The sequence below is a fragment of the Providencia sp. PROV150 genome, assembly GCF_028481025.1.
Lineage (GTDB): Bacteria > Pseudomonadota > Gammaproteobacteria > Enterobacterales > Enterobacteriaceae > Providencia > Providencia hangzhouensis.
In genome coordinates this window covers 57,672-115,342 of record NZ_JAMPPJ010000001.1, presented here as the reverse complement: position 1 = coordinate 115,342, position 57,671 = coordinate 57,672, and the positions used below count along the sequence as shown (strand labels likewise).

54 protein-coding genes and 4 tRNA genes (2 of these 58 cut by a window edge) are annotated in these 57,671 nt (G+C 40.2%); 20 read left to right on the top strand and 38 right to left on the bottom strand.

All coding sequences use genetic code 11. The features are described from left to right. The 11 genes from flgL to flgB form a co-directional block, all read right to left on the bottom strand. A protein-coding gene (flgL, locus tag PSE83_RS00560; RefSeq protein WP_164565361.1) for a flagellar hook-associated protein FlgL crosses the window boundary here: on the bottom strand, positions 1-96 show its 5' portion. It extends 840 nt beyond the left edge of the window; the window shows 96 of its 936 coding nt (coding positions 1-96); it begins with the start codon at positions 94-96; its stop codon lies beyond the left edge, outside the window. A gap of 28 nt (positions 97-124) precedes the next feature. Beyond that, complete coding sequence (flgK, locus tag PSE83_RS00555; protein ID WP_036957852.1) at positions 125-1,768, bottom strand: flagellar hook-associated protein FlgK; 1,644 nt, start codon at positions 1,766-1,768, stop codon at positions 125-127. A gap of 141 nt (positions 1,769-1,909) precedes the next feature. After that, on the bottom strand, positions 1,910-2,890 hold the full coding sequence (gene flgJ, locus PSE83_RS00550) for a flagellar assembly peptidoglycan hydrolase FlgJ (RefSeq protein ID WP_110591521.1): 981 nt from the start codon (positions 2,888-2,890) through the stop codon (positions 1,910-1,912). Continuing rightward, entirely contained in the window at positions 2,890-3,993 is a 1,104-nt protein-coding gene (locus PSE83_RS00545) for a flagellar basal body P-ring protein FlgI (protein WP_004255651.1), read from the bottom strand. Before PSE83_RS00545 ends, flgJ begins: the two co-directional genes overlap by 1 nt. A gap of 35 nt (positions 3,994-4,028) precedes the next feature. Continuing rightward, entirely contained in the window at positions 4,029-4,811 is a 783-nt protein-coding gene (locus PSE83_RS00540) for a flagellar basal body L-ring protein FlgH (protein ID WP_004255652.1), read from the bottom strand. Between the two features lie 70 nt (positions 4,812-4,881). Next, the gene (flgG, locus tag PSE83_RS00535) at positions 4,882-5,664 is read right to left on the bottom strand and encodes a flagellar basal-body rod protein FlgG (protein WP_004255657.1); all 783 of its coding nucleotides are present in this window, start codon (positions 5,662-5,664) and stop codon (positions 4,882-4,884) included. Between the two features lie 18 nt (positions 5,665-5,682). After that, complete coding sequence (locus PSE83_RS00530; RefSeq protein ID WP_272660584.1) at positions 5,683-6,438, bottom strand: flagellar basal body rod protein FlgF; 756 nt, start codon at positions 6,436-6,438, stop codon at positions 5,683-5,685. Positions 6,439-6,453: 15 nt separating this feature from the next. Next, positions 6,454-7,713, bottom strand: a complete 1,260-nt coding sequence (flgE, locus tag PSE83_RS00525) for a flagellar hook protein FlgE (protein WP_164565363.1) — start codon at positions 7,711-7,713, stop codon at positions 6,454-6,456. A 27-nt stretch (positions 7,714-7,740) separates the two neighbouring features. After that, positions 7,741-8,598 (bottom strand): flagellar hook assembly protein FlgD, encoded by an 858-nt coding sequence (locus PSE83_RS00520; protein ID WP_094961172.1) that lies wholly within the window; start codon positions 8,596-8,598, stop codon positions 7,741-7,743. 12 nt (positions 8,599-8,610) lie between these two features. Further along, positions 8,611-9,015 carry a flagellar basal body rod protein FlgC gene (gene flgC / locus PSE83_RS00515; RefSeq protein WP_004255666.1) on the bottom strand — a complete coding sequence of 135 codons (405 nt, stop codon included), beginning with the start codon at positions 9,013-9,015 and terminating at the stop codon, positions 8,611-8,613. Positions 9,016-9,020: 5 nt separating this feature from the next. Then, complete coding sequence (gene flgB / locus PSE83_RS00510; protein ID WP_004255669.1) at positions 9,021-9,434, bottom strand: flagellar basal body rod protein FlgB; 414 nt, start codon at positions 9,432-9,434, stop codon at positions 9,021-9,023. A 237-nt stretch (positions 9,435-9,671) separates the two neighbouring features. Between flgB and flgA the strand changes: the two genes are divergently transcribed. From flgA to PSE83_RS00495, 3 genes are all read left to right on the top strand, one after another. Beyond that, positions 9,672-10,310 carry a flagellar basal body P-ring formation chaperone FlgA gene (gene flgA, locus PSE83_RS00505; RefSeq protein WP_004255676.1) on the top strand — a complete coding sequence of 213 codons (639 nt, stop codon included), beginning with the start codon at positions 9,672-9,674 and terminating at the stop codon, positions 10,308-10,310. Between the two features lie 313 nt (positions 10,311-10,623). Beyond that, entirely contained in the window at positions 10,624-10,926 is a 303-nt protein-coding gene (gene flgM, locus PSE83_RS00500) for a flagellar biosynthesis anti-sigma factor FlgM (RefSeq protein ID WP_004255680.1), read from the top strand. Between the two features lie 9 nt (positions 10,927-10,935). Next, positions 10,936-11,376 (top strand): flagella synthesis protein FlgN, encoded by a 441-nt coding sequence (locus PSE83_RS00495; RefSeq protein WP_004255682.1) that lies wholly within the window; start codon positions 10,936-10,938, stop codon positions 11,374-11,376. Between the two features lie 46 nt (positions 11,377-11,422). Here PSE83_RS00495 and PSE83_RS00490 read toward each other — a convergent pair whose 3' ends face one another. The 3 genes from PSE83_RS00490 to flhB all read right to left on the bottom strand — a co-directional run bounded on the left by PSE83_RS00490 (position 11,423) and on the right by flhB (position 15,177). Then, the gene (locus tag PSE83_RS00490) at positions 11,423-11,701 is read right to left on the bottom strand and encodes a helix-turn-helix domain-containing protein (RefSeq protein ID WP_004255684.1); all 279 of its coding nucleotides are present in this window, start codon (positions 11,699-11,701) and stop codon (positions 11,423-11,425) included. Positions 11,702-11,933: 232 nt separating this feature from the next. Beyond that, positions 11,934-14,033, bottom strand: a complete 2,100-nt coding sequence (gene flhA, locus PSE83_RS00485; protein ID WP_004255687.1) for a flagellar biosynthesis protein FlhA — start codon at positions 14,031-14,033, stop codon at positions 11,934-11,936. Further along, positions 14,026-15,177: a flagellar biosynthesis protein FlhB gene (gene flhB / locus PSE83_RS00480; protein ID WP_004255688.1), complete on the bottom strand. Its 1,152-nt coding sequence runs from the start codon at positions 15,175-15,177 to the stop codon at positions 14,026-14,028. The genes flhA and flhB overlap by 8 nt, the downstream gene beginning before the upstream one ends. Before the next feature lie 263 nt (positions 15,178-15,440). Here flhB and PSE83_RS00475 point away from each other — a divergent pair, with 263 nt between their 5' ends. The 3 genes from PSE83_RS00475 to PSE83_RS00465 are packed head-to-tail and all read left to right on the top strand — an operon-like array spanning position 15,441 to position 16,549. Further along, positions 15,441-15,668, top strand: coding sequence for a type II toxin-antitoxin system CcdA family antitoxin (locus PSE83_RS00475; protein ID WP_004255691.1), 228 nt, complete (start codon positions 15,441-15,443; stop codon positions 15,666-15,668). Next, on the top strand, positions 15,668-15,976 hold the full coding sequence (locus PSE83_RS00470; protein WP_004255694.1) for a CcdB family protein: 309 nt from the start codon (positions 15,668-15,670) through the stop codon (positions 15,974-15,976). Before PSE83_RS00475 ends, PSE83_RS00470 begins: the two co-directional genes overlap by 1 nt. A 15-nt stretch (positions 15,977-15,991) precedes the next feature. Beyond that, a complete protein-coding gene (locus PSE83_RS00465) occupies positions 15,992-16,549 on the top strand; it encodes a hypothetical protein (protein WP_272660583.1) in 558 nt (185 codons plus the stop codon). Between the two features lie 42 nt (positions 16,550-16,591). On the opposite strand, the gene PSE83_RS00460 is transcribed toward PSE83_RS00465, so the two are convergent. The 13 genes from PSE83_RS00460 to flhD all read right to left on the bottom strand — a co-directional run bounded on the left by PSE83_RS00460 (position 16,592) and on the right by flhD (position 29,127). After that, positions 16,592-16,909: a helix-turn-helix transcriptional regulator gene (locus tag PSE83_RS00460; RefSeq protein ID WP_004255698.1), complete on the bottom strand. Its 318-nt coding sequence runs from the start codon at positions 16,907-16,909 to the stop codon at positions 16,592-16,594. 86 nt (positions 16,910-16,995) lie between these two features. Further along, positions 16,996-17,634: a protein phosphatase CheZ gene (locus PSE83_RS00455; protein WP_004255702.1), complete on the bottom strand. Its 639-nt coding sequence runs from the start codon at positions 17,632-17,634 to the stop codon at positions 16,996-16,998. A 24-nt stretch (positions 17,635-17,658) separates the two neighbouring features. Beyond that, positions 17,659-18,051 (bottom strand): chemotaxis response regulator CheY, encoded by a 393-nt coding sequence (gene cheY, locus PSE83_RS00450; protein WP_004255705.1) that lies wholly within the window; start codon positions 18,049-18,051, stop codon positions 17,659-17,661. Positions 18,052-18,092: 41 nt separating this feature from the next. Next, a complete protein-coding gene (locus PSE83_RS00445; RefSeq protein WP_094961164.1) occupies positions 18,093-19,160 on the bottom strand; it encodes a protein-glutamate methylesterase/protein-glutamine glutaminase in 1,068 nt (355 codons plus the stop codon). Next, a complete protein-coding gene (locus PSE83_RS00440) occupies positions 19,160-19,996 on the bottom strand; it encodes a chemotaxis protein-glutamate O-methyltransferase (protein WP_004255713.1) in 837 nt (278 codons plus the stop codon). Before PSE83_RS00440 ends, PSE83_RS00445 begins: the two co-directional genes overlap by 1 nt. Positions 19,997-20,129: 133 nt before the next feature. Beyond that, entirely contained in the window at positions 20,130-21,698 is a 1,569-nt protein-coding gene (locus tag PSE83_RS00435; protein WP_004255718.1) for a methyl-accepting chemotaxis protein, read from the bottom strand. Positions 21,699-21,814: 116 nt separating this feature from the next. Then, a complete protein-coding gene (locus PSE83_RS00430; protein WP_004255721.1) occupies positions 21,815-23,500 on the bottom strand; it encodes a methyl-accepting chemotaxis protein in 1,686 nt (561 codons plus the stop codon). 104 nt (positions 23,501-23,604) lie between these two features. Next, entirely contained in the window at positions 23,605-24,102 is a 498-nt protein-coding gene (gene cheW, locus PSE83_RS00425; RefSeq protein ID WP_004909833.1) for a chemotaxis protein CheW, read from the bottom strand. Positions 24,103-24,118: 16 nt separating this feature from the next. Then, positions 24,119-26,176, bottom strand: coding sequence for a chemotaxis protein CheA (gene cheA, locus PSE83_RS00420; RefSeq protein ID WP_036957856.1), 2,058 nt, complete (start codon positions 26,174-26,176; stop codon positions 24,119-24,121). Between the two features lie 103 nt (positions 26,177-26,279). After that, on the bottom strand, positions 26,280-27,197 hold the full coding sequence (motB, locus tag PSE83_RS00415) for a flagellar motor protein MotB (RefSeq protein WP_004255726.1): 918 nt from the start codon (positions 27,195-27,197) through the stop codon (positions 26,280-26,282). 7 nt (positions 27,198-27,204) lie between these two features. Continuing rightward, positions 27,205-28,092 (bottom strand): flagellar motor stator protein MotA, encoded by an 888-nt coding sequence (motA, locus tag PSE83_RS00410; RefSeq protein WP_036957858.1) that lies wholly within the window; start codon positions 28,090-28,092, stop codon positions 27,205-27,207. A 97-nt stretch (positions 28,093-28,189) separates the two neighbouring features. Next, positions 28,190-28,780, bottom strand: coding sequence for a flagellar transcriptional regulator FlhC (gene flhC, locus PSE83_RS00405; RefSeq protein WP_004255732.1), 591 nt, complete (start codon positions 28,778-28,780; stop codon positions 28,190-28,192). Then, on the bottom strand, positions 28,777-29,127 hold the full coding sequence (flhD, locus tag PSE83_RS00400; protein WP_036957860.1) for a flagellar transcriptional regulator FlhD: 351 nt from the start codon (positions 29,125-29,127) through the stop codon (positions 28,777-28,779). Before flhD ends, flhC begins: the two co-directional genes overlap by 4 nt. A gap of 1,647 nt (positions 29,128-30,774) precedes the next feature. On the opposite strand from flhD, the gene PSE83_RS00395 reads away from it, so the two are divergent. Next, on the top strand, positions 30,775-31,212 hold the full coding sequence (locus PSE83_RS00395; RefSeq protein WP_004255743.1) for an antitoxin HicB: 438 nt from the start codon (positions 30,775-30,777) through the stop codon (positions 31,210-31,212). 557 nt (positions 31,213-31,769) lie between these two features. After that, complete coding sequence (locus tag PSE83_RS00390; protein ID WP_272660582.1) at positions 31,770-32,768, top strand: acetyltransferase; 999 nt, start codon at positions 31,770-31,772, stop codon at positions 32,766-32,768. Positions 32,769-32,966: 198 nt separating this feature from the next. On the opposite strand, the gene PSE83_RS00385 is transcribed toward PSE83_RS00390, so the two are convergent. Further along, a tRNA-Lys gene (locus PSE83_RS00385) sits at positions 32,967-33,042 on the bottom strand. Positions 33,043-33,297: 255 nt separating this feature from the next. Between PSE83_RS00385 and cycA the strand changes: the two genes are divergently transcribed. Then, positions 33,298-34,698 (top strand): D-serine/D-alanine/glycine transporter, encoded by a 1,401-nt coding sequence (cycA, locus tag PSE83_RS00380; RefSeq protein WP_096864671.1) that lies wholly within the window; start codon positions 33,298-33,300, stop codon positions 34,696-34,698. A 75-nt stretch (positions 34,699-34,773) separates the two neighbouring features. Here cycA and putP read toward each other — a convergent pair whose 3' ends face one another. Beyond that, complete coding sequence (gene putP, locus PSE83_RS00375) at positions 34,774-36,258, bottom strand: sodium/proline symporter PutP (protein WP_004255751.1); 1,485 nt, start codon at positions 36,256-36,258, stop codon at positions 34,774-34,776. Between the two features lie 499 nt (positions 36,259-36,757). Here putP and putA point away from each other — a divergent pair, with 499 nt between their 5' ends. Then, complete coding sequence (putA, locus tag PSE83_RS00370; protein WP_272660581.1) at positions 36,758-40,741, top strand: trifunctional transcriptional regulator/proline dehydrogenase/L-glutamate gamma-semialdehyde dehydrogenase; 3,984 nt, start codon at positions 36,758-36,760, stop codon at positions 40,739-40,741. Between the two features lie 220 nt (positions 40,742-40,961). On the opposite strand, the gene fliZ is transcribed toward putA, so the two are convergent. Next, positions 40,962-41,480, bottom strand: a complete 519-nt coding sequence (gene fliZ, locus PSE83_RS00365) for a flagella biosynthesis regulatory protein FliZ (protein WP_004255757.1) — start codon at positions 41,478-41,480, stop codon at positions 40,962-40,964. Between the two features lie 1,047 nt (positions 41,481-42,527). On the opposite strand from fliZ, the gene PSE83_RS00360 reads away from it, so the two are divergent. Further along, positions 42,528-42,839, top strand: a complete 312-nt coding sequence (locus PSE83_RS00360; protein ID WP_004255760.1) for a DUF5339 domain-containing protein — start codon at positions 42,528-42,530, stop codon at positions 42,837-42,839. 159 nt (positions 42,840-42,998) lie between these two features. Here the strand turns inward: PSE83_RS00360 and mgtA are convergent, their stop codons facing one another. The 4 genes from mgtA to cspE all read right to left on the bottom strand — a co-directional run bounded on the left by mgtA (position 42,999) and on the right by cspE (position 47,449). Further along, complete coding sequence (mgtA, locus tag PSE83_RS00355) at positions 42,999-45,701, bottom strand: magnesium-translocating P-type ATPase (protein ID WP_110591504.1); 2,703 nt, start codon at positions 45,699-45,701, stop codon at positions 42,999-43,001. Positions 45,702-45,850: 149 nt separating this feature from the next. Further along, entirely contained in the window at positions 45,851-46,549 is a 699-nt protein-coding gene (locus PSE83_RS00350; protein WP_004255789.1) for an MgtC family protein, read from the bottom strand. 393 nt (positions 46,550-46,942) lie between these two features. Continuing rightward, positions 46,943-47,134, bottom strand: a complete 192-nt coding sequence (gene dsrB / locus PSE83_RS00345; protein WP_004255792.1) for a protein DsrB — start codon at positions 47,132-47,134, stop codon at positions 46,943-46,945. A gap of 102 nt (positions 47,135-47,236) precedes the next feature. Then, entirely contained in the window at positions 47,237-47,449 is a 213-nt protein-coding gene (gene cspE / locus PSE83_RS00340) for a transcription antiterminator/RNA stability regulator CspE (protein WP_004909801.1), read from the bottom strand. Between the two features lie 479 nt (positions 47,450-47,928). Between cspE and PSE83_RS00335 the strand changes: the two genes are divergently transcribed. The 3 genes from PSE83_RS00335 (at position 47,929) to PSE83_RS00325 (ending at position 48,974) form a co-directional block, all read left to right on the top strand. After that, positions 47,929-48,432, top strand: a complete 504-nt coding sequence (locus tag PSE83_RS00335) for a YlaC family protein (RefSeq protein WP_004265669.1) — start codon at positions 47,929-47,931, stop codon at positions 48,430-48,432. A 135-nt stretch (positions 48,433-48,567) separates the two neighbouring features. Beyond that, a tRNA-Asn gene (locus tag PSE83_RS00330) sits at positions 48,568-48,643 on the top strand. Between the two features lie 255 nt (positions 48,644-48,898). Continuing rightward, a tRNA-Asn gene (locus PSE83_RS00325) sits at positions 48,899-48,974 on the top strand. 111 nt (positions 48,975-49,085) lie between these two features. Here PSE83_RS00325 and PSE83_RS00320 read toward each other — a convergent pair. Beyond that, positions 49,086-49,571 carry a LysR substrate-binding domain-containing protein gene (locus tag PSE83_RS00320; protein ID WP_226617105.1) on the bottom strand — a complete coding sequence of 162 codons (486 nt, stop codon included), beginning with the start codon at positions 49,569-49,571 and terminating at the stop codon, positions 49,086-49,088. A 294-nt stretch (positions 49,572-49,865) separates the two neighbouring features. Here PSE83_RS00320 and PSE83_RS00315 point away from each other — a divergent pair. The 4 genes from PSE83_RS00315 to PSE83_RS00300 all read left to right on the top strand — a co-directional run bounded on the left by PSE83_RS00315 (position 49,866) and on the right by PSE83_RS00300 (position 52,481). After that, positions 49,866-49,941 (top strand) — tRNA-Asn (locus PSE83_RS00315). 212 nt (positions 49,942-50,153) lie between these two features. Beyond that, positions 50,154-51,203 (top strand): dihydroorotase, encoded by a 1,050-nt coding sequence (gene pyrC / locus PSE83_RS00310; RefSeq protein ID WP_272660580.1) that lies wholly within the window; start codon positions 50,154-50,156, stop codon positions 51,201-51,203. Positions 51,204-51,423: 220 nt separating this feature from the next. Further along, a complete protein-coding gene (bssS, locus tag PSE83_RS00305; protein WP_004255804.1) occupies positions 51,424-51,678 on the top strand; it encodes a biofilm formation regulator BssS in 255 nt (84 codons plus the stop codon). Positions 51,679-51,887: 209 nt separating this feature from the next. Further along, the gene (locus PSE83_RS00300) at positions 51,888-52,481 is read left to right on the top strand and encodes a LuxR C-terminal-related transcriptional regulator (protein ID WP_153673605.1); all 594 of its coding nucleotides are present in this window, start codon (positions 51,888-51,890) and stop codon (positions 52,479-52,481) included. Positions 52,482-52,628: 147 nt separating this feature from the next. On the opposite strand, the gene PSE83_RS00295 is transcribed toward PSE83_RS00300, so the two are convergent. Continuing rightward, positions 52,629-53,087 carry an Hsp20 family protein gene (locus PSE83_RS00295; RefSeq protein WP_036957864.1) on the bottom strand — a complete coding sequence of 153 codons (459 nt, stop codon included), beginning with the start codon at positions 53,085-53,087 and terminating at the stop codon, positions 52,629-52,631. A 328-nt stretch (positions 53,088-53,415) separates the two neighbouring features. Beyond that, positions 53,416-54,462 carry an oxygen-dependent tRNA uridine(34) hydroxylase TrhO gene (gene trhO, locus PSE83_RS00290; protein WP_272660579.1) on the bottom strand — a complete coding sequence of 349 codons (1,047 nt, stop codon included), beginning with the start codon at positions 54,460-54,462 and terminating at the stop codon, positions 53,416-53,418. A gap of 253 nt (positions 54,463-54,715) precedes the next feature. Between trhO and PSE83_RS00285 the strand changes: the two genes are divergently transcribed. Both PSE83_RS00285 and PSE83_RS00280 read left to right on the top strand, forming a co-directional pair. Next, complete coding sequence (locus PSE83_RS00285) at positions 54,716-55,351, top strand: DUF1007 family protein (protein ID WP_004255842.1); 636 nt, start codon at positions 54,716-54,718, stop codon at positions 55,349-55,351. Next, on the top strand, positions 55,342-56,349 hold the full coding sequence (locus PSE83_RS00280) for a nickel/cobalt transporter (RefSeq protein WP_036957865.1): 1,008 nt from the start codon (positions 55,342-55,344) through the stop codon (positions 56,347-56,349). The genes PSE83_RS00285 and PSE83_RS00280 overlap by 10 nt, the downstream gene beginning before the upstream one ends. A 168-nt stretch (positions 56,350-56,517) precedes the next feature. Here PSE83_RS00280 and ttrA read toward each other — a convergent pair whose 3' ends face one another. After that, a protein-coding gene (ttrA, locus tag PSE83_RS00275; RefSeq protein WP_172767305.1) for a tetrathionate reductase subunit TtrA crosses the window boundary here: on the bottom strand, positions 56,518-57,671 show its end. The gene runs 1,921 nt beyond the window's last position; 1,154 of the gene's 3,075 nt are visible here — the last part of the coding sequence; the start codon falls outside the window, past its right edge — the gene reads right to left on this strand; it ends in the stop codon at positions 56,518-56,520.

Below are 57,671 nucleotides of genomic sequence, written 5' to 3'. Positions count from 1 at the left end.
AGAAGCTAATTGACTTCCTGCATCCATCCAACGCGCTTGAGCACTGTTCATGTCTTGTAAGCGTTGGTGATAAATCATGTTGGTACTTAAACGCATCGCTAAATCCTTATCCTATCGCTAATATTTAGAATGCACGCATTAATGCGTTAAATAAATCATCCACCGTTTTTAATACTTGCGCATTGGCATTGAAAAACTGTTGGATTTTCTGCATCTGAATACTTTCTTCATTCATATTCACGCCCGAGATAGCTTGCTCTTGCTCATAGAAGCTCTCAGTCATTTTGTTCTGTGTTTCAGAGTCAATTTGCGCTTGTTTAGTTTTACTGCCCACATCATTAACTAACGTCGCATAGAAATCAGAGAACGTAGAACTACCATCAATCAGTTTTTCGTCTTGCAGTTTAACCAGTTGTTTAATGTTTTCATTATCACCTGGGCCACTGTCTTTACTTCCAGCCGCCGCAAAATCGGATGCATTGCTGACCAAGGTCTGCATACCGTTGATTACACCACTTACTGGTTTTACCAAGAATGAGTCACCTTTTGACATACCAGTACTGTTGCTGATTTTAATCTCTAAACCATCAAACTTCAGTGTACCTGCCGTATTTGAATCCACAGGTACATTAATACCTTCTGGCAAACGTGTGACATTCCATTCATTGCCGTCAAAGCGCAGTTCATAGTTATTACCTGTGACTTTAGACACATCGCTATAACTGAGATCAAAGTCTGCTTTACCACTATTATGAGTGTTACTAACAACAGAGCCTTTACCAATTTCAAAGAAGTCTTTACCGGTGTTGCCGTTGGCATCGTACCCCTTGCTGTGCACTTCATTGAATTTGGTCGCAAAAACCAATGCTAATTTATTGAGTTTTTGATAAGCCGGGTCCATAACTTCTTGACGAGAACGCAAGATACCACTGAGTTCCCCACCACGGAATGACTCGTCAGGAATTTCCCGTGCTTGGCCATTCGCGCCCACAAAGCCAATGCTAAAACGGCTATCATCTTTAGAAGAAGGGACGGCTTCTAGGCGATTCGCTTTTTCACCCGTGACTAACGGTAAGCCATTAGCAAACGTCACGTTATAGTTACCGTTTTGTTCGATAACTTTGACACCAACTAATGAGTTAACTTCATTGACTAAACGGTCACGCACATCTAATAAATCGTTAGGTTCAGAACCACTCACAGAACGGATCCGCGAAATTTGCTGGTTTAAACCCGCAATTTTTTCAGCGTAAATATTGATATCTTTCACTTTATTTTCTATCTGGTGATTAATATCCCGTTCCATTTCCTGCAAACGACGATCCGCTTCTTTAAACTGGCCTAATAATGCATTTGAGTTTCCTAAGAAAACGTCAATCAAGGTTTTGTCACTTGCATCGCTGGAGGCAGCGTCTAACGCAGTGAAGAAGCTACCGATATTACTTGAAATATCTTCAATATCATTAGTAAGCAAATCATCAACTTTATTGCAGTTCTTAACGTATGCCTCATAGTCACCGCTACGTGCGCGGGATTGGCTGTACTGCGCATTGATAAATTCGTCAAACTCACGGCGAACATGGCTGAAATAAGTGCCGTTACCAAAATAGCCATTAGGTGTCATCGTACCGGGATTCTCCCCGAAAACAGCACTTTGGCGATGATAGTAACCCACACCTGCGTTAGCTAAGTTGTTAGAAATAACACTTAACCCGCCTTGTGCAGCGTTCACACCACTGAGCGCATTATTCATTACATTGTTCAGCATAAGCTTTTCCTGTTCTGGATGCTTATCGCCATCATTGGCTGACACAATGAAAGCGATAGCAACGCAAATTATTTAGAGCATATTTGGTTATCGGAAATTCAGCGTAATTATTTAGTCCAAACTCGCAATAATTCCGGATTTTTAGAAAATATCGTTTAAGTCTATGGTATATGCCTGAACCGCCCTTGATGCAGAGGTATTCGCCGCGGGTTGATGACCGCGTATCTGGTTAATCAAGGTGATCAGTTTGTCCGAATAACCTGGGTCTGTGGCATACCCAGCTTGATGTAAACGGCGCGCAGCAATCTCTGGTGTCGGCGCTTTTTTGACGTCTTTGTAACGCGGGTTTTCCGTCAATAAATTGATATAATCGGCAATCGCCTCTTCATAAGAGCCATAAACGCGAAAATCATCCCGCATTTTGATGGTTTTTCCGTTGATCACTTCTGTTGTCATAATATTCGTGACGGGCCCTTGCCAGTTTTTTCCCGCTTTTATACCAAACAGGTTATGGCTGGTTTTTCCATCTGATTTCAGAATTTCTCGCTGGCCCCAACCACTTTCTAATGCCGCTTGTGCCAATAGCAGAAAATGAGAAATACCACTGTTTTGGCTTGCCGCTTTTGCAGGTTCAATTAAACGGCTAATAAAATTACTGCTATTAAGCGATAACGCTTTGATTTTTTGGAATGGTGCCGATAATGCATCGCCCATTGGTGCAAAATGGCGCATCATTTGTTCCATATTAAATGGCGGTAATGATTGCACTGTTTTTTCATCTAACGGCAACAGGCTATTGGATGTGGGCCCACTTGACGTGTGTTGGTCTCGTGTAAGCTGCTGGTACATCATTTCCCCGAAACCTAAACCTTTTTGCGACAGGTCCTGGGCGATTTGCTGGTCATACATACTGGTGAGCATGCGTGTTTGGTCGCTGGAAAATAAGCCATCTTGTGGGAGTGCGTCACGCATACTTTTTAACATCAATTGAACGAATGTTGCCTCAAGTTGCTGCGTGACATGGCGCAGCCCTTGCTCCGAATTCTTATTCAGTTCACCTTTTAACTGTCCCAGTGACTGTAAATCAAATGCGGCACCTTGCAATAGCTGCATGTCACTCATTAGATGATCTCCAGTTTTGCACGTAAACAACCCGCACTTTCCATCGCTTGCAGTATCGACATCAAGTCGTTTGGCGTTGCACCGAGTGTATTTAGGGCTTGAATAACTTGGTTTAATTGCACACTTGCGTTGACTTTTTGGAGTGCCCCACCCTGATCACGTACCCCAACATTCGTATTACGAGTGACTACGGTTTGCCCACCTGCAAATGGGGTGTCCGGTTGGCTCACTTGAGTTTGTCTTTCGACTGTGACCGCTAAACTGCCATGTGCAACAGCACAGCTGTCTAGTGTTACACTGCGGTTAATCACCACAGAACCGGTGCGTGAATTGAGGATCACTTTCGCTTCAGCCACTGGCGCACGTACATTAAGCTCCTGTACCCGTGCTAAAAAGCGCACTTGGTCGCGATTATTGGCAGGAACCAGTAATTGCACTGTCCGAGAATCTAACGCAGACGCCGTCCCCATACCGCCCATACGGTTAATTGCATCCGCAATATCTTGTGCCAATGTGAAGCTATCTTCGTTTAATTGCAGGTTAATTGCCCCATTTTGCCCAAAACTGCTCGGTAATTCGCGTTCGATAGTTGCTCCACCGGTAATACGGCCGCCATTGAGTTGATTGACCTTAATACTACTGCCGCCGCCACTGGCACCCGCACCACCCACTAAGATGTTACCTTGAGCCATCGCATAGATTTGCCCATCAACCCCTTTTAAGGGAGTCATCAACAACGTACCGCCACGTAAGCTTTTCGCGTTACCCATTGAGGAAACCACAATATCCACGGACTGCCCAGTACGCGCAAAAGGCGGCAATTTCGCGGTGACCATGACCGCCGCCACATTTTTTAATTGCATATTGGTACCCGGCGGCACCGTAATCCCCATTTGCGACAGCATGTTATTCAAACTTTGAGTGGTAAATGGAGTTTGCATGGTTTGGTCACCTGTCCCATCTAGGCCCACAACTAAACCATAGCCAATCAAGGCGTTATCTCGCACACCTTGAACGGTGGTTAAATCTTTAATACGCTCACTGTATGCTGAATAAGTGAAGCAAAAAAATAGTGATAGCAAAATTAATACTTTGTTTTTCATTGAATTATCTCGGCTGTTTTCTCGCTAATGTTTAATTAATAAGGCGAAACATTTAAGAAAAAGCGTTGTAGCCATCCCATGTTTTGCGATTCGTTAATATAGCCGTCACCCACATATTCAATGCGTGCATCAGCGACTTGTGTCGAACTCACATGATTGTCTGAACCGATAGTGCGCGGGTTAACCACCCCAGAGAAACGAATCGACTCAGTACCTTGGTTTATCGCGATGCGTTTCTCACCAACCACATGTAAATTACCGTTCGCCAATAATTGGTCGACTGTGACAGTGATGGTGCCTTTAAAGGTGTTGTTGGCATTGGCACCGCCTTTGCCGCTAAAGTCACTGTTACCTTTAATATCTAATTCTGTGTTTTTACCGCCAATCCACCCTTGCATAAAACCCGGTAAGATCGCAGCTAAGAAACCTGTTTTCCCACTACGATTGGCATTCGCTGAGGAGTTTTTGCTCGCACTCACGTTTTCTTGCAAGTTAATGGTTAAAATATCACCAACATTACGAGGGCGCCGGTCTTCAAATAATGGCTGATAGCCATAATAAGCAGGTTGAGCGCTTTGAAATATCGAGCCATTGGGTGCTGGTGCTGTCGGTGCTGTTGGGATTGCCGTGGTTTGTGTGTCCACTAATGGACGCGATTTGATTTGTGCACAACCGCTGGTAACTAAGACCAAAATGGCAAGTAACCCTGCCTGTTTAGGCGCTATGAAACGCGTTAGTAACGCTGCTTTTTGCTGTTGAGAAATCGTGCCGCTTTCAATCATCATGTTACTCTTTTGCTGCTGTGTACGTTTTATCATCACGAAGAGGTCCCTCTCATTGATAACTCATCACTATCGCAATGAGTTATTTTTACGTATTTTTTACCAATTACAATTGCGTTAAGCGCTGTAACATTTGGTCAGAAGCGGATACCGCCTTACTGTTGATTTCATAAGCACGCTGAGTTTGGATCATGTTGACCAACTCCTCTGCCACATTGACGTTAGAGGTTTCTAACATGTTTTGATAAAGTAAACCGGCGCCATTGGTCCCCGGTGCGCTCTCATTTGGTGCGCCGGAACTTGCGGTTTCCATATACAGGTTTTCACCCATACTTTCCAAACCAGCATCATTAATGAAGGTGGTTAATGTAATTTGGCCAATTTGCTGTGGTTGGTTATCGCCATAGACGGTAATCGTCACGGTGCCATCGCGCGCAATCGACAAGCTGTTCGCGTTATCGGGGATCATAATCGCAGGAACGATTTGGTAACCACTTGAGGTCACTAACTGGCCATCTTGGTTTGGCTGCAATGCGCCATCACGGGTGTAAGCATCCGTACCATCAGGCATTTGCACATGTAAAAAACCTTGGCCTCGGATAGCGATATCGTTGGTATTTCCTGTTTTATTTAATGCGCCTTGCGCATGAATACGCATGGTGGCAACAGGGCGCGAACCCGTTCCCATTTGTAAACCGGATGGTAACGAGGTTTGTTCTGAACTCATGGCACCCGGCTGACGAATATTTTGGTACATTAAATCTTCAAAAACAGCGCGTTGGCGTTTGAAACCATTGGTACTAACGTTGGCTAAGTTATTAGAAATAACATCAAGGTTAGTTTGTTGAGCATCAAGCCCTGTTTTAGCAATCCATAATGAGCGGATCATAATAATTCCTTACTGTATTTAGCTAACCGCGAGCAGTTGATTGGCGCGTTGTGCATTTTCATCAGCACTGCGGACAACTTTCATTTGCATTTCAAAGTGCCTTGCATTGGCAATCATCGAAACCATGGCTTCTGCGGCATTGACATTACTGCCTTCAATCACCCCCGCAGTGACAATGCCTCGTTCGCTTTGTGGCAAAGCATTGCCATTTGCCGCTTGCCCTTGTGGTGATAAATGAAACAAACCGTCTTCGCCACGGATCAAGTCTTGCGGCTGTGCTTCAACCACTTTCAAGCGCCCAATTTGCCCTAACATAGTCGGGGGGTCAGTCGCCAAAAGCGCAGTAACGGTACCGTCAGCGCCAATAGTTAACTCCGCATTTGGCGGAACGTTAATCGGCCCGCCATCACCTTGTAAGCGGCGCTCACCAATAACAAGCTCACCTTCACTAGACACTTGAATGTTACCGTTACGGGTATAAGCTTCTGTGCCATCGGCTAATTCAACAGCCAAAAAATGCTTATCATTTAATGCAACATCGGTTTGCTTACCCGTATAATTGAGTGGCCCTTGGCTCATATCAGCGCTGGGAGTAGATGCCACCACCAGCGTTCTGGTTTGCTCGCTGTCACCATTTATCGGCACGGCACGCATTGCGGACAATTGCGCTTTAAAGCCTGCGGTTGACACATTGGCAATGTTATTTGAAACAATCGCTTGGTTTTCCAGCGCATGACGCGCTCCTCCCATCGCGGTATAAATGACGTGATCCATGGCCACCCTCTTGTTTTATCGTAAGTTAACCAGCGTCTGTAACATCTGATCTTGTGTCTTGATGGTTTGCGCGTTTGATTGGTAATTACGCTGCATCACAATCATGCTAATTAACTCTTGGCTCATATCCACGTTAGAAGATTCCAACGCACCACTGGTTAATTTTCCGAACTGGCCAACACCCGGAACGCCGTCCATCGGGTTACCTGATGTATTGGAAGAGGCCCAAACGTTGCCACCTTGAGATACCAGACCATTTGGATTTGCGAAAGCGGATAACGCCACTTGGCCAACCACACGTTTTTGTTGGTTGGAATAGTTAGCAGTAATTAAACCGTTATCTTCGATTTTAAAGGTGGTGTATTCACCGGCAGGATAGCCATTCACATCAATCGCACTAACGGAAGACTCGCTGACTTTTTGTTGACGAGTTTTGTTTAGATCAACTCTAAGAACACCATCATTTGCGCCATTTAACCCTTTATAATTAAAATCAAAAGTGGCATCTGTAGGGGCTGACAAACGGCCATTACCATCAAAAATTAATTTATTATGAACAACAACGGTATCGTCTACATCCTCAGTATTGATTAATTGCGTTGCAACCTTGTCGTTCGCATCTTTGGCATACACTTTCCATTCATTATCCGCGCTTTTTACAAAGTACACGGAGATTTCATGCGTGTTACCTTGGCTATCATACGCCGTCATGGTCGTACTGAAATTGTAGGTTGCTGAATCATCGGGGTTATTAACATCGAATGGTTTATCTTTGATTTTATCTTCTGAGTTCAGATTAATAGTTAATTTCGCTAATTCCGACGCTTTTGCATCCATCATATCCGTTGGGATATTCAAGCCTTCAGGTACACCACCACTTTGGATGGTAACATTGCCTTTTTCATCAACACTCGCGGGGTAACCTGTGACTACCATCCCTTGGTTATTGACTAAATTACCGCTTTTATCGCGTAAGAATTGACCATCTCGGCTGTAATAAGTATCACCGTTTTGGTCTTGTACACGGAAAAAGCCATTTCCGGAGATGGCAACGTCTGTCGCTCTATCCGTACGCGTGATTGGACCATCTTTAAAATTTTGTGTCACCGCGGCCACATTAACGCCTAGGCCAACACCTGAACCTGCAAACATATCTGCAAATGAGGTCGTCGCCCCTTTAAAACCATTTGTTGCGGAGTTGGCAATATTATTACCAATTGAATCAAGCCCCGCTGAGGCTGCATTTAAGCCACTGACTGCTTGTGAAAAAGACATATTTTCTCCATGAGTATTGGGGGTAAATTAAGAAGATGGATAAACTTTGAAAATGCTGCTCAGCGGGACGCTTTGCCCAATGCCAACATCAAGTAATGGTGCGTCAGCTCCAGGAGTCACACCGTTAACACGGGTATACCCCAGTTTGGTCACTTCGATTTCAGCTCCTGAACTAACAGCTTTCACATCAAAGTAATATTTTCCTGTTGTATCGGTGACTAAGTTCCCGTTGTTATCACGGCCATCCCATGCCATATCATAGATATCGGGTTTAACTTCCGTATCATAGGTAATGGTTCGCACAACCATTCGGTTTTTATCGCGAATGGTAATTTCAACATTGTCCGCCAATTTCGGCAAAAAGAAGCCAAACGGCGAGGAAATATATTCAGATTGCGGCTCTTCAGTGCCCTCTTCACCTTCAATGGCATCTTTGTTACTTAATCCAAACATTGAAGGGCTATTTGGGCTGATGCCTTCGTCAGGAAGCGGGTTTGATGGCTTAATCACATTGCTGTCTTCACCTGTGCTCGCTTTTTTGAGTGGCGCTAAGATGATTTCATTACGTGGAATAAGCACACCTTTACCAACCAGCTGAGTGGCTTGCAATGACTGACCTGAACCAATTTGTTGGGAAATACCACTCACGCTATCGCTGAGTTTATTCATACTTTCAAGTGTCGCTATTTGCGCCAATTGGCTGGTTAAATCCGTATTTTCCATTGGTTTTGTTGGGTCTTGGTTTTGCATTTGCGTGACAATCATTTTTAAAAAAGTGTCACGCATATCGTCACTTTGACTTTTCTTTGGCACATTACTCGCAGCTGGCTGAGGGCCAGCTGTCGTATTATCCAAAGAGTCGTACATTGTGGCTGCAACTCCCATGAAAGTGCTCCCTTACTGGCCTATAGTTAGTGTCTTTTGCAGCAATGTTTTTGCTGTATTCATCACTTCTAAGTTAGCTTGATAGCTACGAGAGGCTGAAATGGTGTTGATCATTTCGCCAACCATATCGACATTTGGCATTTGCACATAGCCTTTTTCATCCGCTGACGGGTGACCAGGTTTATATTCCATACGTGGTGGTGTTGGGTCTTCTATCAGCTCACTCACACGCACGCCTCCCACTTCGTGACGCCCTTGTGGTGCCATTTGAAAAACAACTTGTTTTGCGCGATATGGTTGGCCATCTGGTCCCGCGATACTTTCCGCGTTGGCCATATTGCTCGCACTGACATTTAAACGTTGAGATTGCGCAGTCAATGCCGATGCAGAGATATCAAAAATACTTAGTAAAGCCATGGCAATTACCCTTGCTGTAAGACAGCCAACATACTTTTGACGCGGCTATTGATGAATGTAAGGTCGGCCTGATATTTCAGGGTGTTATCTGCGAATTGGCTGCGTTCAATGTCCATATCTACCGTATTACCATCCATTGAGGTTTGGTAAGGAACACGATATTTCAGGTCAATATTTGGCGCTTTGCCCCCTCGGCCTTCAATATGCCCTTTCGAAGTGACAGCAAGAGTCACACCTTTTCCCCCTACCACACCTTTATCCATGGCTTGTTGAAGTTGACGATTAAAGTCAATATCACGTGCTTGGTAGCCGGGAGTGTCGGCATTAGCAATGTTTGAAGCTAATACAGTCTGCCTTGCTTCGCGTATTGACAAAGCCTGTTGCTGGAAAGCAAACGTGGCGTTTAATTTATCAATCATAGTGGTCCTCAATGGAGATAACGCGATCCCTGAATTTGAACGTTCGCGAGTAAAAATTAAAATTCGACCCGCATATCTTAGCGGCCTACTAAAAAATCTAATGGCGGGATAAAGGCAAAATAATTGACCTATTTGGCTCATTCATTATTACGCAGCTGCGTAAACTGCAATTGTGAAAAAGTTTGCTTACTGGGGGGATAAAACGGGATGTATTACACTAAAAAATTGCCTTTATATATGGTAATCAGTTTGTTAGGTCTTACTCCAGCGCTTTCTCAAGCGTCATTACCCCAAGATATTAACCATTATTTTCGCCAAATTCATGGCAAGAAAACCCACGTTTCAATCGAAATCAAAACACCAATTGAACGTTGGCCTATTTGCGAGAAGCCACAAATCAACCCACCTATTGGCGGGCGTAATATGGGGAATGTGTCCCTTCCTGTGCAATGTGGTAAAAAAAAGCAATTTATTCAGCTAACAGTGAATGTGACAGGCCAGTATTACGTGGCAACACGCAATATAAATAGAGGGGAACCCATACAATTTGTTGATATCGGAACCAAAAAAGGCTTATTGCATAAACTCCCCGCAGGTGCAAGTACAGACAAAATCGCACTTCGCGGAGCAGTAGCCCTGCGTAATATTCCAGCAGGTCAAACATTCACAAAATCAATGACAAGGCAGCCTTGGGCAATAAAAGCAGGGCAAACTGTATTTGTATTCGCTAGTGGTGATAATTTTTCAGTGAAATACGAAGGAAGAGCAATAAATAATGCTACTGCCGGCCAAAATACCCGTGTACGATTGTTAAATGGGCAAGTTGTAAATGGGGAAGCGCTAGAAAATGGCAGCGTTCAAGTGGCATTAAAATAAAGCGCTCTCCACTGATAGGCCGATGAGCATACATAATCTATGATTCGGCTAGCGAAGCGCAGTCAACAACGCTGCAACTTGAAGCATCACGAGTATATACTCTAAATAATTCGAGTGGCAGCTAGGCGACAAGTGAAGAGAGGCCGATGAGCATACATGAGTATGTGATTCGGCGAGCTGAGCGCAGTCAACAACGCTGCAACTTGAAGTATGACGAGTAGTGCAATATTTTGTAACACTATATACACTAAAGATTCATAAACATAAGCCGATAACTGACATATGAAAAAAATCGGAAATAGGAAAATACATTATGGCTATTGAGCAAACATCTGCAATTTCTGCACTGACTCAGGTGACAAACCGCGATCCGCAAGATACGACAGTCCCGATGCGGGATAAAAAAGTATCTGCCGATGAAATCGTTAAAGAGAGTTCTTTTGCTCCTAGTGAGCTACAAAAAAAATTATTGCAACCTCAAGCAAGTGATATTAATAGTGCTAAAGTTGAACAAATTAAACAAGCAATCAAAGATGGCACCCTAACAATGGATGCTGAAAAAATTGCTGATGGAATTTTGCGCGATGCCCATGAATGTATGTTATCAATGAAATAAATAACGATTATGACTGACGAATTACTGATATTACTTGAGCAACAACTCGCTCATTTGCAATCATTACAAATAGTGATGAAAAATGAAGAGCTATTACTAGGTTATCACCGTGTGCCACCTTCGCCTTTTCAAGAAACCACTGAGCAAAAACGGTTTTTAGTTGCTGCTATCGGCCATGGTGAAACAAACCGCTTAGCGTTAGAAGCACAAGCTGAAATCAGCGCACCTTATGAAGGAAATAATGCACTAACGGGTGTATGGGAAGCCATTAAAAGCTTAACAACTGAGCTAAAAGAGCTGAATTATCGTAATCACCAAATGCTGCAACTGCATATTGAGCTGAATGCTCAGCGCCTAAACTTTGTGAAAAAACATAATAACCAATCCACTTATGGTGCTGATGGTTTAGAGTCAAAGCGCCCTGCATTAGGTAAGAAAATTTCAATTTAAGGTGTGTTTTGCCTTTTTAAACTAAAAAGGATTATCCTTGCATTTATTAGATAATAAACACCTTTTCATCAATTAATGTGAGTAGCCTTAATGCTGCACCATTTGGTTTAATTTCCCCTATTTCCCATTTGGAAACACTTTCCTTGGTCATATTTAATATCAAAGCGAGAGAAGACTGAGAAATATTATTTTGCTCACGAATACGTTTAATATCCTCTCCTGTCATAGGCTTAGGATTAGTGAATTTTTTCTTGAGCTCTTGTGCTTTTATCCGCACCTCGATACGGCGAGCCGCAGTACCATCAGCAGCACCAATTGCTTCCATTCTTGAGAAAATTTCAGTAACTCATTTATTTTATTACTCATAATGAATCCCCACCAACAGGTTAGCTTCAGCCCACCATAATTTTTACTATAGTAAAAATTACCATGTACAAGAAAAAAATATATCCTAATTAAGCAAACCCATGGAATAAAAAAAGAGGAAAATCACACATCATGTTGGCGATTTTCCTCTTTTTAATACTGTACCTAAATGTCAAATAATACCGATAAAATTAACTACCACTGATCATCGACGTCATTCTTATCTTACGGTGGTCCGTCATTTCTAAATTCGACATGACCACCAGCTGCGGCAGACTGCGCCGCAAGAAACGCGATAAAATCAAGCGTAATCCATGGTTAACTAACAGCACTGTAGGCGCGCCCATCGCTTCTTGGTGAGCTACAGCTTGCTCCGCTTGAGTTTGAATAAACTGCGCCAAGTTCGGCTCTAACCCACCGCCGTTCTTCGCGGCTTGCAGCAAAATCTGCTCAAGGCTAGCCTCTAAACCAATCACTTGAATTTCTTCTGCATTACCAAACCACTGCTGTGTAATTGCTCGCCCTAATGCAATGCGCACTTGGGATGTTAAGTAATCGGTATCTTTGTTTTCCCCATTTTCTCCTGCCATTTCAGCCAAGGTTTCAATGATGGTACGCATATCGCGGATCACTACATCTTCCATTAATAAGTTTTGTAAAACGCGGTGCAAAATCGTTAATGAAATCGTATCTGGGATCAGGTCATCTGCCAATTTTGGCATCTCTTTTTTCACGCGGTCATACAACATTTGGGCTTCTTGGCGGCCAAATAAGGTGCTGGAGTTTTGCAGTAAAATTTGATTAAAGTGAGTAGCCACTGCAGTACTCGCGGATACCACGGTATACCCCTGGATTTGTGCTTGCTCACGTAAATCATCATCAATCCAAATGGCGGGTAAACCAAATGCTGGCTCTTTAGTGACATCCCCTTGTAACGACCCAGCCGCATTACCTGGGTCAATAGCCAGACTACGCCCTGGCTGTGCTTCCCCCCGCCCAACTTCCGCGCCTTTAATTAGAATTCGGTATTCACAAGGGGAAAGCGCTAAGTTATCGCAGATATGCACCACGGGTGGCAAATACCCCACTTCTTGAGCAAATTTCTTACGTAAACCACGTAGTCGCCCTAATAATTCACCTTGCTGGTCATTATCGACTAATGGGATCAACCGATACCCCACTTCCATCGCCAACAAGTCTTCTAGTTGAACGTCATCCCACGTGGCTTCAACCACTTTATTGGCTTCTTGAAAATGCTGAGATTGGCTATTATCCCCCGCACTACTTTCGGGTTGTTGGGATTTGCGGACTAAATACCAACCAAGGGCAGCCAGTGCCGCGGTAAACAGTAAAAATACAAAGTTAGGCATACCCGGTATTAAACCGATTAAACCTAGAACCCCAGCGCTCAACCACATCACTCTTGGGTTATTGAATAATTGAGTGACCATTTGTTCACCCACATCTTCATCTGTTGCCACACGAGTGACAATAACCCCAGCAGCGGTGGAAATAATCAAAGCTGGAATTTGCGCGACAAGCCCATCACCAATAGTCAGCAAGGTATAGGCACTGGTGGCATCTCCCAAAGACATATTGTGCTGGCCTACACCAACGATTAACCCGCCAACCACGTTGATCACCATAATCATGATCCCCGCGATAGCATCTCCTCGCACGAATTTACTCGCACCATCCATCGAACCATAGAAATCCGCTTCTTGCGTAACCTCCGCGCGGCGTTTTTTCGCTTCATCATCATTAATGATACCCGCGTTCAAGTCGGCATCGATGGCCATTTGCTTACCTGGCATGCCATCTAACACAAAGCGAGCGCCCACTTCCGCGATACGCCCCGCCCCCTTAGTGATAACCATAAAGTTAATCAGCACAAGAATAATGAATACCACAATACCGATGGCGAAGTTGCCGCCCACCAAAAAGTGACCAAAGGCTTCGACAACTCGCCCAGCAGCATCTGGCCCTGTATGGCCATCTAACAGGATAATTCGCGTCGAGGCGATATTCAAAGAGAGGCGCAATAAAGTTGCAAATAGCAAAATGGTAGGAAATGCCGCAAAATCTAATGTGCGTTTTGTGAACATCGCCACTAATAACACCATAATGGAAAGTGCAATATTAAAGGTAAACAGTAAATCCAATAAAAAAGCCGGTAATGGCAATACCATCATCGACAGGATCATTAATATCAGAACCGGGCCGGCCAGTATTTGCCACTGCGTTCCTTGTAAATTTTTCGGCAATTTTAATAATGAAGCCAAATTAGCCATCTCGATTGTTATCTCCAGCAAAGTCCAGCGTCGGTGGCACTGGTAAATTTTTCGGTTTTTTTGGTCTGAGCCCACCTTCTCGGCGCCAGCGGCGCAACTGGTAAACCCATGCTAAAACTTCTGCAACCGCGGCATATAGTGCAACAGGAATGCTTTGGCCTATCTCCGCATGGCGGTATAGCGCACGAGCAAGAGGCGGTGCTTCTAACTGTAATATTCGGTGCTCTTCACCAATTTCTTTGATGCGCTGAGCTAATACTCCAGCTCCTTTCGCTAATACTTTGGGTGCCCCCATTTTTTTGTCATCATATTTAAGGGCGACCGCATAGTGTGTTGGGTTAGTGACGATAACATCTGCATTCGGAACATCCGCCATCATTCGGTTACGCGCAATCGCACGCTGCTGTTGGCGAATTTTGGCTTTAATCTGCGGGTCACCCTCTTGCTGCTTGAATTCATCTTTAATTTCCTGACGGCTCATGCGCAATTTTTTCAAATGGGAACGAAACTGATAGAAAACATCAAAAGCCACCATTGGGATCAGCAAGAAAACAATCAAATATCCCGCAAAAATCACTTTCTGTAATGCATTACTTAGCGCCGTAACGGGTGATTCCATCACTAAATGCAGTAACGATGGCCAACTTTGCCAAAGAAAAATAAACGCCCCCAACCCCACAAATAACGATTTCAAAACCGCTTTAAATAACTCAGATAAGGCATTCATCGAAAAAATACGTTTTAGCCCTTTGATTGGATTTAACTTTTTCAAATCAAATTTAATCAACTTGCTATTAAAAACGAGCCCACCGACTAACGATGACGCAGAAATTCCAACCAATGCTAACCCGCCAATGACAGGTAGTAAGGCAAATAACGCCTCACTGACCACACGCCCTAAGTAACTGATCATCAAGCCAGTATTTTGTAAATAGTGGCCATCAAAAATAAAACCCTGGCGAGTAATTTGCCGCAGTTGTGCCGCGAGGTGTCCACCACTTAGCCATAGCAAGCTCACGCCTGCTAACATCATCATTAGCGAGCTAAGTTCTTTTGAACGAACGATTTGCCCATCATCTTTGGCTTTTTGCTTTTTATGGGGCGTGGGCTCTTCGGTTTTTTCTACATCACTCTCGTCGGACACCGCGGTTCCAAAATGTAATGAAAATACGAGTTATCGCTATAGCATGACAGAGTGTAAAAAAATCAATGGTGGAAAATAGACGCAGTTCAAGGGGGTTATTTGGCTATTGAGCAATAAGGCGGCAATTTTGCGAAGGGTTTCGCAAATAATCGCAATAAATTAAAGATACTCTGATAATGGCAATATTTGTTGATAAAATCCCTATCGTGATCGATGAGCTGTGCTAAATTACACGTGTCATAACACGTGTATAAGGGGCATCTATGAACAGAACAAAAAAAACCGTCAGTGTCACTGTCGCGCCTGAACTCTACGAACAAGCAAGGCGGGCTAAACTTAACTTATCAGCAATACTGGCTTGTGCCTTACAAGCTGAATTAAAACGCCTCGAAGCGCAAAAATGGAAAAATGACAATGTCGAAGGCTTTAATGAGTTAAACAGGATAAATGAAGAATATGGATTACTCTCAGATAAATACAAGGATTTTTAATGCAATATTGCCTCTATCAAAACCGAGAAGATACGGTCAAATACCCATATTTACTGGATATTCAAAGTAACATTATTGATATATTGAATACTCGTTTAGTCATCCCGTTATTCGATAGCAGGCTAGTTAAAAAGCCATTACCTGTACGCTTAAATCCACAATTATCAATCAACGGGCAGGTTTTTATTTTAATGACTCACCAAATGGCTTGCGTCCCTCATTCATTATTAGGGAAAGAAATCGTTGACTTAAGTAGCCAGCGAGACACCATTAAACACGCAATTGACTTACTGATTGATGGCTTTTAACAATGAAGGGTTATTATGGATACTTGCCACCTTGTTGCCCCAGATATCACTTTAGAATATGCCCCAAAAGAAGCCTTACGTATGCTTAATTGGCTAAAACATCAAGGTATTATCGACCCTGACTTTCAAAGTATCGAGTATGGTGAAGTGATTTATCGTCCTACCCCCACTCACAAAGAACCCATTTTGTACGTGATTAATGATGAAATCGTCCCAACTCAACTTCCTGAAGATACGCTAAAAAACTACCTGTCTATCGTGACAGAACGAACAGTTTTTCATGCAGGGGGAAATGGCCTTGGTATTTATTGCCCACAATGTAATCAGGAACAAAGTGAGCATAGCCATGCATGGAGTGATACTGTTACGGATTGGTATGAAGGAAAACCAGAAAATCTCGCTTGTTTTTATTGCGATTTTCATGGCTCACTTAATGAATGGCAGTTTGACCCTCAATGGGCATTCGGCAATTTAGGTTTTAGTTTTCATAATTGGGATATACGCGATAATTTTATCGAGGAATTTGAGCAAATACTTGGTAGTAAAATCATTGCTGTTTATCAACATGATTAGCAATTAAATTGTTCAGCTGAATACTTATAGGCTCTATATAATTCAAGGTTTAGAGGAAAAATCCAAGGTAATCCGCATCCCCACCGCTTCTGCATATTTTAATAATGTGCCTAATTTTGGGTCGAACTGCGCTTTTTCCAAACGGGACACGTTCTGCTTCTGAGTTTGCATTTTTTCCGCAATTTGAATTTGGGTTAAATTATTGGCTAAACGTGCTTTTTTGAGTTGATTGATTAACGCCTGTCTCATCTGTAATTCAGTAGAGCACTCATTAATATCTCCATCATTTTCTTGAACTATTTCTTTTGGTTCTTTTTTTTCTTTAATCACAAAAGTAGAAATTAAATCGTTATTTATCATTGCAATCCTCTCCTTGTAACGCAAATACAATAAAACTACCCTAACCCTATGTAATTAGAGTAGTTGAATTAAAAACTTGTCGGCGATTAGAAGCCCAGCTCATCAAGCAAATCATCAACTTGAGACTGTGATGCCATCACATTCACGCCTTCTTTATTGATTTGTGGGCCATTGAGCAAACTTTCGTTTTGCGTTTTCGCACGCATTTCAGGTGGTGTATTTTCCATTAACAGTGCGAGCAGTTGTTTTTCAGCTTCTTCAACCACTTCCATCATTTTTTTGATGACTTGCCCTGTTAAATCTTGGAAATCTTGCGCCATCATGATTTCCAACAGCTCTGCTTTGGTAGTTTCGCTGTCTTGGATCACTTGCCCTAAAAAGGCTTCTGTTGACTCACGCAATTGTGCAGGAACCGTATCTCCAGTTGTTTCTTGCCACTGCTGTTGCAGCCCCTGTGCATTTTTATTCATTTCCACTTGCAGTGGTTTGATGACATCAATACCATTTAAGGTTTTTTCTGCCGCTTGCGCCGTCATTTGGGCGATATAACGCAGCCTATCTTTTCCGTCTGGAATACTCGCCACTGCCTGTTGAACGCTTTTTTCTAGCCCCAATTCGCGCATACTTTCACGCAGCGTTCTCATTAGCGTACCAATGCGCGTAATGACTTGTTTTAAATCATCATTACCATTGCGAATACCTTCCATACCCACTTGCTCAGTCATGAAAATCTCCTTTGGCACGCACTGTTATTGCAGCCCCATTTTTTCAAATACTTTATTCAGTTTTTCTTCTAAGATAGCGGCAGTGAACGGCTTAACGACATAACCACTCGCACCCGCTTGTGCAGCGGCAATAATATTTTCTTTTTTCGCTTCTGCTGTCACCATGAGTACTGGGATATGCTTCAAGGCATCATCACCACGAATGGTTTTAAGCAACTCAAGGCCATCCATGTTTGGCATATTCCAATCAGCAACAACAAAATCGATGCTGCCTGTACGGATTTTTTCTAAAGCATCAACACCGTCTTCTGCTTCTTCTATTTTGTTAAATCCGAGCTCTTTTAATAAGTTACGGACGATACGTCGCATTGTAGAAAAATCATCGACAACCAAAAAACTGAGATCTTTAGCGGCCATAACCACTCCTTCAAAATACAATTGTGAATTCCTGTCACGGTTTAAACCGTGACAGAAGAAAGTCTTGCTAAAACACTTGGGGCAATCTTGAGAATATCTTGCACCTCATCCGCAGCCCCCAATTCAATCGCCGCGCGAGGCATTCCAAACACCACGCAACTACTTTCGTTTTGTGCGTAAGTGATAGCCCCTTGCTTACGTAAATTTAATAGCCCTTTCGCGCCATCCATCCCCATCCCTGTCAATAAAATGCCAATACATTTTCGCCCAACACATTGAGCGACTGAATCAAACAACACATCAACAGAAGGACGATGCCGGTTAACAGGTTCGCTTTGCTGCAAAATAACTTGAAATCCCTTGCCTTTATCCGCAATCAACATGTGCGAATCGCCTGGTGCAATATATGCATGGCCTTTTTGTAATAGTTCGTTGTGTTCAGCTTCTTTTACGGTCAATACACAGAGCTTATTTAAGCGATCAGCAAAAGAACGCGTAAAACCCGCTGGCATATGTTGAGTGATCACTACCGGAGGGCATTCATGAGGTAACATTTCCAGAAATTGCCGTATTGCCTCCGTTCCTCCGGTCGATGCGCCAACCGCAATCACACGGCTATTGCAAACATAGGGAGAGAGTGCTTTCGCTTGAGAAACTGGCTCATTAACCTTTTTGTCAGGGCGGGCAAAGCGGCTGCGCTGAGTAATTTTAGACATGGCTGCTGCGCGAATTTTCTCACCAATAATATCGCGATAACTCATCATGGTTTCGCGGATACCAATTTGTGGTTTCGTGACAAAATCCACAGCACCTAATTCCAGCGCTTTTAACGTCACTTCCGAACCTTTCGACGTTAATGTTGAAACCATTACCACAGGCATTGGATGCAAGCGCATTAGTTTTTCTAAGAAATCAATACCATCCATTCGCGGCATTTCCACGTCTAACGTGATCACGTCCGGTTCATGTTGTTTGATTAAGTCACGTGCAACATAAGGGTCTGGTGCAGTATCAACCACAATCATGTCTTCGTGACTATTAATAATTTCGCGCATTAATTGGCGCATCAGTGCTGAGTCATCCACACATAGCACTTTAATCTTTTTCATTACCCCCTCCTCGCCGCTTGCAAGCTGTAGACGGTTTGCCCTTTAATAACGAAACTTTGTGATAACTGCGATAAATTTTCGGAATGCCCGATAAAAAGTAATCCGTCTGGCTTAAGCAATGGAACAAAGCGCTCTAACATTTTAATTTGCATTTCTTTATCGAAATAAATCATGACATTACGACAAAAAATAGCATCAAACCGATGTTGCATCTGCCAGTCATGGTCACTCAAGTTTAAGTAACGAAATTCAATCATTTGGCGCAATGCAGGTTTGACTCGTGCATAACCGTCAAATTCACCAACCCCTTTCATGAAATAACGTTGTCGCTGTAATGCCGTTAATGATTTCAGCTCTTCTACGCGGTACACGCCTTGTTTCGCTTTTTCTAGCACTTCCGTGTCAATGTCACTGGCAATCACTTTGGCATTGATGGCATTCGGCCCAAGTACATCACTTAATGTCATTGCTATCGAATACGGCTCTTCTCCCGTTGAAGATGCGGCACACCAAATATTAATGGCGCTATTTTTACGCGTACGAACAAAGTCCGCTAACGTCACAAAATGGTGTGGTTCACGAAAAAACGCAGTTAAATTTGTCGTCAAAGCATTCACGAAAGCTTGCCATTCTGCATGGTGAGGCTCACGCTCTAACATCCGCAAATAATCGGAAAAATTGTCGATATTACAATCACGTAACCGCTTTAATAGCCGGTTATAGACCATATTTTTTTTATTCATGGTGAGGACAATGCCTGATTTTTTATGAATAAATCGACAAACCCGACCAAACTCATCATCAGTCAGTGGTTCTACCTGTGGTACAAAAAGCATCGTACTTGTCGTCCTATTCAATAAAAACCCAGAGGCAGCCAGTTATTTGGCTGCCTTTTAGGATGGATAACCTAAGAAAAAATAACCTGTTACAATTATCCACCGAAAATTCAGAAACGAATTTTCACAACACTTAACGCCGATTACGGTTTAAATGACTTTCGGGTAATTCAAAGAATGCAACCGTATCAACTAAGTTGTTTGCTTGGTCTTCTAACGCCGCCGTCGCACTGGTCGATTGTTCCACTAATGCCGCATTTTGTTGTGTCACTAAATCCATTTGGCTTACCGCTGTGGCGACTTGCTCAATACCACGGCTTTGTTCATTGGAAGCAGAAGCAATATTACCCATTAATTCAGTAACTTGGTTAACAGCTGCAACTAACTCACTCATAGTTTCGCCCGCTTCATTAACGAGCTGAGAACCTTGGCTCACTCTGCCGACAGACTCATCAATCAAGGTTTTAATTTCTTTTGCTGCTTCCGCACTGCGCTGAGCTAGCGCTCTAACTTCACCAGCAACCACAGAAAATCCGCGCCCCTGTTCACCTGCTCGAGCGGCTTCAACGGCAGCATTCAATGCTAAGATATTGGTTTGAAAAGCAATCCCATCAATTACACTAATAATGGCACTGATTTTTTGTGAGCTATTAGAAATGGAAGTCATGGTGTCAATCACGTCTTCGGTGATCTCTCCACCTTTCGTTGCAGTTTTCGATGCACTAACAGCAAGTTCACTGGCTTGACGTGCGTTATCCGCATTTTGCTTAACGGTTGCTGTCAACTCTTCCATACTAGCCGCAGTTTCTTCGAGTGATGCCGCTTGCTGCTCAGTGCGTGAAGATAAATTATTATTACCTAACGCGATTTCACGAATACCGGTATACATTTGGTCAGTGTTTGAACGCAAGGCGGTCACTGAAGTCACTAAAGACTCCTGCATATCCTTTAGTTTGCCAAATACCTCACCGATTTCATCACGGGTCGTCACTTCAATTTTCTGATTGAGTTTACCATCAGCCACTAATGCAAAGTGCTCTCCCATACTCTTCAGTGGGTTAATTACTTTACGTTTCATCCAATAATGAGCAAATGCAATAACCGCGATGATAATGACGATCACTGAGCAAAATGAGCTCCAAGCGAAGGTGTTATACATTCTTGCTGCCGCAAGAGATTCGTCGCTTTCAGCATTCAGTAATTCAAGGTATTCCTCAACAACTTGCTCCAACTGATCCTGGTTTTCTTGAGCAGGAAGTTCAATATAGGCTGCAATATCGTTATTATCTAAATGTGTTTTTAATGCTTTGAGTGTTAAGACAAATGCTTGATACCGAGCCTCTAAAGCCGCAAGATTTTCTTTCTCACTTAAAAGAGGCTGGTTTTTAAACATAGTGTAGTCTTTCTCAGCTTCTGCGAGTAATTTGTCAAAAGTCACTCTTGTTTCTTCAATCAATGGTTCATTACCACCGACTTTATGCAGCAATGCAATTTGAGTTAGGCTATTGCGTGCTTGCATTAGGTGCTTATTGGTTTCTTCAAGCATCGAACGCTTATCAGACCCCAAATCAATGCGCTCTAAGGATTTTAATTCGCTTACAACAATCCCAACAGAAACCCCGCTAGACACAATCTGCATCCCACAAAATAAAATGAGAAGAAGATATAAACTCACCGAAATCCGGATATTTTTACCAAACATAGAAATCCCCACTTGTGCCAGCTAAGAGAACTGAACCTCTGAAACATTGCCTTGTTTTCTAATGCGCAGAAACGCTGCAAAACCGTAGCTTTGCAGCGCGAAACTGAGCTTAACCCTTAGAAAGTTTCCCAATTGTCATCATCTTTATGTTCTTTCGATGATAGTTTTGTCAGATCCGGCGTTTTAACGATATTTGAAACCGTTCTTGCTGCCGGCTGAATATTGCGTATTTCACTTTGTTTTAATGGTGGTAAACGGAAGATAGAAATCAGTTGCGACAGTTTTGCCACTTGCTCTTCCAATACATTGGCTGCAACCGCGGATTGCTCAACCAGCGACGCATTTTGCTGCGTAACTTTGTCCATTTCAGCGACAGCAATACTGACTTGTGCAATTCCTTTGCTTTGCTCGTCTGATGCGGTCGCAATATGCGTCATAATGTCAGTAACACGTGTAACAGATTCAACAATCTTGGTCATTGTTTCGCCTGCATCTTCAGCTTGGCGAGCGCCTGTCCCAGTTCTTGACACCGAATCTTCAATTAACGTTTTAATCTCTTTAGCGGCATCAGCGCTGCGCTGTGCCAAATTACGCACTTCATCAGCAACAACGGCAAAACCGCGACCATGCTCACCTGCCCTTGCCGCTTCAACTGCCGCATTAAGCGCTAAGATGTTAGTTTGAAAAGCGATGCTATCGATAACTGCAGTAATATCAGAGATTTTCTGTGAGCTATCCGCAATATTCAGCATGGTGCTAACGACATTGGATACCACTTTGCCGCCTTCTTTTGCTATCACTGACGCTTGGTTTGCAAATTCACTCGCTTGGTGAGCGTATTCGGTATTTTGTTTAACAGTGGCAGTCAGTTCACTCATACTGGCTGAAGTTTCTTCTAAGCAAGCGACTTGTTGCTCAGTTCGTGCTGACAAGTCATTGTTACCTGCTGCAATTTCGGTTGTACCTTGGTAAATAGTTTCGCTACCATCTAGCACACCTCGAACCGTATTAATCAGCTCTTGTTGCATGTGTTGAACACCATTGGCCAATTCACCAATTTCATTCTTGGCAATTGTTGTCACATTCGGTGTTAAATCCCCTGAAGCAAAGACTTTAATACGTTCAATTAAGAGACCGAGTGGCTCGATAATACCTTTACGAACATAGCGATAACTGAAGAAACCAATCAAAGCGAGTAAGATAGATAACGTCACCAACATGTATAATGATTGGCGATAGTTATTATCTGCATTGACGACTTCGGCCTGGAAATCAGCAGATATATCCGCAAAATAAGCGTTAAATTGCTCTTCAAATTTCACTTGGTGCCCTGAGGTTCTGTGTGCATAAAAACCTTCAAGGTCACCTTTTTCAGCAAATTCACTTAGCTTAATTAACGCATCACGATAGGTTTCATAGGTGCTAAACAGCTTTTCAAATTTGGCTTTATCATAATCTGAACTTTGCATCAGCTTGTTATAACGTGCGTAAGCGTCATCCGCTGATTTAAAGTTACGTTTAGCGGCTTTAATCAAGTCTTCTGTCGTTGCATCGTCTTGAATTTTACGACCTTCGAGCAAATAGGCATTGATAGAGCGGTTTAAGTTCGCCCGGGCTTGTAACAAATTAACCCAACTTTCTGTTAATACTTGTCTTTGGCGTTGTAAGGAATTCAAATAACTAATGCTGTCGCTGTTATCGCCCAGTTTGGTAAACATCAACCCACTGGATACCAGTTGCAGCAAAATAAAGATAAAAATGACGGACAAAAGTCCCGATACGATTTTAATTCGACTGTACATGACGTTTTACTAACATAATTTTGTTGTATTTTGGATATCGGTCATCCAACCAAAAACTTTAGTTAATGACTTATTATTATTTGAACAATTATTGGGGCTGAGAATTACTCAGCCATGCTGTCAATCAGCGCCATTTCATCGCTTGTTAATAATTTTTCGATATCGACTAAAATCAACATACGGTCATTTAATGTTCCGAGCCCTGTCAGATATTGGGTCGATAATGTCACCGCAAAATCAGGTGGTGGTGCTATTTGTTCTTCATTCAAGACCAGTACATCCGAAACTCCATCGACGACAATACCGACAACGCGATCTTTTAAATTCACCACAATAACGACCGTGTTATCGTTATACACCACGTTTTCATGGGAAAACTTCACCCGTAAATCAATAATTGGAATGATGACTCCACGTAAATTAGTCACACCTTTGATAAAATCAGGGGTATTCGCGATACGAGTCACTTGTTCATAGCCACGAATTTCCTGCACTTTTAAGATTTCAATGCCATACTCTTCTTCACCCAAGGTAAAAATGAGGTAGCCTTCGCCGTTTTTTTCTTCTTCGTGTTTATTTAAATCATCATCTAACATAGACATGGTGTATGGCCTCTATTTAGTGCACGACAGGTTGAGAAACCTGCTGTTTCTTTTTAATCAAAATGCTGTTATTCATTTTTTGCAGCTCAGCCACATCTAAAATCAATGCAACAGAGCCATCGCCCATAATCGTTGCTGCGGAAATACCAGGGATTTTGCGATAATTACTTTCAATGTTTTTCACCACCACTTGCTGTTGCCCGACGAGCTTGTCAACTAACAACGCAAAACGGTGGCCTGCATTTTGAATAATCAGCACAATACTGTTATCTAAATTTCGCTCGGCTTCTTCGATGGAAAATACTTGGTGTAATTCAACAAGTGGCAAATATTCCCCTCGCACAAGCAGCATTTTTTCTTCTCCCGCTAAGCGATAAATATCCTCTTGCCGAGGCTGCAAGGTACTGATAATGGCACTCAATGGAACGATAAAAACATCTTCCGCTACTTTCACAGACATACCATCCAAAATGGCTAAAGTGAGCGGTAATAAAATGCGGATAATGGTACCTTTACCTTCGGTAAAACCGATTTGAATACGGCCGCCCATGTCTTGGATATTTCGTTTCACCACATCCATTCCAACACCGCGTCCCGAAACGTCTGTCACTACCTCTGCGGTTGAAAAACCCGGTGCCATAATCAGCATCGCAACTTCATCATTGCTCATCCCATCATGCACATTCATGCCTTGTGACTTCGCTTTTGCCAAAATACGTTCACGATTTAGCCCTGCGCCGTCATCACGCACTTCAATACAAATGTTGCCACTTTGATGTGCTGCCGCTAAGGTCAGTGTTCCGGCTTCCGGCTTACCATTTGCCACACGAACTTCTGGCTTTTCAATCCCATGGTCGAGGCTATTGCGAACAAGGTGATTTAGTGGATCAACAATGCGCTCAATCAAGCTTTTATCGAGTTCAGTCGAACTTCCTTCTACTTTCAGTTCAATTTTTTTACCTAATTTGGAAGCGATATCGCGTACCATGCGCGGGAAACGGCTAAATACGTAGTCCATTGGCATCATACGAATTGACATGACGGATTCTTGCAAAGCGCGGGAATTACGCTCTAACTGTACGATTGAGCTTAACAAATCACTGTATTCGTTCTGATCGACATGTTGACTATGTTGGGTCAACATTGATTGAATAATCACCAGCTCACCCACTAAGTTAATCAGCTGGTCAACTTTCTCTACAGCCACACGAATGCTGCTCGAATCCCCTTTCGGTTTAGCGATTGCCGTTTTTTTAGCCGTGGTGGGTGCAGCAGGTTTTGCCGAGCTTTGCGGAGTATCTACTTGAGGCTCTGTGACTTCATTCGCTGCAACTTTATCATCATTTAATAACGTTTCTTCCTTTGAAAAAGCGAGGCAATCGGCAAATGAAATTACTTCATGGCTAATTTGCGATTCATCCACCACAAAACATAGCACCCCACTAATATCATCAATATCCGTATTAGTTCCTACCCATGCTTGTAAACTATTTGCTGTTTTTTCAGTATGATATAAATGCCCAAATAAACTGAGCTCATCCGCCAATAAATCAACTTCATTTTCTTTGAGCTGATTTAACGAGATCATAAAGTAGTGTGAATATTCACCTTGCTTCGCGGGTGTGTCTTCAACAACCGCATCTTCAACTTTAGTTTCAGCTATCGCAGTACCTGTCTCAGCGACCTCTTCCGCTCTATTTTCAACCCGGCTAAGCACCTCACAAATACGCTTAAAGGTATCTTCATCCGGTAAAGAGTCATTTTTATAGGCATCTAACTGTGATGCCATGACATCCTTAGCATCAAGAAAAACATCAATTATGTCAGGCGTGAGGGTTAACTCATCATGACGCGCCTTATCTAAAAGGTTTTCCAATGTATGAGTTGTATTCTGCAACTGAGTGAAACCAAAGGTTGCAGCCCCTCCTTTGATTGAGTGGGCACTGCGGAAGATGGCATTTAGCTGCTCGCTATCCGGGTCAAAAGGATCAAGCTCAAGTAAATGTTGTTCCATATCCCTGAGCAACTCATCAGCCTCATCGAAAAATGTTTGATAAAACTCGGTAATATCCATGGTTTTTATCCAATTTCGCTTAAGTTTCACTTAACGCTGACTGCCGGAACCCCCGGCAGACAACTAAACAAGTTATGTAATAAATTCAAATAACAGCAATTCATCACGGTATTTTCACCGCAGCGACAACACCCACAGCCGTTTCTTGCATGGGTTTTTGCGGTTTATTCAGCACATCATTGATCGGCTTGGCGCCATCGTATTCGCGGAGAATTTGTTTGGTTTCTTCATCATTTAACACAATGATACTTATCCGGCGGTTGATCGGGGCAAAACCATCTTCTTTGTCTAAATGAATGGCTGAAGCCATCCCAACCACGCGTAATACTTTATTTTCATCCATTCCACCGCGAATCAATTCACGGCGCGAAGCATTTGCGCGATCTGATGAAAGCTCCCAGTTGCTGTAATTGGCGCCGTTGGCATAAGCGAGATCATCAGTATGACCGGAGATACTAATTCGATTAGGAACATCATTAAGAAGTGGTGCTATTGCACGCAAAATATCGCGCATATACGGTTCAACCGTTGCCGAACCGACTTTAAACATTGGGCGATTTTCACTATCAACAATTTGAATGCGTAGCCCATCATTAATCATATCAATCAATAAATGTGGCTTTAATTCATTCAAACGGGGGTCTTTTAAAATAGCCTGCTCAAGGGACTCTTTTAATTTTTCAAAACGATAATTTGCATTTCCATCAATAATATTATTGGGCTCTGGCATCACATCCCCATCACGGAAAATCGGGTCTTTACCCCCACCAGGAATAGGGTTTGTGGCATCACCACTTTTACTTCCCGGGTTGATAGCTGTACTCAAGGGAGTACGGAAATACTCAGCAATTTGTGTTAATTCTTGAGGACTTGAAATTGAGATCAGCCACATCACTAAAAAAAACGCCATCATCGCCGTCATAAAATCGGCATAAGCAATTTTCCATGAACCGCCGTGTCCGTTTTGATGATGTGAACTGCGCTTTTTAACCCGAATAACATGAGGTGTATTGGCTGCCATTCGTTTGTTACTCCTCAGTTGTTTCTTGTGAGCGAGCACCTACTTTCACTTCTCGAACTTTATCTTCAAGTTCAACAAATGAAGGTCTATCTGCGCTGAATAACACCTTACGGCCAAATTCAACCGCAATTTGAGGAGCATACCCTTGCAATGCAGAGAGGAAAGTCACTTTAATACATTCCATCATTTTCAATTGCTCACTACTGCGCAACCTAATCAGCGCAGCTAAAGGCAAAATAAAGCCATAAGCCACTAAAATACCTAAAAATGTACCAACCATTGCATGAGCAATTAAAGCACCAAGTTCACCTGCGGGACGGTCTGCTGAGCCCAAGGCATTCACGACACCCAAGACGGCCGCAACAATCCCAAATGCAGGCATAGAGTCACCGACCATGTTTAGCCCCGAAGCAGGTACTTCATTTTCTTGACGAAAAGTTTCTAATTCTTCATCCATTAATGCTTCAATTTCATGACTTTGTAAGTTACTACTCACCATCAGACGTAAATAGTCCACAATGAACATCATGGTGGACTCATCTTTTAAAATACGGGGATATTGGGAGAAAATTTCACTTTCACTTGGATTGTCAATATCTTTCTCAAGTGCAAGTAACCCTTGTTGGCGCGATTTATTAAGTAATTGAAATAACAATGCCATTAAATCCATTGACATTGTTTTATTGTAAGAGGAACGACGAAAGAGTTTTGGTAATACTTTGCACAAGGCGACGATGGATTTGCCACTGTTACCAACAACAAAAGCACCTAAACCTGCCCCTAAAATAATGACAAATTCAGCGGGTTGATAAAGCGCACCTAAATGGCCGCCGACCATTATATATCCGCCAATAACCGCAACTGTAACAATGATATACCCGATGAGTATTAACACAATATTCCCTTTCACTCCGTTGGTTAACAGATGGCAGTCAAAGGGAATATTAGGAGTGACAGGCAAAAAATTTTGCCTGCTAACCAAATCAATCCAATTACATTACCGCTTTAGTAATGCCATCCTGTCGATATACCGTAATATCGGCTAGATGTTCGGAAAGTTTACGTTTTTTTATTGCGCGTGATGGCGGTTGGCATAAACTACAAGTGAAGCTATTTTCAGGAATATGTGCGTAAGTAATAAAAGAGCCATGGCAACAACTACATTGTGAACTTTGTAACATGCCACTTTCCACAAAACGGACTAGCGTCCAAGCACGTGTTAAAGCCAACAAAGGTTCTTCGCCGGGTTCTGGAATACACTGTTCAAGGTATAACCTATAGGCTTTTAATATAGCGTCAACACCACGACATTGGCCGCTTTTCAGTAAAAATTGATAAGCATTATAGAACATGGATGAATGAATATTCTGTTCCCATGTCATAAACCAATCTGTAGAAAAAGGTAACATTCCTTTCGGTGGAGGGCTACCTCTTAGCTCTTTGTATAAACGAACTAAACGACCGCGACTGATTTGCGTTTCACTTTCTAACATTTGAAGGCGAGCGCCCAAAGAGATCAATTCCATGGCTAGTCGAATGTCATTCGCTTCTTGGACTATACTTTTTTCAGCTGCGGTACTCATCTTTTTCTCGCTATTTCAGTGTCGCCCTCATTATGCGTTTGCAATAATCGGGTCGAAAGTAAGATACCTGTATGAATTTGTTGTAATTCATCAACTCTTGAATCACGAGTTAGTTTTTCAATTGTTTCACTATTATCAAATCTAAACTGGCAGATTAGCTGGTTTGTCTCTGCTAATTTGACTAATTGAGGGAGTGTAAGGTCTGCTAAAGTAGTTGCCATTGCATCAGAGATACCTAGACGAAACATCGCAGAGGCTTTCTCTTGAGAGATGAGTTTTTGGGCCAATAGCAAATATGAGAGGTTAATATCGTATATATGCTTCAGAAAATCTGTCGTCGAGCTCATTTTTTTTCCTTTCCGAATATTATCAACATCTGTGCGATCTGTGTGCAAAAAGAACAAATATGAATTTGAAAGTATTGTGTATTCAAATTATTAAATTAAAAAATTAATTAAATTGGGTAAATGTAATTCCATTAATTTCCCCATGTTATCCATTCAAAATACCCAATTTGGAGTACAAATACACAAGCTTCCAAACTTAAATTAAATATATTTCCTGAATACCTACAACAATAAAGAATGACTAAAAAATTAGCGGTTTCCATAAAAATCAGAAATTGCTGATGTCATTATTAGTCGCTAATTATTATGCACCACTAAATTAACTATTCAAGGTACTTATGTTTCTTTTTGTATCAATAGGGCGATTACCCATTAATTCATTAAATAATCTTCATTATTTCTTTATCTTCTATTACCTTATCCTAAATATCCACAACATTTTGAGTTAACCTAAGCAAAATGCCAGGGTTTTAATCAAACCAATCACTCTTTACATGTGATTATTAAGCCTAATAAACCAAGCATAACATCAAAAACAATATATTGATCCAAATCAATTTTTAGTATTAAGAAACTGAGTTATACATTACTGTATTAAGGCTTTATCGGCATTATTGGAATAAAATTTAATCATTAATTTTCAATAAGTTTGATATATATTACAGCCATCGTTCAAAATTATTCAATCGCAGTTATCATATAAACAGCCATTATATTGTCATACATATTAAGTATTCACTTCCATTTTCATTAGAATCATTAAACTATAAAATAAGTATCATCACCCTGTAATATTAATAAAACTAATAAAATTTACGTCTATTACCAATAATGAAAGTTTATTCAGCTTAAATATTTTTGTAAGATATTTTTGCATATTTATTATTTTAAGTGATCATTTTGTTATTAGTTCATTAAAGTAGTTTTTTTGGGTTAATTAATATTTATTTTTTATGTAAAATGGCAAAAAATTCATTTTTTTTAATAAAAAGATCAACCTACGCTAACCTATCACTTTTGTGTTAAGAGCAAAAAATGTAGGTTTCAATTAAGAACACTCCATTTTCCAAATGTTTTTTATATCATTTTTAAAATATTCAGTTAGTGCTCAAAATAAAAAGCACTAAAGGTATTATTAATTGTCTTCGTACTTATCATTTTTAGCCATTTTCACGTAACCATAATAATTTTAATAACTCAATGTTATAATAACAAACGATTACTATATACTTTTATTTCAACAAAACCCCCTAACTATCAAGTTACCTTAAGTAAAACTGCTTAATCAGATAATGAAAGATTAAAAAATAAATAACTTTTAGTTAAAATAATTCAGTGAGACATTTGCTTATAAAAGAAGCTAATTTATTAGGATTTTTATGGAAAAAAATATTTCTCAATTTGAGACAAACTTCACACTTGTTTTCTTTGTTTCTCAATAATTTCCGAATAAAACGATTCTCACATTGCTGAATTTATGTTAGGAAAATCACATTAATTGTACTAACAACCCCCTCATAACAACATGTAGGACCAATAGATACAAAAATGAAGCAAGAAATGGCCACATAAGTTAATTGATAAGCTTGTTTTCCTCATGCTCCAGTGCAACACTGAGCACTCTGAAATATAATTTGAAGGAAAAATATGTTCAATTATCAGGCAACAATAGAATTTATTGAGGAAGAAAACGTATATGAAATCAATTTTAGTGATTTTCCTGACCTTCAAGGAGTTAGCTATTGTAAAGAAGATGTTGAATTAGAAGCCCAAGAAATTTTGCTAGCCTCTTTTGCAGAACATATCGAACTCAGAAAACCAATTCCATTAGCAACACAACAAAAAAATAGTGAAGCATTTACGGTTTATTTACCCATAATCTGTTGCTTAAAAATTGCCTTGCATAACGCTATTCTCAACTCTGCAATGCAACGCGTCGATCTCGCTCGCAGATTGAATATCAATGCACAACAGATAGAACGCTTACTGGATATTCATTACACATCTAAAATTGACCTTTTAGAACAAGCCTTATACATATTGGGCGTCGAGCCTTCAATTACAGTGACTCAAAAAAATATTTGATAACAATATAAGCTAATCATCATCCAAGGACTATATAATAAAGTTATCACTGAAATAGCCCTAGAATTCTTGATTTATTTTTTGCTGATACTAAAAAGTATCATTAGATTCTTATGTAATAGCAGAGACTTGAGTTAAATTTAGCTCCCTAGCTTCTCATCTTCTGCTGCTATTCAATCGTTTTCCCTGTACATTTCACGTGCTAAAGAACAACTGCGTTCTATTTCAAACATCCCTCCCCTAACTGGTTAAATTTCAATCAAATCATACTTTACCCAATCAAAAATAACTCTGCTTTCAGTTATCTCTCATTTTTTAGTTCTTAGACCTAAAAGTTTGTGATTTTTATCTTGCCATTAAGTGATACAAAATTGTGCAATAAACTTATATTCAATTCCTAAATCATGTTCCCTCTTACAATAAGAATAAAATATTAACGGAAAAAGACTAATCAATATTAGACTTATTATCTCTCATTTCGTAATTACTAAAATAATTTCTTTTAAATTATAACCCCAATGAGGTACAATAAATTAATTTTTATATAGGGCATATATATGAAAAAAGAAAATCACTTAATCTTGAATATAAAAAACGTTGGCCAACCATATTGGCCAACGCTAAAATTAATATTAAGTTCATTAATTGTTTTTAATTTTTATTTAAATTTAGTTGATAAAAACAAATATTCGTTGCTTATTACTGTTTTTGACTTAACATTAATTCCTATGTTTGTATTTATAGTCGCATTTATAACAAAAAATACAACATGGAAAGAGTTAAAATCTCACCTTCTTCCTGCCTTTATAATTTATTTTACGTTTCAAACAATCGACATGGTTCCACTTTACTTCACCAGTGAGTTAACTTTTAAAAAATACTTGTTTTCTCCTCAGTACGGGGTTTGGTTCTTTTTAGCAACACCTATATGGCAAGCTGTTTTTTTATTATTACCAGAGAGCTTTAAATCAAACAAATTTAACCTATCTGCAATCTTAATCACATCACTAATAATATCATTTATAACAAAGACTTACCTAATGCCAATTTCTAGCTTTTTTTCAATTATTTTATATTTCCCATTTTTTGTTATTGCTTATTTTATCCATAATCAAAATATATTTTCGTTAAGGAAAAAACCTATTATCACTATTTTTTGTATAGCATTTTTAGCGATTACCTTTCTTAATTATCGAAACGATTTTTATGAGATAATTTTCGGTGCAATCAAGACTAATTTAATTCTAAACTCATTCATTATCTATATTTTCGATTTCGTAATAAGCCTAATACTGGGTTCGATTATTATTTACTTTGCTTTATCAACTCAAAAATATGCAAAAATATCAAATAATGCTTTAGGTGTTTATTTAATCCATCCAATTATTTGTTTTGTAATATTACAAATATTAAGTTTTTTAGATATAGAACTAAATTTATTATTAATAATAGCATTTACTCTATCTACAATTACAATTGCACTTTTACTAGCATCAAACTCAATTATTCATTGGTTTATTGAACCAGTATTGAGATCTAATAAATTGAAAGAATAGCTTTATGAAGGATATGATAGCATAGCCTCTAAATATCAAATATATTATTGATATAAACAATGAGAACGGATGTAAAGTATCAAATTTAATGACCGAACATGCCAAACAAATTGATACTGTTTTCAATGGCTGCGTCCCAAATACGTCCCATACAGTCAGTATAGGTTCCGCAGCATGCTCATAACTCATTGAAAATATTGGTGGGTTGTGTGGGGATCGAACCCACGACCGAGTGATTAAGAGTCACCTACTCTGCCAACTGAGCTAACAACCCGATACAAAATATTTAACGCCTAACAATTGCTACAGTCAATATGATTCTGCTATTTTTATTACCTAAGTTAATTTTAAGTTGCGAATGTAAAATTTAAGAAAACTAATGCTTGAATAAACATCACTTCGCTCCTAACAAGATAACTTTTCCTTACTCTAATTGAGATTTGTGTCACAATATTTCACGCAAACATAACCACAAAATTAAAAAAAAGACTGTGGCTAATTATCACAAACCACTACGGACATCTTTAGTATGGAAGAAAATGCAAATTCACTATCAACACAACCCAATGCTGATCGTAATCAGCTAAAACGCAGCCTTAGTAACCGGCATATACAACTTATTGCGATTGGTGGAGCAATTGGAACAGGCTTATTTATGGGGTCTGGCAAAACCATTTCACTCGCAGGCCCATCGATTATCTTTGTGTATATGATAATTGGTTTTGTGCTATTTTTTGTGATGCGCGCAATGGGTGAACTGCTACTTTCTAATCTGAACTACAAATCATTCAGTGATTTTTCTGCTGACCTTATCGGTCCATGGGCAGGTTTTTTTGTCGGTTGGACGTACTGGTTCTGCTGGGTTATCACCGGTATTGCCGATATCATTGCCATTACATCCTATGTGAGCTTTTGGGTACCTGATTTTCCTGAATGGGTAACCTCATTTATTTGCGTGGTCACCTTATTAACGCTTAACCTAGTTTCTGTCAGGCTTTTCGGTGAGCTCGAATTTTGGTTCGCCATGATAAAAATTGTTGCCATTGTGGCTCTCATTGCAGTAGGTGGCACATTAATTGCCATGAATTTCCAATCCCCTACGGGTCACACGGCATCTTTAAGTAACATTTGGAATGATGGCGGAATGTTCCCTATGGGGATCAGTGGTTTCTTTGCTGGCTTTCAAATTGCTATTTTTGCGTTTGTGGGAATTGAATTGGTGGGTACGGCAGCAGCAGAAACACGCGATCCAGAAAAATCTTTGCCAAAAGCTATCAACGCGATCCCTATCCGGATTATTGCATTTTATGTCTTATCTTTAATTGTCATTATGGCTGTTACACCTTGGCGAACCATATTGGCCGATAAAAGCCCATTTGTAGAGATGTTTGTCTTGATAAGCCTACCCGCAGCGGCAAGCATTGTTAACTTTGTGGTGCTAACTTCCGCAGCCTCTTCCGCAAATAGTGGTGTATTTTCCACCAGTCGAATGCTTTTTGGGCTTTCAAAAGAAGGGGATGCGCCAAAGCAGTTCAGCCAATTATCGAAAAAAGCCGTGCCGGCTACTGGGCTAATTTTTACTTGTATCTGCCTCAGCTTTGGTATTGTTCTGATCTATTTTATTCCTGATATTATGCATGCATTTACGCTAGTCACCACCGTGTCTGCTATTCTCTTTATGTTTATTTGGAGCATGATTTTATATAGCTATTTAAATTTCCGTAAAAAACGCCCTGAAATGCACAAAGCATCTCATTACAAAATGCCTGCTGGAATTGTGATGTCATGGCTAAGCCTCGCTTTTTTCGCTTTTATGGTCGTGCTATTGGCATTCCAGCACGATACAAGACAAGCCTTAATTGCCACACCAGTTTGGTTTATTTTACTATTCATTGGTTACCAGTTCGCTAAGCGCAGAAAGAACCAATAATGATGAATAATAAATAGTAAAAAGGCCGAATAACAGTATCGTTACTCGGCCTTTTTCGTTTATAAACTTGCTCGATTAGCTTGCTTTATATTCTGCCTCAGCCTCATCAAAACGAGCTTGAGCTGCTGCACTTGGTGCTTTAGTCATTAAACTCACAACAACAATAGCGATTGTTGCTAATAAGAAACCTGGGATGATTTCATACAAATCAAACCATTTGTATTTTATCCAAACTAATACTGTCACAGCACCGACTATCATTCCTGCAAGTGCACCTGTACGCGTCATTCGTTTCCACATTACAGAAATTAAAACAACAGGACCAAATGCAGCGCCAAAGCCCGCCCATGCATTACTCACTAAAGCCAAAACTTTATTATTTGGGTCACGAGCAATGTAAATGGCAATTGCAGCGACCAATAACACCATAAAACGCCCTACCCAAACTAACTCTTTTTGGCTGGCACTTTTACGGATAAAAGGCTTATATAAATCTTCCGTTAGCGCACTCGCACAAACTAGTAATTGGCAACTTAGCGTACTCATTACCGCTGCTAATATAGCTGACAATAAAATACCGGCGATCCATGGATTAAACAAAATTCCCGTTAGTTCCATGAATATACGCTCATTATTTTGCATTACCGAACCCGCTAAAGCCGGGTTATTTTCAAAATAAGCGATACCAAAGAAACCGACCGCAATCGTTCCGCCTAAACATAACACCATCCATGTCATACTAATACGTCGAGCAGAACGAATAGTACGAGCAGAGTCCGCCGCCATAAAACGCGCTAAGATATGGGGTTGACCAAAATAGCCTAATCCCCAACCTAATAATGACAGAATTGCGATGATATTCATGTCTTTAAACATATCAAGATATTCAGGATTCTTAGCTTTGATCACTTCAATAGAGGTATCTATTCCCCCTAAAGAAAGGATTACAACAATAGGTGTAAGAATCAATGCGAAGATCATTAATGAAGCTTGAACAGTATCGGTCCAACTTACGGCTAAAAAGCCACCTAAAAAAGTGTAAGCAATAGTCGCTAATGCCCCTAACCACATCGCTTTCTCATAACTCATATTAAATGTGCTTTCAAATAACAAACCACCAGCGACCACACCTGATGCACAATAAATCGTAAAGAAAACTAAAATCACAACAGCAGAAATAATACGTAAAATCTTACTGTTATCTTCAAAACGGCTAGTAAAGTAGTCTGGCAATGTTAACGCATTATTATTTTTTTCTGTTTGGACACGTAAACGCCCAGCAACAAATAACCAGTTAAGATATGCACCGAGACTCAAACCGATAGCAATCCAACTTTCAGAAATCCCGGCCAAGAAAATCGCACCTGGCAACCCCATGAGTAACCAACCGCTCATATCTGAAGCACCAGCAGACAATGCAGTTACAACACTGCCTAAACTTCTTCCACCCAGAATATAATCGTCAAAGTTTTTCGTTGAGCGATAGGCCATATAGCCAATTAATAACATGCCAGTAATGTATACGACGAACATAATGATCATCGGAGTGCTTACAGTCATCCTGTTTTCTCCATTGAGTAGCTTTAAAATTGTTAGTTATCTTTATAAGTTTCCGTTGATAACTTGTAACTTCATAGTGTTGCACTTTATTGCACATATTTAATTTATCTGTGCGAACACCAAATAGGTTGTGATTGTTTGTGTTGCACTAACTTAATATCTTAGCTGCCCCATCCTAGACAGAGTCGTATTAAATTAACAAGAAATTAACTATTTTTTATTGCATAAATAGAATCCATATCACAAATGTTAAAATTTAAACTTAAATTCACAATCGAATGTTTAACTATTCCACCTAAAACAAAATAAATATAACTACATGTAAAATATAATAAATAAATCAAAAATGATTTACTTGAAAATATTAAAACTTAAAAAACCCGATATGTTTCACATTTTCTTCAGAAATCACGCTTAACAATGTTGCACAAAGTTGCAACATTAAGATAATGTGGTGTAACTTTTTGATTAAAATGACTCGTGACCTAGAGGAATTAAGATGAGTAGCACAACAACTATGGGTGTGAGACTTGATGAAGCAACTCGTGAACGCATTAAAAATGCCGCTCAGCGTCTTGACCGCACATCACACTGGCTTATCAAACAAGCTATTTATAATTACCTAGAACAACTCGATAATGGCCAAGCCTTTCCAGAGCTCGCACCGGGTATCAATGTAAAAGAAAATCAAACTTCTGATGAAGACACCACCGTTGAATCTAACTATCAACCATTCTTAGATTTCGCAGAGCACATTTTACCACAATCTGTAAAACGCTCTGCAATTACTTCTGCTTACCGAATTCCTGAAACACAAGCCGTGCCAATGTTGTTACAACAAGCACAGCTCCCTACAGAACAAGCTGAAGCTGCTCATAAGTTAGCTTATTCAATCGCTGAAAAACTGCGTAATCAAAAAAATGGCATCGGCCGGTCAGGTTTGGTTCAAGGCCTACTTCAAGAGTTTTCACTTTCATCTCAGGAAGGTGTCGCATTAATGTGTCTCGCAGAGGCCTTATTACGTATTCCTGATAAAGCAACTCGTGATGCACTTATCCGTGACAAAATCAGCAATGGAAACTGGCAATCACACCTCGGCCAAAGTAGCTCAATGTTTGTTAATGCTGCAACTTGGGGTCTGCTATTTACGGGGAAATTAGTTTCTACGCATAATGAAGCTAAACTCTCAACCTCACTTAATCGCATCATTAGTAAAAGTGGTGAACCACTGGTGCGTAAAGGTGTTGATATGGCGATGCGCCTTATGGGAGAGCAATTTGTTACTGGCGAAACTATCTCCCAAGCACTCGCTAACGCGCGAAAGCTCGAAGATAAAGGCTTCCGCTATTCCTACGACATGCTGGGCGAAGCCGCATTAACGGAAAAAGATGCACAAGATTACATGGTGTCTTACCAACAAGCTATCCACGCGATTGGTAAAGCATCAAATGGCCGCGGCATTTATGAAGGCCCTGGTATTTCAATTAAGCTATCTGCATTACATCCACGTTATAGCCGCGCACAATACTCTCGCGTGATGGAAGAACTTTATCCACGCCTATTATCCCTCGTATTACAAGCGCACCAATACGATGTAGGGATTAATATTGACGCAGAAGAAGCCGACCGCTTAGAAATCTCTTTAGATTTGCTAGAAAAACTCTGTTTTGAGCCACAACTCGCGGGTTGGAATGGGATTGGCTTTGTAATTCAGGCCTATCAAAAACGCTGCCCATTTGTGATTGACTCAATCATAAATTTAGCTGAACGCAGCCAACGTCGCTTAATGATCCGCCTAGTAAAAGGTGCTTATTGGGACAGTGAAATCAAGCGCGCACAAATGGATGGGCTAGAAGGTTATCCAGTTTATACGCGTAAGGTGTATACTGACGTTTCTTATATTGCCTGTGCACGAAAACTGTTGTCGGTTCCCAATTTAATCTACCCGCAGTTTGCAACACATAATGCACATACTCTCTCTGCTATCTACCAAATTGCAGGTAAAAACTACTACCCTGGTCAATACGAATTCCAATGCCTACATGGAATGGGTGAGCCGCTTTATGAACAAGTGGTTGGTAAGGTTGCTGATGGCAAGCTAAACCGCCCTTGCCGTATTTATGCACCAGTCGGTACTCACGAGACGCTACTTGCCTACTTGGTGCGTCGATTGTTAGAAAATGGCGCAAATACTTCATTTGTAAACCGTATCGCTGATGCCACTATTCCTCTAGATGAATTAGTTGCCGACCCAGTTAAAGATGTTTTAGAACTGTCTAAAACTGAAGGACAAATTGGCTTACCGCATCCAAAAATTCCGTTACCACGTGATTTATACGGGCAAGAGCGTGTGAATTCGATGGGGCTTGACCTATCAAACGAGCATCGACTGGCTTCGCTATCAAGTGCCCTACTGAGTGCTGCTATGCAGCAAAAAATGGCAGAACCACTGTTAGGGGGCGACTTCCAAGCTTCGCAAGCATTGCCCGATGCGACACCAATTATTAACCCTGCCTGCCACAAAGATATTGTCGGCCACGTTCGTGAAACAACAGAACAAGAAGCTGAACATGCATTAAATACCGCTAACAATGCAGGTACTATCTGGTTCGCAACGCCTCCTTCTGAACGAGCGGCCATCTTATTACGAGCCGCTGACCTCATGGAGCAACAGTTACAACCGCTGTTAGATATTTTAGTACGTGAAGCCGGTAAAACCTACAACAATGCGATTGCGGAAGTTAGGGAAGCGGTAGATTTTCTTAATTACTATGCAACCCAAGTCAAGAATGATTTTGATAACAACACACACCGTCCTTTAGGGCCTGTGGTCTGTATTAGTCCGTGGAACTTCCCGTTAGCAATATTTTCAGGCCAAATTGCTGCGGCTCTCGCAGCAGGTAACACCGTACTCGCGAAACCAGCTGAACAAACACCATTAATCGGCGCTATCGCGGTATCTATTTTGCATCAAGCGGGTATTCCTCGCGATGTACTGCAATTTTTACCGGGTAAAGGTGAAACCATTGGCGCTCAACTCGTTGGTGATACTCGTGTTCGCGGGGTCATGTTTACAGGGTCAACAGAAGTCGCAGGGTTACTTCAACGTAATATTGCAGGGCGCTTAGATGCACAAGGACGGCCTACCCCGCTGATTGCAGAAACCGGCGGATTAAATGCAATGATAGTTGATTCTTCTGCACTCACAGAACAGGTTGTCACTGATGTCGTCGCATCTGCTTTTGATAGTGCGGGTCAACGTTGTTCGGCCCTGCGCATTTTATGTATCCAAGAGGATGTCGCAGATAGAACGATTCGTATGTTAAAAGGCGCAATGGAAGAGTGCCGTATGGGGAACCCTGAGCATTTATCAACCGATATAGGCCCTGTGATTGACCATGAAGCAAAAGAGAATATCGATCAACATATTCAAAAAATGCGCAGCAAAGGGAAATCGGTCTTCCAAGCAGCATTTGAGAACCATGATGATCAGCAAGAGCAACAGGAAGGAACCTATGTTAAGCCAACATTAATAGAACTTGATGATGTTAGTGAGCTGAAAAAAGAGATCTTTGGTCCTGTTCTGCACGTTGTACGTTTTAAACGAGATGAGTTAGAAGCACTTGTTGAACAAATTAATGCAGCCGGTTATGGACTGACACTTGGTGTTCACACTCGTATCGATGAAACTATCAACCAAGTTGTTTCAAAAGCTAAAGTTGGCAATCTGTACGTAAACCGCAATATGGTTGGTGCCGTTGTTGGGGTGCAACCTTTTGGTGGTGAAGGTTTATCTGGAACTGGGCCTAAAGCAGGTGGGCCATTATACCTTTACCGTTTATTAAGCGAACGTCCAGATAACGCAGTTTCAAATACCTTAGAGCGACAAGATAGCCATTTACCCATGGATGCCAGTGCTAAAACTGTTTTACTTGAACCATTTGAAGCACTTACACAATGGTCTGAAAAACAAAACTCGGTTATTTCGCCTTCCGTGATTGAGCTATTTACACGCCATAGTCAAACAGGAACCACCCGTGTATTACCGGGCCCAACAGGAGAAAGAAATACCTATACCTTGCGCCCGCGTGGTTTGATTTTATGCCTTAGCGATAATGAACAAGATTGCTTAACCCAGCTAACAGCTGTACTTTCTGCGGGTTGTCAGGTGTTATGGCCAGATAGTGAGCTCCATCAGAAGCTGTTTAAGTCACTACCTGAAAAAGTGAGAAAAACCATATCGATAACTAAAAACTGGATAGAATCGAAAGAGCCAATCGAAGGGGTTATTTATCATGGTGACAGCGATCAGTTAAAAGAAGTTTGCGCAGTGGTTGCACAACGTAAAGGGCCAATTATTTCAGTTCAAGGCTTTGAACGTGGTGAAACTAACCTGATGACTGAACGCCTACTTCATGAACGTTCATTGAGTGTCAATACCGCTGCAGCAGGTGGTAATGCTAGCTTAATGACGATTGGGTAATAAGTAAAAGGCCTGGCTTCGTTATCTACGAAGGCCAGGCCATACATGATTACATATTTATTTAAAAATACACTTATCTCATAAGAATAACCGTCAGTGTTCCTATCAGATAAGTGCTATCCCAAAGAGCTGCCCGCTAAAAACATAAAAGGTGCCCACGGGGACACCATTACTTAAAAACAACAAAGAAAATAGCAATGCTTATTTTCAATATGTTATTCTAATTATTGCATTTTTCTGATTCCCAGAATAAATATTGTTCATATTTACGTAATGCAATATTGTAATTACTAAATGCAGAATCTGTCATTTTTTCACTCAACTCTTCTTGAACTTTACTCGCAGTAAATTCTTTCATAGAAAAATTAGAGGAAGATAACAATTCATCTAAACGGCGTAAGCGAACAACATATTCACGAACCGTACTGTGGCTCATCTCAGTCTGTAAGAATAAATACTGTTTAAATGACATAATATCAAAATAATCAGTATTACTATTGCAATAAATTTCACTACAAAAACGACAAAGTGCAGTAAATTTATCTTGCAGCTCCCCCCAAGTGCCTTCATCAACCAATTCAGTCATGTCAGCGATAGCTTCTTTATTTAAGATGTCATCGTTGAAAACTAAAGAGATGCGATCAAGGGTTTTGTGACAGTGTGCACAATGAGTTTGGCTGTGTTTAAAATCTTTGATGTAACGACTCAGAGGCCGTTTCTTTACAATAGAAGCAGACATAATGGTAAAGCCCTGTGTGTAAGTCTAAATATAAAATTGTAACCAGATAAGTCAGGCTACATACATTGTATGCCCATAGCATTAATATAATATCTGCTATGTTGCATTGCGATATGGTGAACCCATATCATATATCCTTACTTTACCTTTAGAGAACTCATCATTCTAAAAATGTACAGTAAGAAAAGTTATCGCCCTTTGTTAAAAACATTCTAACCCGTCTCTCGCTCTTTGGCGAATTTCTACGGTGAGTCAATTTTGGTATGAATTTGAGTTAGCGTCAACAAAATTAACTTAATTGTCGTTAACCCTGTACACTTATCATTAACCATAAGTTAAGCGATATTTCTTCATTAGTTCGCTTAAAAACAAAGACTCTACCTGATAATTTCATCTTCGTACAAAGAAAATTTAATTTAAAAATCAAACTGGTACCTATACAAAGGTTTTATTCTTAAATTTGTGAACTAGCTCACCTTTCACATCTATAATTGCATCTTAAATGAACAGCCATTAATTCTATAAATATTTCATAGTGAAAACTTATCATTCGCCCGTAAACATTTTGTTACAAATAAACGATTTTTTAATATATTTAATCGCATATAAAAAAACGTTATAACGATATTAAAAAGGCTTATATAGGCATTTTTATAGGTGAATACACGTATGACGTATTATTCTATCTTGGTAGCTAAAACATAATTTTCGTCAAAAAATATATTTATTAAATTAACTAACCATTATCCCCTTACCCTAATAGCCCTCATACTTCTTTTATCTGCTTTCCATTTTTCTTCCACTTACCAATTACTCTAGACAAACATAGAATAGTTAAAGGAAATCTATAACATAATGATAAAAAACAACTTATTTATCTCCGTGAATTTATGTAACGGAAATGAGCTAAAACAAAATACGATAGCCCAATTAAATTGAAATTTAATTAATTAACCGATGTATTATTTTAGGATTTGTCACGTTTGATATTAAAAACATCTCTTATATACTCAATTCGCTATATAAATAATTTTAATAAGGTTGATTATGAAAAAGTTGATTTTAGCTTGTGGTATGGGTTTATTGGCACTGACAATCACTGCTTGTTCAGAAGAAGAGAAAAAAGGTGAAGTTGCTGGCGCAACTGAAACTTGTAACGCTTACTTCGCTGAAGTTGATAGCTTAATTGCTAAAGCTTCAGAAAACCCGCAAGCAAAAGCTCAGTTAGACGCAATGAAAGGTCAGCTGGAAGAGGGTAAAAAACAGGTTGCTGCACTACCTAAAGACCAGCAAGATAAAGCTTGCCAACAGGGTATTGATGCAATGAAACAGATGAAAACTGCTTTAGGCCTGCAATAAGCCCTATTCTTTTTATTCTGTAATCAAAAAGAGCCATTATTATTATGGCTCTTTTTATTTTATGAATATTAATGAGTTACAATAAATATCAAATAACCCATACGATACAGCTACCCAAAGGTGCAAGCCCCCCTTGGCCTCACACCTTTTAACATTATTTTATAACCACGTTCCAAAACGTTTAATATAAAATTGCTTCATTAGTTGAGCTACAACACAATAACTGACTAATGTGAGAGCGAGCCATGGGAAATATTCTATTGGCAACGGTTGTAACCCTATCATTTCACCAAATGAAGAAAATGGAATATATAAACCAAGAGCCATAATTAACCCTGTTGTTAACATAACAGGTAATGCGGCAGTGCTTTGTATAAACGGTATTTTTTGTGTTCTTAACATATGAACAACCAACGTCTGTGAAAGTAAACCTTCAACAAACCAACCTGATTGGAACAGCGCTTCATGAGCGACACTATTCGCTTGGAATACATACCACATTAACGCAAAAGTTGTGATATCAAAGATAGATGAGGTTGGCCCAATCCAAATCATAAAGCGGCCAATATTTTTCGCATCCCATTTGCGAGGACGTTTTAAAAACTCTTTATCCATTTTATCCCAGGGTAATGCAAGCTGGGAAATATCATACAGTAAATTTTGAACGAGCAAATGAATGGCTAGCATCGGTAGGAAGGGAATAAATGCACTGGCAATTAATACAGAAAATACGTTACCAAAGTTAGAGCTCGCGGTCATATTTAAGTATTTAATAATATTACCAAAAGTTTCACGCCCTTTAATTACCCCCTGCTCTAATACCATTAAGTCTTTTTCAAGTAGGATAATATCCGCAGATTCCTTAGCAATATCCGTCCCTGTGTCAACTGAAATTCCTACATCAGCATCACGTAATGCGGGCGCATCGTTGATCCCATCACCGAGAAAACCAACGGTATGTCCATTTGCTTGTAACCGCTTTAAAATACGGGATTTTTGCAATGGTGTTAATTTACAAAAAACTGAAACTTGCTCAACTTTCTGGCTTAACTCTTCGTCTGTCAGTTCTTCAACTTCTAAACCCGTCATGATTTCGCTGATGTTTAAGCCAACATCATGACAGATTTTTTCGGTAATAATGGCATTATCACCCGTCAACACCTTAACCGTAACGCCATTTTCACGTAATGCGGCAATGGCTGAAATTGCGCTTTCTTTTGCTGGGTCAAGAAAAGTTAAAATGCCTTGTAGTTCTAACTGATACTCGGCTTGAGCAGAAAGCGGTAAGCTGGCTTCTGCATCATTCAAACGACGAGTTGCAAGTAACAATACACGAAATCCTTGTCTGTTGTAATCACTCACTAGCTCAGTAATTTTTACCCTTGCTTGGTCGTCAAGTAAATGCAGCTCACCATCTTGTTGGTAACTTTGGCAGACAGCTAACATTTCCTCCGCGGCACCTTTACAAATAAGTAGGGCTTCGCCTTTCGGTGTTCGTACTGTCACTGACAATTTGCGTCGAATAAAATCAAAGGGTAACTCATCAATTTTTTGGAATGCTTTTAGCTGCTCAACTTCACTGTTCCCTCTACCACGACGAATAATTGCCTGATCCATCATATTTTTAGCCCCACTTTGGTGGAAGCTGTTTAGCCAAGCTAGTTGCAAAATTTTACTATTTTTTTGCCCATTGCTGTCCAAATAATGTTCTAAAATAATACGATCTTGCGTCAATGTTCCCGTTTTATCCGTACACAGCACATCCATTGCGCCAAAGTTTTGGATAGCATTTAACCTTTTAACAATCACCTTGTGCTTTGACATGGCAATTGCACCTTTGGCTAAATTCGAGCTAACAATCATCGGTAACATTTCCGGTGTTAAACCCACGGCAACCGCCAGTGAAAATAGTGTAGCTTCGAACCAATCTCCTTTTGTAAACCCATTGATAAGTAAGACGATTGGTACCATGACTAACATAAAGCGAATCAATAACCAGCTTACGCTATTCACACCACGATCAAACGAAGTTTGCGCACGACTCCCCACAATAGATTTGGCCAACGAGCCTAGATAGGTTTTCCCGCCTGTTGCCACCACAATTCCACGCGCCGTCCCGCTGGTAACATTGGTTCCCATTAAACAAATATTTGAAATTTCTAACAGTTCATTTTCAGTTGGCGATACCGGATCTAAATTTTTGGCTGAAACGTCACCTAATGTGTCGTATTTTTCTACGGGTATTGATTCCCCTGTTAGAATGGCTTGGCTGATAAACAAGTCTCTTGATTCGACTAGCTTTAAATCAGCAGGAACCATATCTCCAGCGGATAACAACACAATATCCCCAGGTACTAAGCATTTGATCGGTACCTCTTTTCTAACAGAACGCCCCGTTTTATTATCACGACGAAATACAGTAGCCGTCGTACGAACTAAGGATTTCAATGCTTCCGCAGCCTTGTTGGTACGATACTCTTGCCAAAAACGTAAAAAACCACTCAATAAAACCATTGTGACAATAATAATCACGCCGGTTAAATCTGTTTCTTCGCCTTGGCGTTCAGGAATAACATAATCCGTAAAAAAGCTAACAACAGCTAATACAATCAGTACGAATATAAATGGATTTTTAAAAGAAGTGAGTAGTTGCTTCCATGCTGGAGGGGCTTTTTCATGAGCAACTTCATTTTCACCTTCAGTCACAAGACGGTCCATCGCCTCATTCTCTGATAAGCCTAATAGATTTGTTTGATATTCATTGAGCACTTGCTCAATATTTTTACTCGCTTGTTCGCCAACAATAAATTTTTGGCGTGCAGCGGCTTTGACGCTTTTGCGCGGTTGTCTTATTTCAGTCATAACGTTGTCTCGAATACAACACTCGTAATTTTAACGCTATCCAACTGAAATAAAATTATCTTATTATCAGTTAGATAGCTGCGATTTACTACTCCATGACGGAGGGTGGTCGTCCATTTCAGCTCCTATAGTGAGTTAATTTAAAGTCATCAAGCCGGTAGCTCTGATGCCACTTTCCAATTGATAGCACTAACACTTTGCTCAAGACTTATTCTGCATACCAATGCTTCAATTTCTTTTTGCTCGGCAGGTGTCGCAAGAAATTCAGCGCACACTTCTAGCTGCTCAGGCTTTAGTGTGTCTGCACTACTTAACGATTGCAGCCGAATATGCAGTCCATTAATTGCTTGTAAAATAAGAGTTCTTACTAAAATTTCATCCGTTTGATGGCACATCACGCGAATTTTATAACGTTGCTCTACATCGAGTGCTTGCTGTTGTGGTTGTTTATTAATTCGTGAAGCCGCTTCTCTTAATAAAATATTGGCGCATAAAATTAATAACGTTGCCATCAAGGCCAAAGAATACTGGCCTAATCCACATAAAACACCGATCCCCGCGGAACACCAAAGCGTTGCCGCAGTATTTAGGCCTCGGATGTTCATGCCTTCACGCATAATCACTCCCGCACCGAGAAAACCAATTCCTGACACCACTTGGGCAGCAATACGACCAGGACTATCAGGTGATGTTGTTACAGAACTTAAAATAAATACCGCCGCTCCGGTTGCAACCAGTGCATTAGTTCTCAAGCCCGCCATTCGTTGACGCCACTGGCGCTCAGCACCAATTAATGCACCAAAACACATAGCAGACAGCAAATTTAAAATATCAGGGGAAAAAAGCATGATAATCCCTCCAAAAATAACTTGGATAATGATTTATATGCTTAATAAAAAGCATATAGCCATATTTTGAGTAAAATAATTACTCAAAAACTATTAGCTATTGCCTGGAGGAAATAAAGAATAAATATAGACCAACATAATACACACTCAATACAGCTATAATACGCTATCTAATGAAATACAATTATAAGGGAGTAGTATGATGAGGAAACATCAGACACCGCCCGCCGTTGTGGCAAGCAGTGAAAAGAAAAGACGATTACTGGCTTGCCATTAAATTAAGTTTTTATTCCAACTCTGACTGTCCAAGTAATAATCTCCTAAGTAAAAGATGGAAGGAGTATAAGTGGGGAAAATTATTAAGTAAAGGACAAAGTGCCCATTAAATTGAACTTATCTTTCAATTGGCGTAACAAAAATCCCTTCATCGCCTTCTTTTTCATTAAAGAACCAAATACCTTCAGGGTAATCAGGTAATGCAATTAAATACATTACCCCTTCATTGAAGGGTTCAATAAGTAAAATAGTTCCTTCTCGACGCTCTTCTCCGTCTGTTTTTACATAAACACGGTCATTAATATTCATAACATTCTTTTCCAGCAAAATATATTAACCATAAATGTAGCGCATACGAAAAAGCCCGTCATTAAAAATGACGGGCTTTAGAAAATCAGTTAAGCAATTAGCTTAGATAGCAGTTACGTTAGCAGCTGCTGGGCCTTTTGCACCGTTTTCAATGGTGAATTCAACTTGCTGACCTTCAGCCAGAGTTTTGAAACCATTGCCCTGAATGGCAGAGAAGTGGACGAAAACGTCTTTGCTACCATCAGCTGGAGTGATGAAACCGAAGCCTTTAGACTCGTTGAACCACTTAACTTGACCTTTCATTTTGTCGGACATTTGACTTTTCCTATATAACATCAAAAAAACTTGCCTTTTGGCATATACGGGCCAGAGTCAACTATTTAATCAGGGAAACACCAAGATGAAGCGTCACGGTCAAAGGCTATCTGTGATAACTTTCTTCTTTAGAACACACTAACTCAGTAATCATACATCAAATAGGACTGCTAAACAGGCCGACACTCATTAACTCATGACTTAAAGATAATAGCAACTATTTTATACGAGCAAACCTCAAAAATATGCTGTTTTTTCGATTGCGTCACTTTTATCGGCTATAACGTTAACAAAAACGCTGCATTTAGTTGATAGTTTAAAGAAAACTTTAATTTAAAAAGCCAACAACCTAATAAATGTCAGTAAGAATTATCCGATACAATGACAATCTGTGTAAATATTTTTTTTAACTGATATATAACAATCTCGACGGCTCGTGATACCCTCCTAGTATAGATATCTGACAGAGAGTTATACACATGGATATTATCAAACAAATACTCGTCGAAGATTTGGATGCCATCAATAAACGTGAAAACCGTGATGGGAAACCTTATTTTAATAGCCAATTTCTCGCCAACCACCCTTATTTATGTATTGGTATGGTTGCGGCTTATGTCCCCCTAGCCATTATTCTTTGGTACGCCCCTTATTTTGGTCCTTATTGGGCTCTGGGTATCACCATTCTTTTTATTGTATTAGCAAGTGTACTACTTTTTGACATCAAACCTGTTTATCACTTTGAAGATATTGGCGTCTTAGATTTACGTGTCTGTTATAACGGGGAATGGTTTGTTACTGAACCAGTTTCTGATAATGCGATAAGCAAAATCATTGATTCACAAGATGTTAGCTCTGCTATAAAACAAGAAATATCGCGTTTAATTGCATTAAAAGGAATGATTTCCTTTTATGATATCTATCATGTCGCTTATCCTGAAGTTTCTACGCAATTACCTGGTACACTTGCAACTCAAAATTAATTCAATATCAATTAACTAGAGTAAAACTTCGTCATAATGTGCATTGAATGAGCAGTTGGATATTTTTTCTGTTTTTATGATTGACAGCCTGAGATGATATCGTTAATATGCGCCTCGTTCTCAGGAACAAGCAATTCCTCCATAGTTCAGTCGGTAGAACGGCGGACTGTTAATCCGTATGTCGCTGGTTCAAGTCCAGCTGGAGGAGCCAAATTTAAAAAGCCCGCTTAATGCGGGCTTTTTGCTATCTGCTAAATATATATCACCATTATATCATTCATCTCTACTATCAATGATCTCCTAGCACCTCTCATAATCCATCTGGTATGCATTACGCATCATATATTAGGATAGATAACCACCAAATCGATTACTTAACGCCCACTTGGCTATTTTTTTCATTTTTATACTTTACAACAGTGAACAGGATGGGTAATATGCGCCTCGTTCTCAGGAACAAAACAATTCCTCCATAGTTCAGTCGGTAGAACGGCGGACTGTTAATCCGTATGTCGCTGGTTCAAGTCCAGCTGGAGGAGCCAAATTTAAAAAGCCCGCTTAATGCGGGCTTTTTGCTATCTACCTAAAAATCACTCTTCTTAGCATTACTTTACTTACGGCAAATACAAGAGTTCCCACCATAAAATAAATACTTATTCTTTCTCTAGAAAAAATTGTTTAATCGTCTGGCGTAACCATTGATGCGCAGGGTCCCTATCTAACCTTGGGTGCCATGCTTGCACGATAAATATAGGCACCAATCCCAAAGGAAGTTCAATTTCAACCAATGGCAAATTAACACTCTTTACCCCTTGCAGCACATGACGAGGGAGCGGCAAAATATAGTCAGAGTTCATAGTTAACATCATGGCTGAATGAAAACTAGGTAAAGTCAATGCAACATTACGCTGTAATTGAAGGTCGCGTAATGCGTCATCAATTGGCCCCAATGTACGCCCTCGGCGCGATACGCTAATATGTGGGTAATGCGTTAAGCTTTCAGGCGTCACCTGCCCGATAATTGGATGCTCTGGGCGAACTAATGCCTGAAAAGTACTATTAAATAAGCTCTGAGCCTTAATTTCAGGGTGCCAGTCTCGAGAGGAACCGATAACCAAATCCACCTTGCCACTGCGCAAGGAATCATCTTCAGTATCACTTTCCGCGATAAAAATTAAACTACTTTATATCCATCCATGACTTAGTAGTGATTAACTACGATTAACCTCTAAACTTGAAATAATATACCGCTCATCAACTCAGATTTGTCTCAGTCTTTTCGTTAGTGTATGGCCTTGATTAATCACCACTACTCTATTTTCGATCAAACTTCCGACAGTTCGCACAGATAACAGGCAAACAAACAATTTTTTCGATATTCTCCTTTGACAATGCGGTGAGAGAAAGCTAATATCCTCTGCGTACCAAGGAGTTCCTCCATAGTTCAGTCGGTAGAACGGCGGACTGTTAATCCGTATGTCGCTGGTTCGAGTCCAGCTGGAGGAGCCAAAATTTAGAAAAACCTGCTTAAGGAAACTTAAGCAGGTTTTTTGCTATTGAACAAACTAAATAAGCCACCTATTTACGTTATTTGCGCGATCTGCCCCTGAAATAAGCTATAATCGTGATTTCTCATAGCTATTTTTTTACTTTACCTTTATCATTCTATTCCGGCTTGAGCACTCGCTCATCATTCACTCTTCCCCTATGGAGCCGGTTTAATGACAACTGTAACTACCCTAACGATCCGCCGCCCTGATGATTGGCATGTTCATTTTCGCGATGATGATATGTTAAAAACGGTCGTTCCCTATACCAGTGAATTTTTTGGCCGTGCAATTGTCATGCCGAATTTAGTGCCACCAGTCACAACGATTGAAGCCGCAAAAGCTTATCGTGAACGCATCCTAAAAGCGGTTCCAGAAGGGCATCAATTTACCCCTTTAATGACCTGCTACCTTACTGATAGCACAGATCCTGTTGAAGTGGTTCGTGGCTTTAACGAAGGGGTATTTACTGCCTGTAAACTCTACCCGGCTAATGCAACAACAAACTCTAGTCATGGCGTATCTGATATTAAAAAAATTTATCCCGTATTAGCTGCGATGGAACAAGCAGGAATGCCATTGCTGGTCCATGGTGAAGTCACCGCAAGCCATATCGATATTTTTGACCGCGAAGCGTTGTTTATTGAGCAAGTTATGTTGCCATTACGGGCACAGTTTCCAAAACTCAAAGTCGTTTTTGAACATATAACCACCAAAGAAGCGGCGCAATATGTCCAAGAAGCAAATGAATTTACAGCTGCAACTTTAACACCTCAACATTTGATGTTTAACCGTAACCATATGTTAGTTGGTGGTATAAGGCCGCACTTATTTTGCTTGCCTATTTTGAAACGTAATGTACACCAAGAAGCATTACGTGCAGCCGTTGCTTCAGGTTGTGACCGTTTCTTCCTTGGTACCGACACCGCACCACATATACAATCACGTAAAGAGTCTACCTGTGGTTGTGCTGGGGTCTTTAATGCTCCCACCGCATTAGCGGCTTACGCGACTGTTTTTGAAGAGCTGGGTGCTTTGGCACATTTCGAAGCTTTTTGTTCACTAAATGGTCCTAAATTCTATAACTTACCTGTAAACGAAGGAACTATTACGCTAACTAAAGAACAAAATATTACTTGCGAATCGATTGATTGCTGTAATGATAAATTAGTTCCTTTCTTAGCAGGAGAAGATGCGCGCTGGACAGTCGCTCTGGGTCAGTAGTTTATACACTAATGGGAAGTTCAAAGTGCTTCCCATTCTGTTTTTACAATCCTTATTGTCTGTTTTATGCATTTTCTGCTATATAAACAAAAAAAATGTTTTATTTGCTTTCTTATTAACGAAATCTCCTTATACTAAAAGTGGACTCATCACGAGGTCATTGCTCTTAGTCAGTTATAGATATTTATTATTTATCACGATGTTTGATTAGGAGGTTTATATGAATAAAAAAAATGATGTCATTCAAACCCACCCAGTAGTTGGCTGGGACATCAGCACAGTCGATGATTACGACGCTATGATGTTGCGTTTGCACTACCTCCCCGAGCAAGATAAACACACAGGTGATGCTATTGTGGATAAAACCATGTGGCTAACGACTGATGTGGCTAAACAACTTATTCATATTCTCCAAGCAGGCGTAGACAAGATAGAATCAGGGGAATATGTTGAGTTTGATTTTAAAACACACTAGGAAAATAAATGGATATTAGTGCCACTAATATCCATTTAATTTATTCATCTATATAGATAATTATATGTCTTTATATAATTACCTTATTAATTAATTACTAATTAGCAATTTCAAATAAGAACACTATTTATTGTTTTTATTAATCCTTGGTTGACTTCTCTATCAATTCCAATTTATTGTAAGCCATCTTCTTGAACAAGGATGTTCCAATGCGAATATTAGTTATTGATGAATGTTATTATACACGTCTTGGCATTACAGAATATTTATCTAAAAATAAAAAACTCGAATTTATTAGTACAGGATGTATAAAAGAAGCCATTGGTTTTATGAACACAAACCTACCAAGCATTATACTGGTGAATCTAACCTACTATTGTAATTACTCTGATTACTGCCCTACTCTACAGCAGTTATTAAGTAATACTAATAATGCACGCTTTTATATTTATATTAATGCTCCTTATCCGCAAACAAACAACCCATTATTATTAAAGGATAATTACTTTATTCTATCAAAAAGCATTATTATTCAAACGCTTGATAAAGTTATTCGTGACCATGAACAAATAGAAAAAATCACCAAACTTGCTAATAATATTGAGTCATCTATTTTCACGATTAAAGAACAAAATATTATTAATAACTGGATGAATGAGACACCCAATCATATTATTTCTCGAAAACTAGGAATTAGCAATAGTACTGTCTATTCACAGAAAAGACATATCGCATCTAAAGTTTTCGTCAAAAATAGAATTGAGTTATTTTTTATATATAATGTATTTAAATATTTATATTAAAAATGTTTTAATTTAAATCGACTAAAACAAAACTAAAAGGCCTGACTCCGTTTGAATAACGAAATCAGGCCTTACAAACCGGTCAGCAAAAGTGTCCAATATTATAAAGTCACTCTAACTGCTGCTGACGAGTCATAAATTTTAGTTCTATGATTTTATATCTTTATTTTCAATAGCGATAACTCGAGGTTTTTCTTCATCCGGGATTTCATATTCAATATCCAGAGTTAGTAAACCACTAGATAACTCAGCACTTTCTATCTTCACATTTTTACCGAGATTAAATTCAAGGGAAAACTTATTTTGCGTTATTCCTTGATGGATCCATTTCTCAGAATCATTAACTAATTCTGCTGATTGCTCACCTTGAACATACAATTTCCCGCCTTTTAGGGATACGCTTAAGTCCTCTTCCTTATAACCTGGAACACTAACCGTTAATTGATAGCTTGTTTCATTTATTTGTTTTAAATTATACGGATGCTCTGAAGTTAAAGGCCTATTACCTGTTAGCTGGCTAAACAAACGATCCATTTGGTCAAATCTGTTAGAAAGTAGACTATCGGATAATGTTGGGAATAATGAAAAAGATCTAATGTTAGACATAATTTCTCCTTCAATATTTTTATATCAAACTAAACACATACGACTATGCACCATTACCTGTGTACCTAGTATGGGATAATGCTCTTTCTTGGTGCAATTCTTATATAGTGCCAGTTACGCGTATTTCAAGTCTTAAATTACACTTCTTTACAAAATGGCGTTACCTGCTGTAAACCATAAACAAATACCCCATGAATTTCATACGAAATGCATGGGGTATAAGCAACGTAATGACATCGAATGAAATAAATTTTTTATTTCAATTAATTTTATCTTGCTCTAATCAGCCCTAATTACAGGGCTTTCTTATTATAGAGAACATCAATAATTAGTTATCTTTATTTAATAACCCATCGGATAAACGGTGACGTGACTTATTAAAGATTTTATTACTGACTTCGCGACCTGCACGGCGTGCGCGTTGTTCTTGCTCTGGAAGTTTCATTTCTTCAGTGCAAGACGAACTGCAGCAACCTTCGTACTTTTCTGCACAGCTAGAGCATTGGATAAACAGCAAGTGACAGCCATCGTTACGGCAATTGGTGTGTGTATCACAAGGTGCACCACATTGGTGGCATTGTGCTAATGTGTCTTCTGTAATACGCTCTCCCATTCGGTTGTCAAAAACAAAGTTTTTCCCTTTAAACCTCAAAGGCAACCCTTGTTCCTTCGCCTTACGCGCGTATTCAATAATCCCACCTTCAACATGGTAAACATTTTTAAAGCCATTATGCAGCATATAAGCACTGGCTTTTTCACAACGGATCCCACCAGTACAATACATTACGACATTTTTGTCTTTTTGCTCTTGCAGCATTTCCACCGCCATTGGCAGTTGCTCTCTAAATGTATCTGAAGGTATTTCAATCGCGTTATCAAAACGCCCTACTTCGTACTCATAATGATTTCGCATATCGACGAAAACAGTATTTGGGTCATCAATCATTTCATTCACTTCGTGAGCTTTTAGATATTGACCTGTATTTGCAGGGTTAAATGTTTCGTCCTCAATACCATCAGCCACCACGCGCTCACGGACTTTCATACGCAGCACCCAGAACGATTTACCGTCATCATCAATCGCAATATTTAAACGTAAGTTATCTAATGCGGGGTCTGTTGCATAAATAAGTTCGCGCAATGCGCCCACATTAGATTCCGGCACACTGATTTGCGCGTTAATACCTTCTTTTGCAATATAAACACGTCCAAAAACGCTTAATGCTTTAAATTGTTGGTACCATTGATTACGAAATTCGTTTGGGTCTTGGATATTAAAATATTTATAAAAAGAGATAGTGGTGCGCGGCTCAACTTCTGCCAACATACGTTCTTTTAATATTTTATTTGAAATTTGGTTATGTAACACTGGCATGGTGTTCTTAATCCTATTTAACTCATTGATAATATTTTAATTTAAATAAATTCAGGCGAGCTGCCACCCTATTTAAATCTTGGTGAGTATTATCCCTCTTATTATGTTAATAAAAAACCCTTTATTTGTAGGGTTATCGTGATAAAAGTATTAACCAATCGTTTTAGGTTGAATTTTAAATCACTACGAGATATTTTAGTTTGCTTTTCGTTATGTTATAACATTTTTTTGATAAACCAATTTAGCTGACTGAATGATGCGATTTTTTCCTTTCTATTTTCTATTTCTGTTTATGGTTGCTCCACAAGTAGCGGCACACCCTCATAGTTTTATTGAAATGCAAATTTCCCTTGAAAGTAAACAAGATAAATACTCAGGGATTAGCTATGTTTGGAAAATGGATCCAATGACATCAGCGGATATCGCGTATGAATTAAAAGGCATTAAACCGGATGACCCGCGTTGGAAACAGCAAGAAGCTATTATTATGGCGAATATATTAATGCAAGATTATTTCACTGATTTTTATTATCAGGGGAAGAAAGTCAGTTTTAAACGTATTCCTGATAGCTACCATTTAGAAAAAGATGGCTTTTCTTTAGTTTTCTTCTTTACCGCTTCATTTATGCAACCCCTGCCTATAGCAGGTTCCCATGTGGAAATTCAAACTTACGACCCAACATTCTACGTCAGCATGACTTACCAAAATAAACAGCAAGTTAACCTACCTTTAGATATTGCAGCAAATTGCCAGATGGAACTACAAGAAGCAAATGTGACCGATTCAATGCGCGCCTACGCTTTCTCTTTAGACAAAAGTGATAGCCCAGAAGAAGATTTGGCACTTGGCAAACAATTTGCACAACGGGTTGATATTCAATGTCCATAATGCCTTTACGTACGCAAAGACTAATAATTACTGCGCTGTTTATGGGGCTTATAACCTATGCCGCTTGGCAGCTATACACCCACTGGGGATCATGGTTACAACTTAGCCTAGCTTGGCAAAAACAGTTAAACCAAGGGTTATCTTACCTATTGCAAGAAACCACCTCTCGTCCATGGTATGCAGGCGGGTTACTGGTGGTTGCCAGTTTTGCGTATGGTTTTTTGCATGCCCTTGGGCCGGGGCATGGCAAATTAATTATTACCACTTATATTGCCACCCAAGCGACTCATTTAAAACAGAGTGTTATCATTAGTTTACTTGCCTCGCTCTTACAAGGGCTTGTTGCGATTACTTTAGTTTCCTTAGTCTTGATCCTATTCCAACTCTCTACTAAGCATCTCAACCAAGCCAGTTTATATGCAGAGCAAACGAGTTATCTATTTGTCATTTTGCTGGGTAGCTATTTATGCATCAGCGCATTGCGTCGTGGCTGGTCAATCCGCAAATCAAGACACTTGGCACCACTCAAGATAAAAAGCATTCAACCACTGAATTCATCAACGAAAGCAATAAGTAAAACAAAAGCCCATAGCCACTCGGACAACTGTGGTTGTGGGCACCAACACGTTATCCAGTCCCATCAATTACAATCCAGTTTTAAAAGTAAGCTATTGATTATCCTATCGATGGGTATCCGCCCTTGCTCTGGGGCAATTCTTGTATTGCTGTTTTCTTATGTCATTGAGGTCTATGCGTGGGGGGTTATCGCTGCCTTAGCAATGGCAATGGGGACTGCATTAACTATTTGTTTAATCGCTATTTTTGTTCATTTAATGCGTGATAATGCGGTTCGCGTATCACGCTTAAAAGGAAAGTCATTTTCCCCATATTGGGCAATCACACTGAAAATTTTGGCAGGTATTTTATTTATTTTGATGGGGGTTTTGATGCTACAAAGCATCGGCTTAGAACAGTCGGTTTCGCCACTCTTGCGATAAACCATTAAAAAAGGGAGGGCTCCCCCTCCCAGGCATTTGCCGAAGTCACGGTGTGGTAGCACACCGTTTTATGCGCAATGTCAACTGCTTACTACTTATTGCCAACTACCAGATGGCTAATGGTGAAGCTATGCAGGTCCCCACCACTAGCCATCCTTACTACTTCATTTAACCAATTAACTCAATGCGAGCAGGTAAGCCTTGGCGTACCGATGCCCCCGAAACCCAATCTAACCACGTGTTAGCAACTTCACGTGTTGGGTCAGCAAACCCAAGGTCATTTAAGTTAATTCCTGAACCATTTGCCGCATTCATTGGCATAGGTTGGCCATCCAGATAATGCTGTTTCGCTCCCATCTCGGTATGCCCATAGCCATGTTCAATCGCAAGCACTCCAGGCATTACGCCATCAAGTACGCTTACTTGGGCTTCAGCATGCCCCCCCGGTGTGGTGATCCTAATCCAATCTCCATGTTTTACCCCCATTTTCGCTGCATCATCGGGGTGGATAGCAACAAGATTCGTCGGTTTCACATGGCGGAGCCGTTCAATAACGGTGGTTGAGCTGCTCATCACATGGGATTTAAATGACATCAGCTTCAGCGGCCACTCTTTTTCTGGGAATACTGCATTCACATCATCCCCATTCGCCATACGAGGCGGGTAATACGTCGGGCAACCGCTATAACGTTCACCCGTTATGGCATGGCGATTAACGGCCACCGTTGGGTTCCAAATTTGTAAGCCTTTTTTCCATTGAGGACCTGTTGCATCGCCATCCCACGCTTTTTCATAAGGCGCAAAACGGCCACCTCGTGTGAAAATATAGGCAACACGGCGAACTTCCTCTGGTTTTAAAGTCCGTGTAATAGCCGGTAAAATACGCTCCACGCCACTGATTTGGATATCTTCTGTTGCGGCTTCAGGGACTGGTTTCTCCCCTAACCACGCCATATTTGCAGCAACTCTTAAGTAATAGTCTTCCGCTGTATTGAGTGAATGCATGTTGCCATCCATATCCTCAATCACGTTATCGCCAAAGCCGGGTAAATTAAGTTCTTTCGCTACAGCAATACAGAAACTCTCCATCGAAACTGGCTGGCCGTCCGCTGTTTTCGCAGTACGTGACTCAACAATCGGCCAACGTGCTGTGCTGGCTTTGACCTGCACGCCAGACCATGGTGCACTAAACCCCCAACTTTCGAAGTTATGGGTATCTGGAACAATGTAATCTGCCAATGCCGTGGTTTCATTCATAAAGGCATCAATACCAATAATCAGCGGCAGGTGTTTAGGATCTTTCAGTTTTTCTTCCATCACCT

Excerpts from the sequence above, each read along its gene's own strand:
- PSE83_RS00545 (WP_004255651.1), bottom strand. The coding sequence starts at position 3,993 with ATGAAAAACAAAGTATTAATTTTGCTATCACTATTTTTTTGCTTCACT.
- PSE83_RS00295 (WP_036957864.1), bottom strand. The coding sequence starts at position 53,087 with ATGTCTAACATTAGATCTTTTTCATTATTCCCAACATTATCCGATAGT.
- flgE (WP_164565363.1), bottom strand. The coding sequence starts at position 7,713 with ATGTCTTTTTCACAAGCAGTCAGTGGCTTAAATGCAGCCTCAGCGGGG.
- mgtA (WP_110591504.1), bottom strand. The coding sequence starts at position 45,701 with ATGACTGAAATAAGACAACCGCGCAAAAGCGTCAAAGCCGCTGCACGC.
- PSE83_RS00350 (WP_004255789.1), bottom strand. The coding sequence starts at position 46,549 with ATGCTTTTTTCCCCTGATATTTTAAATTTGCTGTCTGCTATGTGTTTT.
- PSE83_RS00495 (WP_004255682.1), top strand. The coding sequence starts at position 10,936 with ATGACTGACGAATTACTGATATTACTTGAGCAACAACTCGCTCATTTG.
- PSE83_RS00430 (WP_004255721.1), bottom strand. The coding sequence starts at position 23,500 with ATGTACAGTCGAATTAAAATCGTATCGGGACTTTTGTCCGTCATTTTT.
- PSE83_RS00455 (WP_004255702.1), bottom strand. The coding sequence starts at position 17,634 with ATGACTGAGCAAGTGGGTATGGAAGGTATTCGCAATGGTAATGATGAT.
- PSE83_RS00490 (WP_004255684.1), bottom strand. The coding sequence starts at position 11,701 with ATGGAAGCAATTGGTGCTGCTGATGGTACTGCGGCTCGCCGTATCGAG.
- PSE83_RS00475 (WP_004255691.1), top strand. The coding sequence starts at position 15,441 with ATGAACAGAACAAAAAAAACCGTCAGTGTCACTGTCGCGCCTGAACTC.
- cheA (WP_036957856.1), bottom strand. The coding sequence starts at position 26,176 with ATGGATATTACCGAGTTTTATCAAACATTTTTCGATGAGGCTGATGAG.
- flhC (WP_004255732.1), bottom strand. The coding sequence starts at position 28,780 with ATGAGTACCGCAGCTGAAAAAAGTATAGTCCAAGAAGCGAATGACATT.
- PSE83_RS00470 (WP_004255694.1), top strand. The coding sequence starts at position 15,668 with ATGCAATATTGCCTCTATCAAAACCGAGAAGATACGGTCAAATACCCA.
- fliZ (WP_004255757.1), bottom strand. The coding sequence starts at position 41,480 with ATGTCTGCTTCTATTGTAAAGAAACGGCCTCTGAGTCGTTACATCAAA.
- pyrC (WP_272660580.1), top strand. The coding sequence starts at position 50,154 with ATGACAACTGTAACTACCCTAACGATCCGCCGCCCTGATGATTGGCAT.
- PSE83_RS00465 (WP_272660583.1), top strand. The coding sequence starts at position 15,992 with ATGGATACTTGCCACCTTGTTGCCCCAGATATCACTTTAGAATATGCC.
- flgM (WP_004255680.1), top strand. The coding sequence starts at position 10,624 with ATGGCTATTGAGCAAACATCTGCAATTTCTGCACTGACTCAGGTGACA.
- PSE83_RS00390 (WP_272660582.1), top strand. The coding sequence starts at position 31,770 with ATGAAAAAAGAAAATCACTTAATCTTGAATATAAAAAACGTTGGCCAA.
- motB (WP_004255726.1), bottom strand. The coding sequence starts at position 27,197 with ATGGCAGCCAATACACCTCATGTTATTCGGGTTAAAAAGCGCAGTTCA.
- PSE83_RS00435 (WP_004255718.1), bottom strand. The coding sequence starts at position 21,698 with ATGTTTGGTAAAAATATCCGGATTTCGGTGAGTTTATATCTTCTTCTC.
- flhD (WP_036957860.1), bottom strand. The coding sequence starts at position 29,127 with ATGAGCTCGACGACAGATTTTCTGAAGCATATATACGATATTAACCTC.
- trhO (WP_272660579.1), bottom strand. The coding sequence starts at position 54,462 with ATGCCAGTGTTACATAACCAAATTTCAAATAAAATATTAAAAGAACGT.
- flgB (WP_004255669.1), bottom strand. The coding sequence starts at position 9,434 with ATGATTGATAAATTAAACGCCACGTTTGCTTTCCAGCAACAGGCTTTG.
- flgG (WP_004255657.1), bottom strand. The coding sequence starts at position 5,664 with ATGATCCGCTCATTATGGATTGCTAAAACAGGGCTTGATGCTCAACAA.
- bssS (WP_004255804.1), top strand. The coding sequence starts at position 51,424 with ATGAATAAAAAAAATGATGTCATTCAAACCCACCCAGTAGTTGGCTGG.
- PSE83_RS00285 (WP_004255842.1), top strand. The coding sequence starts at position 54,716 with ATGATGCGATTTTTTCCTTTCTATTTTCTATTTCTGTTTATGGTTGCT.
- PSE83_RS00460 (WP_004255698.1), bottom strand. The coding sequence starts at position 16,909 with ATGATAAATAACGATTTAATTTCTACTTTTGTGATTAAAGAAAAAAAA.
- PSE83_RS00520 (WP_094961172.1), bottom strand. The coding sequence starts at position 8,598 with ATGGGAGTTGCAGCCACAATGTACGACTCTTTGGATAATACGACAGCT.
- PSE83_RS00530 (WP_272660584.1), bottom strand. The coding sequence starts at position 6,438 with ATGGATCACGTCATTTATACCGCGATGGGAGGAGCGCGTCATGCGCTG.
- cheY (WP_004255705.1), bottom strand. The coding sequence starts at position 18,051 with ATGGCCGCTAAAGATCTCAGTTTTTTGGTTGTCGATGATTTTTCTACA.
- flgA (WP_004255676.1), top strand. The coding sequence starts at position 9,672 with ATGGTAATCAGTTTGTTAGGTCTTACTCCAGCGCTTTCTCAAGCGTCA.
- PSE83_RS00300 (WP_153673605.1), top strand. The coding sequence starts at position 51,888 with ATGCGAATATTAGTTATTGATGAATGTTATTATACACGTCTTGGCATT.
- putP (WP_004255751.1), bottom strand. The coding sequence starts at position 36,258 with ATGACTGTAAGCACTCCGATGATCATTATGTTCGTCGTATACATTACT.
- PSE83_RS00360 (WP_004255760.1), top strand. The coding sequence starts at position 42,528 with ATGAAAAAGTTGATTTTAGCTTGTGGTATGGGTTTATTGGCACTGACA.
- cycA (WP_096864671.1), top strand. The coding sequence starts at position 33,298 with ATGGAAGAAAATGCAAATTCACTATCAACACAACCCAATGCTGATCGT.
- PSE83_RS00445 (WP_094961164.1), bottom strand. The coding sequence starts at position 19,160 with ATGAAAAAGATTAAAGTGCTATGTGTGGATGACTCAGCACTGATGCGC.
- flgK (WP_036957852.1), bottom strand. The coding sequence starts at position 1,768 with ATGCTGAACAATGTAATGAATAATGCGCTCAGTGGTGTGAACGCTGCA.
- cspE (WP_004909801.1), bottom strand. The coding sequence starts at position 47,449 with ATGTCCGACAAAATGAAAGGTCAAGTTAAGTGGTTCAACGAGTCTAAA.
- PSE83_RS00540 (WP_004255652.1), bottom strand. The coding sequence starts at position 4,811 with ATGATAAAACGTACACAGCAGCAAAAGAGTAACATGATGATTGAAAGC.
- PSE83_RS00395 (WP_004255743.1), top strand. The coding sequence starts at position 30,775 with ATGTTCAATTATCAGGCAACAATAGAATTTATTGAGGAAGAAAACGTA.
- flhA (WP_004255687.1), bottom strand. The coding sequence starts at position 14,033 with ATGGCTAATTTGGCTTCATTATTAAAATTGCCGAAAAATTTACAAGGA.
- putA (WP_272660581.1), top strand. The coding sequence starts at position 36,758 with ATGAGTAGCACAACAACTATGGGTGTGAGACTTGATGAAGCAACTCGT.
- dsrB (WP_004255792.1), bottom strand. The coding sequence starts at position 47,134 with ATGAATATTAATGACCGTGTTTATGTAAAAACAGACGGAGAAGAGCGT.
- flgC (WP_004255666.1), bottom strand. The coding sequence starts at position 9,015 with ATGGCTTTACTAAGTATTTTTGATATCTCTGCATCGGCATTGACTGCG.
- PSE83_RS00440 (WP_004255713.1), bottom strand. The coding sequence starts at position 19,996 with ATGCTTTTTGTACCACAGGTAGAACCACTGACTGATGATGAGTTTGGT.
- PSE83_RS00335 (WP_004265669.1), top strand. The coding sequence starts at position 47,929 with ATGGATATTATCAAACAAATACTCGTCGAAGATTTGGATGCCATCAAT.
- flgJ (WP_110591521.1), bottom strand. The coding sequence starts at position 2,890 with ATGAGTGACATGCAGCTATTGCAAGGTGCCGCATTTGATTTACAGTCA.
- cheW (WP_004909833.1), bottom strand. The coding sequence starts at position 24,102 with ATGTCTATGTTAGATGATGATTTAAATAAACACGAAGAAGAAAAAAAC.
- PSE83_RS00280 (WP_036957865.1), top strand. The coding sequence starts at position 55,342 with ATGTCCATAATGCCTTTACGTACGCAAAGACTAATAATTACTGCGCTG.